Origin of the sequence: Oceanobacillus sp. M65, from assembly GCF_052246275.1 — a bacterium.
GTDB classification, from domain to species: Bacteria; Bacillota; Bacilli; order Bacillales; family Amphibacillaceae; genus Oceanobacillus_B; species Oceanobacillus_B jordanicus.
The window spans coordinates 749,730-807,400 of sequence record NZ_JBQQCJ010000001.1 but is presented as its reverse complement, the minus strand read 5'-3'; the positions used below and the strand labels follow the sequence as shown (position 1 = coordinate 807,400).

Genomic DNA, 57,671 nt, shown 5'->3' with positions numbered 1-57,671 from the left:
TCCAGATAGGCTGATCATTAAAATAAGCTACTTCTTCACTAAACACGTCTTCCGTGTAGATAGTATTTAATGATGGAAAAAGTCCATTTTCCATCGCAAAAAGCTGGACCTCATCAGATGTTGAGAAAAACTCCATAAATTCATAAGCAAGGTCAACCTTCTCGGAGTTAGAAGAAATCATGTAGTTACTTCCCCCAAGGTTCGCTGCTCTGTTGCCGCCCTCTTCCATGGCAGGAAGTGGAAATACGCCCCATTGTCCTTCCATATCAGGAGCCTGCCCAGTTAATGAACCAGAAAGCCACGCACCGGATGGAGCAGTTGCTACTGTACCGTTAGCTAACCCACCAATCCAAGCATCCCATCCAACAAGATTTTCATTTAATCCTTCTTCGCTCAATTGTTGGATTACATTCATCGCTTTCACAGATTCTTCAGAAGTAAGGTCAACGTTTCCTTCCTCATCAAAGTAGAACGTACCTTGTTGGTTTAACATTAAACGGTATACTCCATCATCGTTATTAATGTCGATTCCAGTTAAGGCAACATCCAATTCGTCTCTAAGTACTTTTCCTGCCTCGATAAAGTCGTCCCATGTTTCGATTGCGTTAGCATCGATACCTGCTTCCTCAAATAAATCAACACGGTAAAACACACCAGCAGGACCTGAATCAAATGGGAAGCCATACATATCGCCATCTTTAGATAATAATTCTGTCTTATATTCTGGGAATTTATCCATATGGTCCTCTGCAAATCCTTTTTCAGATAAGTTCACAAATGCTTCAGGGAACGAGTTAAGATAACCTTGAAGTCGATCATCTTCCACAAGCATGACATCTGGTAATCCTTCCCCTTTTGCTTGTAGTCCTGTCGTAATTTTTTGATATACATCCGGTGTTCCAGTTTCTACTATATTAAGTTCAAATCCAGGGTGATCCTCTGCAAACATTTCCGCAGCCTTTTCAATAACAGGCACATTAATATTCCATGCCCATACCGACAATGTATTATTGTCACCGCTTTCATTTTGTTCACTACTTCCGTCATTTCCACTACATGCAGCTAAAGCAAAAAGTAATAATGCAAAGATAATTGAAGCTCTTTTCATTCTCTTTCCCCCTAAAAATTTGGTTTTGAAAGCCTTACCAATACCATAGCTTGATTTTAAATAATTAGCAATAGTTTTAGTAAATGTTTTAGTAAATATTTTTAGTTAATGGAGTTGGAAGTTGGTGTGGTGCGGGTTTTGGGAGGTTGGTGCGTCTCTTCTGGGGGTGGCGCGTCGCTTCTTGGGAGTGCTGCGTCGCTTCGTGGGAGGACTGCGTCAGTTCTGGGGAGTGGTGCGTCACTTTGGATGGCTGCCGCTCGACTTTCGGAGATCCTCGCTCGACATCGGGTAGTCCTCGCTCGACTTTTTGAGATTGTTGCTCGACTTTGGAATGTTCTCGCTCGACTTTTCGTGTTTTCCGCTCGACTCTATAAGGCTAACACGCGACTTCGCAAGAATCACACGCGTCCTCCAAAACCTCCTTCATTTTATTCAAGAAAGCGCTTGAAAGATTACGAGAAACAAGGTAAGCTTAACTTAATTAATTAAATTAATAAACTAAACAAACAAGGAGGATATCATGAATTTAGTTACGGATTTTAAAAAGGTTTTTCCTACATCAAGCCAGCCACGTATGTTCTTCGCCCCGGGGCGTATCAACTTGATTGGGGAGCATACGGATTATAATGGCGGTCATGTTTTCCCTGCTGCCATCTCGTTTGGCACGTATGCGGTTGCCAGCAAGCGTTCGGATCAAAAGCTACGTTTTTACTCGATGAATTTCCCAGATGCTGGGGTGATTGAATCTGATATTCATGCCCTTGATTACAATGAGGCTGACAGCTGGGCCAACTACCCAAAAGGCATGATCCGCGCCATCATCGAAAAAGGGAACCAACTAGAAACAGGGGCTGATATTTTATTTTACGGAAACATTCCGAATGGTGCGGGATTGTCTTCCTCAGCCTCGATCGAAATGGTGACAGGAGTGCTTGTTGAGGAGTTATTCGACGTAACACTTGACCGAATTGACATGGTAAAGCTCGGACAACATGTAGAAAATAACTACATTGGAGTAAACAGTGGCATTATGGATCAATTTGCTATCGGCATGGGCAAGCAGGAGCATGCAATTCTATTAAACTGCCAAACGTTGGAATATCACTATGCCCCGCTCGTACTAGAAAACCATTCGATCCTCATCATCAATACAAACAAACAACGTACATTGGCCGGTTCAAAATATAATGAGCGACGCAGTCAATGCGAAACAGCACTTGCTAACTTGCAGGAGGAGCTTGACATCACAAGTTTAGGAGAACTTTCCAAGGAAGCTTTTGAGCAAAACAAACACCTTATCAAAGACCCGATCCATGCAAAACGCGCTAAACATGCCGTTTATGAAAACGCTCGCACTTTAGAGGCAAAAGCAAAGCTAGAAGAAAACGACATACAAGCTTTCGGGAAGTTGATGAACGCTTCCCACCTCTCATTAAAAGAGGATTATGCGGTGACCGGGGAAGAACTCGACACGATTGTGGAGACAGCATGGGAATTAGATGGCGTTGTTGGCGCCCGAATGACAGGTGCAGGCTTTGGTGGATGTGCAATTGCGATTGTTGAAAATACGAAGTTAGATACGGTAAAAGAACAAATCCAGTCCACCTATAAAAAGAAAAACGGCTATGAAGCCACCTTTTATACTGCAAGCATTGGCGACGGGGCAAAGGAAATAACTGAAGGAGTGATGAGATGAGCATTCTTGTGTTAGGCGGGGCAGGATATATCGGTTCCCATGCGGTCTATCAATTAATTGAAAGTGGTAAGGACGTAGTGGTGGTAGATAATTTGCTGACAGGTCACAAGGCGGCTGTTCATCCGAAAGCTACCTTTTACAAGGGAGATATCCGCGAGCGCGACTTTTTACACGAGGTTTTTTCCAATGAATCAATTGAATCTGTCATTCATTTTGCCGCAAGCTCGCTTGTCGGAGAATCGATGGATAAGCCATTACAATACTTTGATAATAATGTTTATGGCACCCAGATCTTGCTCGAGGAAATGGTCGAGCATGGTGTAAAAGAGATTGTCTTCTCCTCTACTGCTGCGACATACGGAGAACCAGAAGCCGTGCCAATCACGGAGGCAATGCCGACAAACCCTGCAAGCACGTATGGCGAGACGAAACTGACGATGGAAAAGATGATGCGCTGGGCTGCCCAGGCTCATGGCATCCGCTATGTCTCCTTGCGGTACTTTAATGTAGCTGGCGCCCGCGCGTCAGGGGTAATCGGCGAAGATCATCGTCCGGAAACACATCTCGTTCCGATCATCTTACAAGCCGCCCTTGGCCAGCGCGACCATATTACCATCTTTGGTGAAGATTATGACACTGCTGATGGGACGTGCATCCGCGATTATGTGCATGTCGAGGACTTAATCGAAGCCCACCTGCTTGCACTGGAGTATTTAAAAAATGGCGGAAGTAGTGACATTTTTAATCTTGGCAGCAGTCAGGGCTTTTCCGTCAAAGAAATGATTGAGGCGGCACGTACGGTAACAGGGAAAAAGATCCCTACACAGTCTGGCCCGCGCCGTGCTGGAGATCCAGCAGTTTTAATCGCGAGTCCAGAAAAAGCCAAGCGCATCCTAGGATGGAACCCAAAACGCACTGCTATCCATACGATTATGCAGGATGCTTGGAACTGGCATACATCACACCCAAACGGGTACGAGGAGGGTGACAGCAAATGATTTATGAAGACATCGCTGCCCTCGTTCAGCAAGCCATTACCGAAAAATTAATCGAGCCTGCTGATGAAATTTACGCACGCAATCAAGTAATGCAGCTTTTGCAGCTCCCATCCTTTCCGGAAATAAATTCAGCAGATACAGAACGCACCATTCCGGATATCCTGGAGGCGATAACTTCTTACGCCATCAAGGAAGGCATCATTGCCGATGTGTTAGAGGAAAAAGAAATGATATCTGCCAACATCATGAATTGCTTTATTGCACGCCCTTCAGTGGTTAATGAACAGTTTTATAAAAAATATAATGTCTCACCAATTGAGGCAACCGATTATTTTTACCAGCTCAGCAAAAACAGCAACTATATCCAAATGAATCGGATAAAGAAGAACGTCCATTTTAAAACCGAAACCAAATACGGGAACTTGGATATTACGATTAATTTGTCCAAACCAGAAAAAGACCCCGAGCAAATTAGGCGCGAGCGGGAGATGAAGCAGGCACTTGATTATCCAAAGTGTGTGCTTTGTATCGAAAACGAAGGCTATGCAGGACGTACTGGGCACCCGGCAAGGGCTAATCATCGGATGATTCGGGTGCCCCTTGGCGCAGAAACGTGGTACTTCCAGTATTCTCCTTATGTTTACTATAACGAGCACAGCATTTTACTTGCAGAAGAACACCGTGACATGAAAATTAGCAAGGAAGCATTCGCCCGCTTGCTCGCATTCACGGATATTTTCCCGCACTATTTTATTGGTTCCAATGCAGACCTGCCGATTGTTGGCGGTTCGATTCTGAGCCATGATCACTATCAGGCAGGGCGTTATGATTTTGCCATGAGCAATGCGGCAGAAGCCTTTCCTGTTACGCTCGGCGATTTTCCAGATGTTCATGCAGCAGTCCTAAATTGGCCACTTTCCGTTATCCGCTTAAAAAGTGAGCAAAAAGCACAGCTACTAGATGCTGCTGACCACATTCTTCAAACATGGAGCAGGTATTCCGATGAGCATGCAGCCATTCAGGCGTTTACAGGTGATGTTGCCCATAACACCATCACCCCGATTGCGCGTATGCGTGATGGCAAATACGAGCTAGATCTTGTCCTGCGCAATAATCGAACGTCAGCAGAACATCCAATGGGAATTTTTCATCCCCATGCTGATGTGCACCATATTAAAAAGGAAAACATCGGTCTGATTGAAGTAATGGGCCTTGCCGTTCTACCTGCTCGTTTGAAAGAAGAGCTTGTTGAACTAGAAAAAGAGTTGATGGGCGAGAACGCTATGGTGGTCCCGATTCATCAGCATTGGGCAGCAGAGCTAAAAGAAACATATGGTACGATAGAGTTAGCATCAGAAGCGAAAAACATCATCCAGCACGAGCTTGGTAAAAAATTCGTCCGGGTTCTCGAGGATGCCGGCGTCTTTAAAGGGAAGGATGCTTTTCAGCGCTTCCTTCACACATTATAAAAAGGTGGGATCATGGTGAAAATAGAGAGCAGGAATTTGGAGAAGGCTTGGAAGGAATATACCCTTACGAATGATCATGGGATGCAAGTTAACGTACTAAACTTTGGTGGCATTATTACAAAAATGCTCGTTCCAGATAAAGCTGGCAACCTAGAAAACGTTGTGCTTGGCTATGCCGATTATAAGGAGTATCAAAGCAACCCCAATTACTTCGGTGCCATAATCGGACCAGTGGCAGGGAGAATTGCGAACAGCCAATTTGTGCTGGATGGCCTGGCATATAAGCTGGAAAATAATGAGGGCGTACATCACCTGCATGGTGGCTCAACAGGATTTCATCAGGTTATTTGGGATGTAGAGCCCTTTGAAAAGGCCGATGCTGTGGGACTTGTTCTTTCTTATACAAGAGCCGACGGGGAAGGGGGCTATCCGGGAAAGGTAGACGTTCAGGTCACCTACACCCTTCATCAAAGCAATCAATTTGAGATCAACTATACGGCGTCAACTGACAAGACAACACCGCTCACGCTGACGAACCATTCTTATTTTAACTTGAGCGGGGATTTACGGCATACCTTGCATGAGCAACATGTATCAATCGATAGCGATTATTTTGTAGAGCTTGATGAAAAGCTTATCCCGACAGGTGAGCTGCTTTCCGTAGATGGAACGACCTTTGACTTTCGTAAAGCCCGTGCCCTACAGGATGGTTTTAATGGAGATACGGAACAAAATCGTGTCGCTGGGCAGGGCATTGATCACTATTTTATTTTTAACGAAAATAATAAGGAAACAAAAGCAACAGCAGCTGACCCGGTCTCTGGCAGAAAAATGACGGTGCAAACAGACCAGCCCGGCATGGTGATGTATACATCGAATAATTTGCCTGAAGGATTGCAGCTACAGGAAGGGATTTCACGGCAGTATCTTGGTTCCTGCTTTGAAACGCAAGCCTCCCCCGCTTCCTTGCATCACGAAGGATTTCCGGGAGTAGTGCTGAAAGCCGGGGAAGTTTATCAGACTAGAACTTTGTTTGAATTTGAGGTTTTGTAACTAACGAAGTGGCATACCAATTTGCATCTTGATTGGTACGCCACTTTTTTTAATTTGTTGATTCTAATCGCAAAATTTATGTTCATTGCATAGGCAAAAAAATACAGCAAGAAATGAAACGCATTTTAATACAAATCGTATATTAGAAAAGGAATAAGGAGTTACGATTACGAAAAGGGGGGATAAAAATGGATCCGTTATTTTGGATAGCGATTGGTTTTATCATAATCGGCTTTATTGTTCTCATTTCTATGAAGAAACATATGGAAAGTAACAAAGCTTCTACTAAACAGATACTTTGGTGGATAGCGGGAACTACAGCTTGGGGGATAGTGAGCATGACGCTTGTTGTTTGGTTGTTTGGGTTTATTTAATGTTTTTAAAGGAAACCAAAAAAACGCCTGGATACCATGTATCCAAGCATTCTTTCATGTTAGTCGAGTTTGAGAATAGCTGTTAAAGCTTAAGATTATCTCTCCACAATACCGTGAACGACGTTATCCTTCCCTTTTTATACCTATTTCTCAACAGCTTGGAAAAACTGTGGCAAATGTTCTTTATGTGCTTCCAGCATTTCATCCAATATTACTTTTCCTATTTTGTCAGAAGGAACAAGTGGGTTGATTGTCATCGCAAGTAATGCGGTATCATAGTTACCCGTTACGGCCGCCTCTGCCCCTACACGTTCAAATGATTTAATTTGTTGTACTAAACCTCTCACGGCAACTGGCAGGTCCCCATTTACAATCGGCTTAGGCCCTTCTTTGGTAATCACACAGCTCACTTCCACTGCTGAGTTATTCGGGATGCTTGCGATCGATCCATTATTTTTTGTGTTAACCGGTTGAATATCTCGCTTATCATTATACATAGATGAAATTAATCGAACTGCTGCATCACTGTAATACGCCCCGCCTCGCTCTTCTAACTGTGGTGGTTTGATGGAGAGGTTAGGATCTTTGTATAGTTCAAATAATTCCGCTTCTAATTTTTTCACTACTTCTGCTCTCGTCGTGCCCTCTTTAAAGTTTTTCAGCTCTTTCTCCAGCATTTCATTACGCTTATAATAGTAAAGATGATATGGACAGGTTAGAGCGTTTAACGCACGAATAAATTCTGGCTCCCATCCTAGCCCGTCTATATTCTTCACAAAGCTACTATTCTCTGGAGAAGCTAACAATTCTATAACACGATCTTTGACACTTACACCGTCCAAATACACGTCTAATCCGTATACCATGTGATTCAAGCCAGCGAAATTAATTCGAATACGGGAGTGATCTACATCCAATAGCTTTGCTGTTCCCATTTCCATACCAATTGGCACATTACATAAACCAACTACTTTTTCGTGATCTGTATAGCGAAGAATGGCTTCTGTTACCATACCAGCAGGGTTGGTGAAGTTAATTAACCAAGCATCTGGGCAAAGCTCTTCCATATCTTTTACAATGTCTAAAATAACGGGAATCGTACGCAATCCCTTAAAAAGTCCACCAGGTCCATTCGTTTCTTGGCCTAACACTCCATGCTTTAGCGGAATTCTTTCATCTTTAGCACGTGCGTCCAATTGGCCGACACGAAACTGGGTTGTTACAAAAGCAGCATCCTTTATCGCTGCTTTTCTATCTAATGTTAAATGAACTTCAATTGGCAGTCCTGCTTTTTTAATCATTCGTTTTGCAAGGTTTCCCACTATTTCTAGCTTATCCTTCCCTGCTTCTATATCCACCAGCCATAATTCACGTACTGGTAACTCATCGTATCGTTTTATAAATCCTTCTACTAATTCCGGCGTATAGCTTGAACCTCCACCGATCGTCGCAATCTTCAATCCTTTGCTCATAATTCATCCTCCTAAATAGATAATGAACGTACAAACCCTATTCTATAGGAGACTATAGGATTCTGATAGGCTTATGAAAGCGTTAGATTTTTGTTTCATCGAAAGCAATTTGTTTCGCATTCGTCACACAGTGTTTCCTATTTAGTTTATACTAAACAAATAGACTACTATTTCAGGAGGGGCTAAGCCTTTGTTTACAAATGAGGTTATCGCATCGTTTAATGATCTAGAAATGCTTCTATATAAATATGTCATGCAGCATAAAGAAAAAGTCGTTTATATGCGCATACGCGATCTTGCTGATGAATCACATGTATCTACATCTACTATTATGCGTTTCTGTAGAAAATTACATTGTGATGGTTTCTCAGAGTTTAAAGTAAAGTTAAAGCTCTTACTTGATGAAAAACCTAACATGAAGGTTAAAAGTGGCCAACACGTGTTAGCAGAGTTTTTTGAGCGCACCCAAAATGAGCGCTTTACTTCCAAGCTAGAGGATGCTGCAGAGGCTATTTCTAAAGCGAATCATGTATATTTCATAGGGATTGGCAGTTCAGGGGCGCTTGCAGAATATGGTGCTAGGTATCTATCGAGCTTAGGCACTTTCTCCACGTATTTAAAAGACTGGTATTTTCCAATTCACGCCGACTTACATGACTGCGTTACCGTTGCATTGTCCGTTTCTGGTGAAAGCGGGATTACCTTATCTCACATTCATAAGCTTAAAGAAAAAGGTAGTGAAATTTTAAGTATCACAAATAACATGCAATCCACGATCGCCAAGGCTTCTGATAACAATGTATCCTATTATGTGACGGAGGAATTTTTTGCCGAGTCCAATGTGACGACACAAATCCCTGTTATTTATATATTAGAAGAGCTAGCAAGAAAAGTGTATGAAATACGAACTAGGAAGTAAATTTGAGTTTATGGGCTTCCTTTTAGCAATTGATGCTGCTCTTATAATAAAACCTTTCAACTTATGCGCAATGGAAGCTTTTTGGTATGGAAATTATCGATTTTACATAGGTGCCGTTCCTCTCTATTGCTCGCTACTTCCCAATAACAATTGATAATTTGTAGTTTGCGTGCTCGTTTAACTCTTCCAAAAAAGTATTTAGTACTTCATTCGAAGGGAATTTACATTCAAGAAGGTAACAGCCATCCCCACTAATTTTATAGTTACGGACTATGTTACCTTCTTGTGTTTTGAGGAACGATAAATACGGAGCATGGTGAGTACTTTTCGTAATGATTGTTATAAATGCATGTACAAAATATCCTAGCTTAGCTTGATTCAACTTAATAGAATATCCCTCAATTACACCCTCATCCTCTAGCTTCATTACCCTGGCTGATACAGCAGGCCCGGTCAAATGGACTTTTGCACCTAGTTCCTTCATGGAAAGTCTACTATTATTACTTAATTCCTCCAAAATACGCATATCGGTATGATCCAGCATTTATTGAACTCCTTTCAAAAATAAAGCGAAAGAGGCAAAAGACTTTATTTTATCTGTTTATCTATAAGTTCGTTCTATTATAAACTATACAGGCTTTACTAATAATCTCAAAATAAGGGAGTTCAAAACATGGATATAAAGTTAATTCGTAATGCAACCCTCGTGGTAGAATATGCAGGGAAAAAGTTTTTAATCGACCCGTATTTAGGGGAAAAAGGCGCTTATGCTCCTCTGCCGAATTCACCTAGACAGGATCAGAACAATCCTTTGGTAGCCTTGCCTGTATCTGTGAAAGAGATTGTTAAAGATGTAGACGCTGTGATTGTCACACACCTGCACCCTGATCACTGGGACGAAGCGTCAGTAAAACTATTGCCGAAAGGAATCAAATTATTTACCCAAAATGAAGAAGATGCCAAAGAAGTTAGAAATAGCAATTTCCATAATGTCGAGGTATTACGAGAGGACACTGTTTTTGGAGGAATCCAATTAAGTAAGACCAAAGGCGAGCATGGACGCGGAGAAATTTTAAAACTTTCTGGTCTGGTTTGTGGCATTGTTTTCAAGCATAGTTCAGAAAAGACATTATATGTAGCTGGAGATACGGTTTGGTATGAAGGGGTTCAGGAGGCAATCGACACGCATAACCCTGACATTATTGTCGTCAATGGCGGTGATAACCAATTTTATGAAGGCGGTTCTTTAGTAATGGGGAAAGAGGATATTTACGAGGTACACAAGGCAGCACCTAATGCTCAAATTGTTTCTGTTCATATGGAAGCAGTAAATCATTGGACATTGTCGAGAGAAGAATTAAAGAGCTTTGCGAAGGAAAAAGGTATCGCATCTCATGTATTAGTGCCAAATGACGGGGAAAGTTACACAGTTTAATAAACAAGGACTGCTTGCGATTTATGGCATGAGACTTTCTCGTTTAAACGATTCCTTTTTAACGGGAGGCCCTATCTTGGGACTCCCTCTCTTTTTACTCCTACTTTCTTATACTATTTACTTTCCTCACCCTACCGGATCAAACAACTCCACAAGCAAAAGTGCTACAGCTCCCAGTAATGTTGCATGATCACCAAGCTTTGTAACAGATACGTTGGTTTCTTTGGCATCTTGAGTAAGGCCTCTGGCTGAAATGGTTTCTTTAATCGCTGGCAGGATGAACTTCTCGCTTTTCATCACCCCTCCACCAAGTACAATCTTCTCTGGGTTAACCAAATGAATGAGGTTAACTAATCCAATACCGATCAGCTTGCCCGTTTCCTCTAGGAGGGAAGTTGCTTCCTGGTCCCCACTCTTGGCCAGTTTGGCAATGTCCTCACCAGTTAGTCCCTCTTTGTGGGCATGTGCCGCTATAGCAGGTCCTGATACAAAAGCCTGTAAGCATCCGGTATTCCCACATGTACATGTAGGGCCATGCAAATCGATCGTCATATGGCCGATTTCCCCCGCGATATCCCGATCCCCGTGGTATAATTTTTCATTTATTACGAGCCCTGCACCGACACCATGTCCAATATTTACGGCAACCATACTGGCTGAAGCATGCCCACCAAACCATGACTCGCCTAATGCCATGGCCCGCGCGTCGTTTTCTACTTTTACATCAAGCTCGAATTCCTTCTCTAATTCTTCTTTTATCGGAATGTTTTTCAGGTTTAAGTTTGGCGCAATGAGCGAGGTTCCTGTTTCCACATTGACTACCCCATGCATGGCAACACCAATACCGACCATTTCGCGTTTTTCCCTGTTCGAGGCTTCAATTGTTTCGCTTATCGTAACCTTTAAAACTCCCATGAATTGCTCATTTGTTATAGGTGTAAACAGCTGCTTATCAGCACGGTGGATGATATTCCCAGCCAGATCTGTCAATATACTTGTTACCCTCTGTGGCCCAGCGTCCACCCCAATGACATAAAAAGCATCTAAATTAATATGTAGCATGGTTGGCTTCCGGCCACCTTGTGATTCTCCAAGACTGCTTTCTCTAATAATTCCCTCTTCCAGTAGTTCCTTCACAATACTGCTGACAGTGGGAGGTGTAAGCTTTGTCTCTTTCGCAATTTGCGCACGGGAGATTGGTTCGGCTGTTCGTACTTTATTTAAAATGATCGATTTATTTACGGATTTCATTAATTGGAAGGTACCGCGTTGCATTTTACCGCTCCTGTTCTCTATGAATTCTATCAAATTTTATAAGAATATATACCGTTAAGTATATCATATACAAGATGTGCGGAGGCTCTGTTCACACGCTAGTTTTGGTGGTGAATAGAGGGTTAAACAGTTAGGACGATTAATCAAAAAAGTCTTTTTTTACTAACTTGTAGGTCCAACTATCTTTTTGCAGAATGTATTCGCTTTCCGTTATAATAGAGACAGGTAACGTGATACATACTTTGGGGGACAGAATGATGAATAATTCAGGAAATGTTCTATATACGATAATGGAATGGATTACTAGATTTGCTTATGTTCAACTTCTCTGGATCTTCTTTTCCTTGATAGGTGGAATCTTCCTCGGTTTTTTCCCATCGACAGTAGCTATGTTTGCTATTATGAGAGATTGGTTGAGAGGGAAAACAGAGCAGCCACTCTTTAAGACATACTTAAGCTATTATAAAAAAGACTTTTGGAAAAGTAACCTTTTCGGAATGCTGCTTATGGGAGTGGTAGTATTAATTGGTGCTGATATTTGGTTCGTTCGTTTTTATGGAAGCATTTTGCCAACCTGGACTTTCTCCCCCTTATTTGCATTTATACTCTTGTTTTCTATCTATCTTTGCTATCTTTTCCCTGCATTTGTACATTATGATTTAAATCTTGGTAGATTATTTAAGAATGCCTTCCTCATTATGCTCATTCATCCATTACATAGCCTGCTTATGGCAGTATGTTTTATTTCCCTTTACTTTCTAGTGGATTATCTTCCAGCATTAGCCTTCCTCTTTGGGGCACCCTCCTCCGCTTTTATTACAATGTGGCTTTGCCTTCATGCGTTTGATAGAATCAAAAAAAAGCAACGTGTTCAATAAAAAAACATCCCCTTGCGTCAATGAAACCAAGGGGATGTTGCTTATCCTTTTATTGCACTCGAGGAGATCCCTTCCACCACTTTATTACTGAAAAAGAGGAAGGCGAGTAAAATGGGAACGACACTTATAATTAAGGTTGCGCCAATCGCCCCCCAATCTGTCATATATTGGCCAATAAAGTTCTGAATCCCTACAGTAAGGGTTTTGTACTTATCAGAGCTGATAAAGGTATTCACAAACACAAACTCATTCCAGTTATAAATCATGTTAATAATGACGGTAGTAGACATAACCGGCATCGTCATCGGAAGAATGATTCTAAAAAACATGCGATGAATGGAACAACCATCAATAATAGCTGCCTCCTCTATTTCACGTGGTAGTGTGTAATAGAATCCTAGCAAGATCATCATGGTTATGGGTAGATTGTATGCCGTGTATGTAATGACAATTGACCATGGATTATCAATTAACTCGACATTTAAAAACATACTGAATAAAGGGATAATCGCCGAATGGATTGGGATCATTAAACCAATCATAAACAAACCTAATACCAGTTTACTAAGCTTCCAGTGCATTCTTGTAATAACAAAGGTAGCCATGCTTGCCAGTAATACAGTTAAAATAATCGCAATCCCTGTAATCCAAATGCTATTCCAGAAGTAAAGTCCAATCCCGCCTTCCCAAACCTTCACGTAGTTTTCCCAGCGAAATTCTGCTGGCAACGCAAAAGGTGATCCGGAGAATATTTCTTTATTATCTTTTAAAGAAAATAGGAATAACCAGATGATCGGGAATATCTGAAATAATGCAACAAGACCTAAGCAAAAGTAAAGTATAATATAACCAATTCGTCCCACTATATAACCCCCTTTTTTAATATTGGATTTCTTCTTTTGTCGCTGTAGCTTTTCGCACAATAACCGTTACAATCAGGGTGATGATGAGTAACAAAAAGCCAATTGCACTCCCGTAGCCAAATTCATTACTAGAAAATGCAAGTTTATACATATAGGACGCCATTACTTCACTTGCACCATTTGGTCCCCCACCTGTCATAACATAAATAAGATCAAAATATTTTAAAGACCCGACAATCGCTAACACAATGGTTACCTTAAATACAGACATAATCAATGGTAATTTAATTTTGTAGGCTATTTGCAGTGGTGTCGCACCATCGATTCTAGCCGCTTCTACTAAAGATTCTGGGATATTTTTTAAAGCCGCGTAGTAGATCAAAATGTAAAACCCTGCATACTGCCACAAAATTGGGATAAAAATTGCGTACAATACAATAGAAGGTTCTGCCAGCCAGGCGGGAGGATTATCTACACCCAATGCCATTAAAATACTGTTTAACATTCCATTTGAAGGATTAAACACTTTTATCCATAGTTGCGCAATTGCAACAGATGAGAGAAGCATTGGAAGGAGATAAATTTTCCTCAACAGATCAGATCCCTTAATTTTTGAAGCTAATATTAACGAGATTGCTAGATAAACAAGTAAACTAAGCGTGGAAAATAAAGCGAGTAAGAAAGAATGTAAGGCGCTTTCCCAGAATTTCGCATCCTGGATCGCGTTAATATAATTTTCAAGCCCAATAAACTCCATAGCGGCAATGCCATTCCAATCCATCAACCCATAGTATCCAGTCAAAATGAGTGGAATAAAAATGAGCACAGCAATTAACAAGAGCGCTGGGAGAACATACAGTGCTATTATCCATTTGTTGGACATTACTTTATTCATACCATTCAACCCCATATCTATTATGTAGAAAAGGACATTCCACTTGATGGAGATGCCCTTTTCTTTTATTAAATCAATCTATTACTCTGCTGAAAGTGCTTCCTCATGCTCTTTAGCGAAATCTTCAGGAGATATCTCCGTGCCGAAAAGTGATTGGATCATGTCCAAATGAACCTGCGCTACATCCGCGCTCATCTGTACATCGGCAAACAATGTGATATTAGTAGCCTCATTTAGGTCATCCAGCACATCAACATACATATCAGGCAAATCCAATGACCCAGCATCTACCTTAGTAGCCGGAATAACACCCGCCTCTGTCACAGACTTTTCTCCCCATTCCTGAACAAAGAAGGATGCAAACTCTTTCGCCTCTTCTTTCACCTCAGAATCTTCAGCGACAAACAATCCTACACCAGGTCCACCAACAAAGCTGTTCATGTCTCCTTCACCTTCCACTGTTGGGAAAGGAAAATATCCTACAGAATCTCTAAATTCCTGTGGAACATCTTCATTTGTTGTATAATTCGGTAAATCCCATGTGGCGATAAGGTACATGGCAGCCTGCTCGTTCATAAACATGCTTTTGGCTTCCTCATCTGAAAGGCCGTTAAAGCCCTTTACAAAACTATCCATGTCTACTAATTCCTGTACTTTACCAGCAGCTTCTACAAGAGCTGGATCTTCAAAAGAACCGGAGCGATTAATAGCATTTGTTAACACTTCAGCCCCTCCGATACGATCTGCCAAGTACATATACCATAAGGAACCAGTCCAGCGGTCTTTATTTCCAAGGGCTATTGGAGCAACATCATTTTCATTCAACGTCTTCACGACTTGTTGGAGTTCCTCATATGTCGCAGGGGCTTCTAGTCCATACTGATCAAATATAGCTTTATTATAAAAAACCGTAGCAATATTTAATTCCAGTGGAAGCCCGTATGTGCTACCGTCTATTTCATAAGCTTCTGCTGTTCCGGAAACGAAGCTATCATTTAAGTCTCCTTCTAGTAGATCATCTAGCGGGGTAAACATCTCCCCGTCCACATATGGCTCTAAAAATCCTGCCGCCCATGTCATTCCCACATCTGGTAGTTCATTAGATGTAGATAATACCTTTAATTTGTCCTTGTACTGCTCATTACTCAGAACTTCCAAATCAATGGTTACACCGTCATGCTCACTCTCAAAATCTTTAATGATATCGCTTACAATTTTGTTGTGCTGTGCAGAACTACCTTCCGGCCATAAGTGCATAAACTCGATCGTCTTGTCACCACTAGAACTTGAATTTGCCTCTTCATCAGAAGAGCACCCCACCATGACCAAAACAGAAAGGAAAATAACAAAGACACCTGCAAACGCTTTCCTTTTAAGCATGTGTTAACCCCCAATAGTTTATTTTAAAAAATTTTCCTGTCAAAGCTTACACATAGAATAACACGTGCTACATCGTTTGTCTAGCGGATAAACAAAGATTTTTTTGAGGCTTTTTTTCGGAAATATAGCGGGTAGCATCCCATTTTGCTACTTCCCAACTTCTATTTCCTATGTTATGCTCCTAAATAATAAATGAGGATTCGTCGTTTATCGGCCCCTTAGACAAAGTTGTTGCTGACCATTTATTTTGTAAGCGCATACTAGCAGATGTTCTCCTCGTTAATGTCAGCTCTTTATCTTTGTAAAATCTATGAAAATACTAAAGGAGTGAGTAACATTGTCAACAATTCAAAACCCTATTTTAACAGGCTTTAACCCGGACCCAAGCATATGTCGGGCTGGTGAAGACTACTACATTGCCGTTTCGACCTTCGAATGGTTTCCAGGTGTAGGTATTTATCATTCTAAGGACCTTAAAAATTGGCGGCTTATCTCAAGACCGCTCCAGCGCATTAGCCAATTGAATATGCTTGGAAACCCTGACTCGGGCGGTGTCTGGGCACCAGCGCTCTCTTACAGTGATGGGAAGTTCTGGCTCATTTATACGGACGTAAAAGTAGTAGATGGCAGTTGGAAGGATTGCCACAATTACTTAGTAACCTGTGACACAATTGATGGGGAATGGTCTGAGCCAATCCATATGAACAGTTCGGGATTTGATCCCTCCCTTTTCCATGATGAGGATGGCAAGAAATACTTTGTTAATATGGTGTGGGATCATCGGGCACATAATCATAGTTTTTACGGCATAGTCCTACAGGAGTATGATCCTGAACAGCAAAAGCTAGTTGGAAAAAGAGAAATTATTTTTAAAGGGACAGATGTGAAATTAACAGAAGCTCCCCATCTGTATAAAAGCAATGGGTATTACTACCTTCTCACCGCAGAAGGCGGAACGAAATACGACCATCAGGCAACGATCGCTCGATCTCGAAACATCAACGGTCCATATGAAGTCCATCCAGACAATCCGCTCATTACATCGTTTCCATATCCAAGAAATCCGCTACAAAAAGCGGGGCACGCCTCCATGGTACAGACTCATACCGATGAATGGTTTCTTGTACATCTGACAGGGCGGCCCCTGCATGAAGAAAATAAGCCATTGTTGGATCCACGTGGGTATTGTCCACTCGGAAGGGAAACCGCTATACAACGTCTGGAATGGAAAAAGGACTGGCCGTATGTCGTAGGTGGAAATGAGCCTTCGCTTCATATTGAAGGACCAAACATACCAGAGGTCACATGGGATAAAGATTTTGACGAAAAGGACGATTTTAACAAAGAAACGTTAAATCACCATTTTCAATCCCTGCGTATTCCTTTAGGTGATTCCATTCTTTCTCTGAAAGAGAATCCAGGGCATTTACGGCTCTACGGAAAAGAATCATTAACATCCAAATTCACCCAAGCACACGTAGCACGACGCTGGCAACATTTTGAGTTTACTGCAGAGACGAAGGTAGCATTTCAGCCCACCTCTTTTCAGCAAGCAGCAGGACTGGTGAATTACTATAACACGGAAAATTGGACAGCATTACAGCTAACACACGATGAAGAGAAAGGGAAAATACTAGACTTAACCATTTATGATAATCAACAAATGGAGCAGCCTTTACTGGGGAATGAGATCACCGTACCTGAAGAGTTAGAGTCAGTATATCTACGTGTCAACGTTCGTACCAATACCTATGAATATGCCTATTCCTTCGACGGGGAAACCTGGACAACGATTCCGGTTACATTACCATCGCATAAACTTTCAGATGATTATATTAAGGGAGGCGGCTTCTTTACGGGAGCTTTTGTAGGCATGCAGTGTCAGGATACTTCTGGCCAGAATCTTCATGCAGATTTTGACTATTTTCTTTATCGGAGTGAAAGCTGAAGAGTGAGGTGAGAACACGAGTGGATTTATAAAAAAACCGGTTACGCCTTTAATTCGCGTAACCGGTTTTTCATCCCTACTTATTTTTATTCAATACATCAAAGGCAACAGCTGCTAATAGTACAAGCCCTTTAATTGCTTGCTGCCAGTCAATGCCAATTCCCATCAGGGACATTCCGTTATTCAGAACACCCATAACGAGTGCACCGATGACGGCACCAAATACGGTTCCGACTCCTCCTGTGAAAGATGCACCACCAATTACTGCTGCTGCGATGGCATCTAATTCGAAAAGGTTACCTGCTTGTGGTGTTGCTGCATTCAATCTTCCTGCAAAAATCATTCCACAAAGTGCAGCAAGAACACCCATGTTTACAAATACCCAAAACTTCATTTTCTTCGTTTTGATACCGGAAAGCTGTGCGGCATTAGCATTACCTCCTACTGCGTAGATGTGCCTTCCAATTACCGTTTTGTTCATCACAAACGTATATCCAATAATAAGAACAAACAATACAATCAGCACATACGGTATTCCTTCGTATTGCGCCAGTACGTATGTAAACAGATTGATAACGATGGTAAAGAGAACAAGTTTTACGATAAATAACGGAAAAGATATGGTTTTGAAATCATACTTTAAATCCGTTCTTCTAATCTTTAATTCTGATAAAATATATACAATAGAAAGGACAATCCCGACTACTACTGTAAATAATTGAATTTCTCCCTCTCCACCGAATACATCTGGAACAAAGGCTGAGCTTAAACCTCGAAACCCATCTGGGAACGGTGCAATGGTTTGCCCTTGCAGAACGACTAAGGTTAATCCTCTGAAAATAAGCATTCCTGCAAGTGTAACAATAAAGGAAGGAATATTCACATAAGCCACCCAGAAACCTTGCCATGCTCCAATAATTGCTCCAATCGCAAGACAAATTAAAATGCCAGCAAACACCGGGAAGTCCATAGTCACCATTAAGACTCCGGCGACAGCCCCAACAAAGGCTGCTACGGAACCAACAGATAAGTCAATTTCTCCCGTAATAATGATGAGCATCATCCCAATAGCGAGGACGATAATATAACTATTTTGCATGATAATATTCGTAACATTTAGGGGGGTTAGCAAGATCCCGTCTGTTAGGATTTGGAATAATAAGGCGATACCTATAAGAGCAATAATCATTCCAAACTTTCTTACGTTGTTGCTAAGAAGCTGTTTTAATCCCTCCACGTTAAGACCTCCCTTTCTGTGTCATATAGGTCATTAATGTTTCTTGTGTCGCATCTTCGGCAGCGATATCTCCTGTGATTTCTCCCTCACACAATGTGTAAATTCTGTCACACATACCCACCAATTCCGGTAACTCTGAGGAAATCATAATAATGCTTTTTCCTTTTTCCGCTAGATCATTAATAATCTTATAGATTTCAAATTTGGCCCCCACATCAATTCCTCTTGTTGGCTCATCCAAAATAAGGACGTCAGGATCGGTAAAGATCCATTTTCCTAGTACCACTTTTTGTTGGTTTCCACCACTTAGATTCACTACTTTTTGCTGAATAGACGGGGTTTTAACGTTCATCCTTTGCTTCATGTTTTCTGCTTCAACCACTTCTTTACTCGTGTTCAAGACATTGTGTTTAGAGATTCTATCCAAGTTCGCTAACGTCAAGTTGTTCTTCACATCATCTATTAAAATGAGCCCAAATTCTTTTCGATTTTCCGAAACGTAGGCAACACCACTTTTTATAGCTTGATCTACTGTCTTAAAGGAAACTTCCTTACCATTTTTAATTATGGTTCCGGTAATTTTTTTACCATAAGACTTTCCAAATAAACTCATTGCAAGCTCTGTTCTGCCAGCCCCCATTAATCCCGCAATCCCGATTATTTCGCCTTCTTTAACGTGGAGGTTCACATTATGAAGTATTTGCCTTTCCACATCCAGAGGATGATACGCCGACCAATCTTTCACCTCGAACACGACTTTGTCCTTCACGTTATAAACTCTATCTGGAAATAACTCTGTAAGATCTCGTCCTACCATTTCCTTTATAATCATAGACTCGGTAACTTCTTCTTCTGTTCGACGATATGTACGTATCGTCTGTCCGTCACGTAGAACCGTGATGCTATCGGATACTTTAAGAAGTTCCTTTAATTTATGGGAAATTAAAATAGAGGTCATGCCCTGTTCCCTAAACTCTTTCAATAATTGTAAAAGGTTTTCACTATCTTCTTCATTTAAGGCTGCTGTCGGTTCATCCAGAATAAGCAGCTTTACCTTTTTAGATAAGGCCTTCGCAATTTCCACTAATTGCTGCTGACCTACCCCTAGGTTTTTAATTTTTACCTCGGGATCTACGTTCAGACGAACCTTTTTCAGTAATGCCCGTGTCTCTATGATGGTTTTGTTCCAATTAATAACACCTTTTGTAGCCTGTTCATTGCCTAAGAAGATGTTTTCCGCAATCGATAGTTCTGGAATCAACGCTAATTCTTGGTGAATAATAACAATGCCTAGCTCTTCACTTTGGTTAATGTTTTTAAATTCACAGCGGTTATCTTGAAATAGAATGTCTCCCTCGTACGTACCATAGGGATGCACGCCACTCAATACTTTCATTAGCGTTGATTTTCCTGCCCCATTTTCTCCAATCAGTGCATGTATTTCACCTTTCCTTACGTCCAAATTAACGTCGTCTAATGCCTTGACACCGGGAAAAGTCTTGGTAATACTGTTCATTTCTAGTATTCTTTCAGACATTCTGAGCCTGCCCCTTTCCTTAAAAACAAGGTCGTTTGGCAGCACCATCTGCACCGTGCTGCTGCCAAACGGCATGATTAGTTAAGCTCTTCTTCGGTATAATACTCTGTATCTACTAATTCTTCCTTGTAATTATCAGCATCAACAGAAATTGGTGCTAGCAAGTAAGATGGTACTACTTTAGCTCCGTTATCATATGTCTCTTCATCGTTCACTTCTGGCTCTTCCCCGCTCAACACAGCTTCTGCCATGTTAACTGCCTGCTTCGCCAGCTCTCTTGTATCCTTAAAGATTGTTTGCGTCTGCTCTCCGGCAATAATTGATTTAACAGAAGCAAGCTCTGCATCCTGGCCAGTTACCAATGGCATTGGCTTGTCACCAGAACCATAACCTACTGCTTTTAATGATGAAATGACTCCTCTACTAATTCCGTCAAATGGCGAAAGGACTGCATCCACCTGCTCACCGGAATAGTGGGCACTAAGTAGATTATCCATACGTTCTTGCGCTTTCGCTCCATCCCATCTTAGTGTTGCTCCTTGTTCAAACGTTTCTTGGCCACTTTGAACAACAAGGGTTCCTTCATCAATATAAGGCTGAAGTACTGACATTGCCCCATCCCAGAAGAAGTAAGCATTGTTATCATCTGGAGATCCTGCAAATAACTCGATGTTTAAAGGCTCTTCTGCATTGTCTAAATCAAGCTTCTCGACCATATATTCTCCTTGCAATACCCCAACCTGGAAATTATCGAAAGTTGCATAATAACTTACATGATCACTGTTCATAATTAAGCGATCGTATGCAATAACTGGGATTTCCTGATTTTTTGCTTTTTCAAGAACATCAGATAACGCTTCTCCATCAATGGAGGCGATTACAAGAATATCCACGCCCTTTGTAATCATGTTTTCAATCTGTGATAATTGATTTTCCACTACATCCTCTGCGTATTGAAGATCAACCTTGTAACCTAATTCCTCAAATTGACTTTGCATATTTTCTCCGTCTTTCACCCAACGTTCAGATGATTTAGTCGGCATTGCAATCCCAACTGTTTTATCCCCTTCACCATCTTCTCCACCAGCACTACTACTACAAGCACTTACGGTTAAAACAATCAGTGTTAAGATTACAAACCAAAAACCTTTCTTCATCCACGTCATCCCCCTTGTTTTTATGTATTGGCTTCAAACCAAAATAGGTAACGCTTACATTTTTATTCTGATACTTACACCAACACCTGAATTTGTAAGCACAAGCGGCATTTCCATCGCCACTTGTACGTACATATTATTATAGATGATGGTTTTCCCTTTTTCAACCCAATTTTCAAAATAATTTAACAACATTTAAGGCTCTATACCTTTATGTAAAGCTCCCCTAGAATTTTTGGAGTTGTTTCTTTCTTAATCTTGTATTTGGTTTTCACGAATCTACCTGAACTCATTCGTATAAGTAAACAGTTTAAATATTGCTTTCAACTGTTTTTCAAAATCGTTTAGCAGTTCGACAGACACCTCTATGGAAACCTGTTGTGGTAAAACAATCCTTTAACCCATTGTCAATACGTTAATTAAATTAATTTACAATTAGAAACTATATGTTTACATACAGAGTGATCATACTTGAATAGAGAAAGACTGAGACCTTTAGTAAAACCAATAAAATTTAGATAGATTATATTTTTAATACCATCTAGTCTCTTCTGGATCGGGGCACTGCTTATACGCAAGCCTTGCCCTAAATTGTACAAAACAGCCGCAATGCCCACACGTTGTTTCATTTATAAGGAAGGGGCAAGCGGCACATACAGCAAGACGTTTCTCATAAATCTCATCTATCACTACGTCTGTCTCGATGGCAAGCTGTTCTTCTAATAGATCCTGTAAATCACTTGAGAGTACGGCAATGGAACGCCCACAGCCCTTACAAGCCACTGTAACTACTCTCCACATTTTCTGGTTGATATATAATTCGTGTTTGCTTTTGCTTATTGATTAATCGTAGTCCTGTACATCGATCGCGTAAATGATAGGCCTCATTCAGACTTTCTTCCACAAGTGCATGTCCGATTCCTAGATCTTCCGGTGAACTCGGGCCACCCGCCTTTTCGAGAAATGCCCTTAGCTGATCAGGATCTGGAAGTTGTTCTATTGCAGCCTTTAGTTCAGGCCACCGATCAGAAAGTCTTTGCATGTATGGATCCTCTTCCGCTACATTATTAGGATTAAATTGGTTGGCAAACTGCTTATATAACCCTGTGATAATAATGGTTGCGACACCAACCTTTGCTCCGTGTAGAATTTGGCGATGTTTTTTTCTCAAAAGATCCATTTCCCAAAAGTGAGATAGATGATGCTCTCCCCCTGAAGCAGACCTAGATGAATTAATTAACAGCATGACAAGGCCTGACTCAATCAGTGCCTGCATGAGTATTTCTACACCTGTTCCGTCCGATGAGGCAATCTCTTCAACATGGTTTACACAAGCTTGCAATGCGTTTTCCGTTAACGAAGCAGCTGTTTGAACATATGGCTCTTCTCCAACCAAATAAGAAATTTTCCAATCCAAAAGAGAAGTATACTTCCCGAGCATATCTCCAAAGCCCGCAGCCGTTAGCTCTCTCGGTGCGTTCTTTATGATGGTACTATCGGCAAAAACAGCGATAGGCGATGCTGTTTGAATCGTTTGTTTCACACCTCTTAATATTAACGGCGCCCCCTTCGAAGTGAAGCCATCGACAGATGCTGCTGTCGGTAACGATATAAAGGGAATCCCCATTTTGTAACCACAAAATCTTGTAATATCATGGATTGTACCCGCTCCGACTGCCAGGAGTACATCAACGTTTTCAGGTGTCTCCACCATCACTTGCATTAATGTCGCTTCATCGGCGTTTACTTGGTCCAGCTCATTTTCCACAAGTCGTATAACAGTGGTCTCTATGCCTTCTAGCTCTAGTGATCGTTGTACTTCTTCGCCCGCTACCTCCAACGTGTTTCGATCCGCAATGATAACCGCTCTACTTAATTTCTTCTCCTGTAAAAAGGGAGCGAGATGCTTTACACTTCCAGCGGATATATCGATTACCGGCAACATTTGCTTATCCACTTTTAGTTCCTTTGCAAGTTGATGCCATTCATTTTCCATCTTCATATGTATTCCTCCTGTCTTAAAGTGATTAAAGCAAAGAGCCAGCAGACATGGACCTACCGACTCTCAAGAACATTATTTTACATTTAACGTCACTACAGACATTTTTGGCAATGTAATAGCCAGTTTGTTTTCTTGAGACGTAAACTCAGTGAATTTAGTTGGTTGTACCTCCTCAGGTGCTTCAAAAGTATTTCGTGCATTCATTTCATCTGCGGTTAATATACGTCCATTTATGTTAGCAGTGCTTAATCCCCTCAGTTCTAACGTGACGTTAGTCTCAGCTGCTTTATCCATGTTACAAAGGCTAATGTTAATCGAACCATCTTTTGCTTTCGATGCAGAAGCACTAACTTGGGGGTACGCATCGTTTCCGACATTTTCAGAAGTTAGGTCAAGGCTTAGCTTCTCTGCATCCTGATGCACTTTGTACATTTCAAATACATGGTACGTCGGCGTCAGGATCATTTTCTCTCCTTCTGTCAAAATCATCGCTTGAAGCACATTGACGGTCTGCGCAATATTCGCCATCTGAACTCTGTCACTGTGATTGTTGAAAATATTGAGAGACACCCCTGCTACAACGGCATCACGAATTGTATTCTGCTGATACAGGAAACCAGGGTTTGTCCCCTTTTCTACGTCAAACCACGTTCCCCATTCATCAATGATCATGCCAATACGTTTTTCTGGATCATATTTGTCCATAATGGTGCCATGCTTCATGATAAGCTCTTCTATAAACAGTGCTTTTTTCATCGTGATATCCCATTCATCCTCCGTGAAGTCAACAGCAGAGCCTTTATTTTCAAACCCGCCTGGATGAACATAATAATGTAGACTCAATCCATCCATTAACGGTGCAGCCTCACGCATCAGGACCTCTGTCCAATTAAAATCATCTACATTGGCCCCACCAGCAATTTTGTACAAGGTATTCTCCCCGTAGTTACGGCAGTATGTTTGATACTGACGATACAAATCAGCATAGTATTCCGGGCGCATATTACCACCGCATCCCCAGTTTTCATTGCCCACACCAAAGTATTTCAGCTTCCAAGGCTCCTTCTGACCATTTTCCTGCCGCCAGTTTGCCATTGGAGATTCCCCATCGAATGTCATGTATTCTACCCATTCAGACATTTCCTGGACAGAGCCACTGCCTACGTTCCCACAAATGTAGGGCTCGGTCCCTAGCAGTTCACATAGCAACATGAATTCATGTGTACCAAAATGATTATTCTCGACTACTCCGCCCCAGTGGGTGTTCACCATCCGCTTGCGATTCTCAGCAGGTCCGACTCCATCCTTCCAATGGTATTCGTCTGCAAAACAGCCACCAGGCCAGCGCAGGACAGGAACATCAATATTCTTCAAAGCTTGCAGGACGTCATTCCGGATTCCCTTCGTATTCGAAATACTAGAATCTTCTCCAACCCAAATTCCTTCATATATACAACGACCCAAGTGCTCAGCAAAGTGGCCGTAAATATTTTTGTTAATTGTTCCTTCCCCTACGTCCGTATTGATAATAATATTGTTCATCTTAAAACTCCTCCATATATGGTTACAGTCTATGCTTCGTTTCCTACCTTCATTGTCTTTTTATCTAGCGCTGTGAAGACATACATTGCGGCCCACATCCACATGATTGCGATTACGCTAAATAGAAAAAACGGAATGAGCGCAGGGTATTCAAGAGAAAGATAAATACTAATAAAACCAAGTATTCCGATGCCAATCGATATATGCACCTTTGAAAAGCCAATAATGAATGCATTTTTTAAATGCTGTAAAATATTCGTCTGGTAATGTGTTAAGAGCGGGAAGCTCCAAATAATCACTAGAAGATATACGATGATGATAAAGTAAAAGGCAAAGGGAACAATGAATGAAACCGTTTCTTGTAATCCCTGTAAGACACGGTAATTGACGTAAAGCAGGGAGCCAATCGCTGTTAATATCCACCCTAAAGCATTGGCTGCTTTAAATTCACTCGTATATCCCTCTTTAAAGGTTTTCCATATCTTTATATCCTGTTCACCAGAGACCCATTTTCTGGACACCCCTAGTGCCGCAACAGTAGCTGGAAAGACACCTGCCACTAAAAAACCCCTCAGAGAGAACAGCAACCACAACATGTTTACATATGCCAATCTAACAATCCAACTCATCATTTTTTCTAACGTTGTTACCATTCCATTCACGTTCACCTTGCAACCCCCTCTTTAACTACCTAACTATCCTTTAACGCCACCTACAGTAAGACCTGACACAAAATAGCGTTGGAAAAAGATAAACAAAATAATAATTGGAATAATGGTCATAACCGAACCAGCGATTAACACATCGTAATTGTTTCCATAAGGTGTCAGCAATGTAGCGAGACCTATTGGTAATGTGAACATATCGTTAGACCGGAGCACGAGCAATGGCCACAGAAAGTTATTCCAGCTTGCAAGACCTTGCAAGATTGCCATTGCTGCCAACGATGGACCCATTAGCGGTAACATAATTCGAAAGAATATCCCATACTCCGTAGAGCCGTCTATTCTTGCGGCATCCATTAATTCCTTAGGTAACCCAAGCGCATATTGTCTAAAGAAAAACACGGCTACTGGAGCTACCACCAATGGTAAGATGACTGCAAAGTATGTATCGATTAATTGTGTACTTATCATCATACGGAATAATGGAAGCATTAATATTTCAAACGGTACCATTAAGATAAATAGCACGAGGATAAAGAAAAGGTTTTTTCCTTTAAAATCGTACAATGCTAACGCATAACCTACCATGGACGAAAAGAATAAGGAAAGGACGATCGTAATGGCTGAGATTATTAAACTATTTCCGTACCAGGCCCAATACTCAGAGGCTTGCGTAAAAATATAAAGATAGTTATCTAGTTGTAGCTGGTCGAAACTTACACTTAAGGAAATACCATTTCTCATCAATTCAGAAGAAGGCATAAAAGATGAAATGACAAGACTTATTATAGGAAATAACGCAATCAACGCGGTGATTGCTAATCCAATATTAATAGCCCATTTTAGTAAAGGAAAACGCTTTCTACTCAATCTACTCATCCCCCTTTTTGAAAGCACCAGTTAAGATGAGGTTAATAATACTAACGACAAAAATGATGAGCATTAATACGACACCTACAGCTGCTCCGAACCCAATATTATTTTGCTGAATACCCTGTTGATAAATATACCCTACAACTGTTAAACCAATATTTCCGGGCGAACCTGCTTCCCAAAATACAAAGCTTTCCTCAAACATTCTAAAGCCGTTAATTATCGTGATCGTCGTTACGAATATAATGATTGGTTTTAATTGTGGCAGGGTAACATACCAAAATTGCTTTAATTTGGATGCTCCATCAATTTCCGAAGCCTCATATAGCTCTGTTGGGATATTTTGCAATGCTGCCAGAAAATACAACATGTTAACTCCTATCCATCTCCAGGAAGCTAGAAGTACCATTAAAAACATCCCGGACCATGCAGTAAATCGCCAGTTAACAGATTCCATACCCAAAAATCCTAAAATTTGATTTGCGATTGCTGTATCTTGTTCTCCAAACATCAAACGAAAGATCATACCACCAACTATGGTTGACGTAAGGGCTGGTATAAAGAAAGATGCCCGAAAGAAAGTCTTCATCTTAACAAACTTGGAATCTAAAAATACTGCCAATAACATTGGAATGATAGTCAATATAATAACCGTTAAGACCACATAAATGGTCGTGTTGGTTAATGCTTTAAGAAACGTGCCATTTGTAATTCTAGAGTAATTTTCCAACCCAATAAAGGTTACCTGTCCCGGTAGTACACTTTGGAAGCTCATGATAATCCCTTGTATAGCTGGATATAAGGTAAGCACAAGAAACGTAATAATAAATGGTGAGACAAAAACATATGGTACTACTTTCTTTGAATTTAGGAACTTTAAAAGTTTATTCGGTCCTTTGTTCTTCCCTTTAGGTTGCGGTCCACTTTCATTTGGACGCCGTACCTCATTTTCTACTTGTAACTGTACATTGCTTGATGCCGGTTCCATCGTTTCCCCTCCTTAAACCATAAATTTTTAAGCGTTTACATTCCTTAAACGAATCATATTCCAGGATGCTTTTGTTAATCTTGTTTCCAATACACCATCGTTTATTTTGGAAGAACCGCCTTTGTGTGGCGTGACCTTTTCACTGCCTGGTTTATTTGTTGCCTTTAGGTCCTCGTTCTCTAAAACCACATGTTCCAAGACTTGATATCCTTCAAAGGACCTTACATCCGTCGTAACTGAAATACTCTCCTGCAAATTTTTATTAACTAGAAAGAGAACAACTTCCTCCGCTTCTTTTTGATAAACAGCAGCACAGTCAATATAATTAACATCCGTGAAGTCTTTTGAGTCATATTTTGGTGAGGAAAGGATTGGTTTCAGTGCTGTCCCACGTCCATATAAGGATGTGTACATATACGGATAATAAATTGTTTGCTTCCATGATCGTCCATTATTTTCCGTCATAATGGGCGCAATGACATTAACTAACTGTGCCATACAAGCCATTTTGACACGATCTGCATGATTGAGAAATGTGATTAACATACTGCCAACAAGCAATGCATCTTCAAAGTTATAGACATCTTCTAATTGAGGGGGAGCAATTTGCCAGGCATCAATCTGTTTATCCGCATCATTGGAGTGATACCAAACGTTCCATTCATCAAAGCTTAAGTTAATCGTTTTTTTACTTCGATGTTTTGCCTTAATATAATCACAGGTGGACGTAACTGTTTTAATAAAGTGATCCATGTCCATTGTTTTAGCCAAATAGTTGGCGGTATCGTCCGATCTATTTCCATAATATTGATGTAAAGAAATAAAATCTATTTCTTCATATGCTATATCTAGCGTTGTCGCTTCATATTCTGGAAAGGTGGGCATCCCCGTATTTGAACTGCCACAAGCAACTAATTCGATGGATGGGTCTACGAGTTTCATAGCTTTTCCGGTTTCCTTTGCAATTCTCCCGTATTCATAGGCTGTCTTTTGTCCAACCTGCCATGGGCCATCCATCTCATTCCCTAGGCACCATGTTTTGATATTGTGCGGGTCTTCGTATCCATGTTCTTTTCTCAGATCGCTCCAGTAAGTTCCACCAGGATGGTTCGTATATTCTATTAAGTTTCTTGCAGCATCAATTCCCCTAGTTCCTAAATTGACAGCCATCATGACATCTGTATTTACTTTTTTAGCCCAATCCATAAATTCATTTGTCCCTATTTGATTGGTTTCGATTGTCCGCCAAGCTAATTCAAGTCTTTTCGGTCGCTGACTTTTCGGCCCCACTCCATCCTCCCAATTATAAGCAGATACCATATTTCCACCTGGATACCGGACAATCGGGACATTTAATTCTTTCACGAGATCTATAACATCCTTCCGAAAGCCTTGGTCATCCGCTTCAGGATGATCGGGTTCATATATCCCTCCATAGACTGCTCTGCCTAGATGTTCAATAAAAGAACCATATATTCGGTTATCTATTTCGGAAATACTATAGCTCTTATCTAATACCATTTTTGCCTTCAGTTCATTAGACAACGCAATTCCTCCCATATTTAAGTAAGATGTAACCTATGTCCCTCTCTACATTCATTCATATGTGTGTAACTATACTCCAACATAATTGGTACGTATAAGTTGATTATATATAAACTTATTTTACTTTTCAATCATTTTAAAAAATTTGCTAGACTAAATAAAAGAACAAAAGCAAGGAGATTTTCCTTGCGTCTCCCCACTCTTGTTCGCATCTTCTACTGCATATCTCGAATCTTGTCTGCAGCCTCTTTTAAAGCTTCTTCTGGTGACTGGGCCTGTTGTCTGAGTACATTTTCCGCTACATTTGTATTGTATTCTGTAGCCACATCAGGAGTATTTTCCGTTATATTCAGTTCATGTATTTCGTCTTTAACATCTAATAGTGTGTCAAAAATACCTTCCCCAAAATATTGATAATATTTATTGTCTTCTCTTACTGCTTCACTTTCCCAAACTTCCCAGCGTGGAGGGTCAAAACCAAGAACAGTCCAAAGGTTTATGTTTCCTTCCTCTGATAGCTTTGTATAAGCAAGAAATTCTTTTGCAAGATCTGTTGCTTCCGATTGGTTTGTTACAACTGTACCTGTACCACCCATTCCGGCAGAGCGATTGCCTCCTTCTTCCCAAGCGGGCATTGGACGTATCGCAATCTTCCCTTCCAAATCAGGCATGCTATCAATGAATCTTCCCATATACCAGATTGGCGCTAAGATAGATGCTGCTCCACCATCATTCATATAGCCATAAAATTCTTCCGACTGGTTCATAGCGCCTGGTGTAAGTTCCGCGATCTCTTCTTCATATATGACATCATGTAAGAACTGAAGTGTCTCAACATTTGTTTCATTATCAAGCGTTACATCGCCATTTCCGTCAAAAAAGTCAGATTTCCGTTGAGAAACCATTGGCCAGAAGTCCATTAAAAAGTCTGTTGTTCCTACATTCCACATCACAGAATCTGTATTCTCGACAACCTGCTTTCCTGCTTCCACATAGTCGTCCCATGTTTTAATTGCATCAATATCAACGCCTGCTTGGTCCATAATCTCTGTATTATAATACATGACGGTGGCCCCTACATGTGTTGGGATTCCGTAGTAATTCCCATCCTTTGCATAGAGCTCAAACCTTGAGGAGACGGATTCATCTAAAACTGGTTCTACATATTCATTCATTGGCTCTAACTGCGGCTCTCCTTGCAGGTAGTTCGCGTAACGGCCAAGCTCAATATCGGATATGTCTGGTGCCCCTTTGCCTGATTGTAAGGCTAATAATAAGTTATTGTGCATCTGATCATAAGGATACGTCTCAGCAACCAGTTTAATTGGTCTGTCTGGATTTTCTTCATTCCATCTTTCAGCCGAGTCTCGGAACAAGTCAACGTGCTGCCCTACAAAGGTCCAGTATGTTAACTCTGTCGCACCTTCGATATCTTCTCCAATGATCTCCGTTTCTTCTGCTTCACCACTTGCCTCATCGCTATCTCCCCCGCATGCTGCAAGTATTGCAGGGATAAACATGAGAACTACCAATAATAAGAACTTTTTCATTTCTTTTCCCCCTCCTCTATTATAAAGCGCTTACACAATTAGCATCTAATCCTTATTTGAAATTCAATAATGAGTAATGAGTTAACGCCTCCACCCCCTATTGCCTTTTTGGACTATGAGTTTTTGATAACGTCTTCAATTTAACTTTTGTACGTACATGTTTTAAGTTATATGCTGTTTGCTTCAAACATGTAACCCTGTTCTATGTTAATAAAATAGTACCACTACTACTATAAGTAGTCAATAACTTATAAGAATATTCCAAATTAACTTATACGTACAAAAATACTAAGAAGGGTCTATTCGAGAGTTAAAAACGAACTACTCTACTTCCACGCTACACTTAACTGTTGTCTCACCCTCTAGCTTGTCTCCAGGTGACCCAAAGTATGGTGTTCCATTGGTTTTCCAAAGCAGTGGCTGTATCCTTGCATGACGGTTATGGTCGTATAGTGGGTTTCCACTGATCTCCTTGTACGGTCTTGCATGATAAACAAGCAGGTCATTCCCCTCTTTATCGACCGTAAAGCAGTTATGTCCTGGTCCATACTGTTGCTGCTGGTCATTTGAAACAAAAACTGGCGTTGGTTCCTTTTTCCATGAATTTGGATCTAATAGATCGCTATTCTCATCAGCGGTAAGTAGTCCCATTACATATCGATCATCTGTTGCACTTGCAGAATACGAGATAAATAGTTTTCCATTACGTTTTAATAGGGAGGGACCTTCATTCACATAAAACCCCTGTTGCTCCCACTTGAACTCCGGAGTTGATAAGAGAACTTGCTCCCCTTCCAGTGTCCACGGGGTCTTCATTTTGGCAATGTACATATTGGAGACCGTATCCTCCTCTACTTTTTGGGCCCATACGAGATATCTGGAACCTTTATGCTCAAAAGTTGTTGCATCAAGAGAGAAGCTTTGAAAAGCCGTATTGATTTGACCTTTTTCCTGCCATTCTCCTTCTAGTGGATTAGCAGAACTCGTTTCCAAGACATACGGTCTAATCGCCCAGACGTCATCTTTATCGCCAGCAGCAAAATGGATATACCATTTACCATCAATGAAATGAATCTCTGGCGCCCAGATATGTTCAGAAAGAATCCCTTCTTGGCGTTTTACCCAAACGGTAACCTCTTCAGCTTGTGATAGTTCTTCTATTGTTTTTGCTCTACGAAGCACAATCCGGTCATAGAGAGGGTAGGATCCTGTGAAATAATAATATCCATCCTCATGCAAATAAATGTACGGGTCTGCACGCTGTTCAATTAACGGTCTAGGGTATTGCTTGTAGTATAAATTTCCCTCGATTTCATACTTCCCTTCATTCTGGTAATCGATGTTTTCTCCACCTGTCCAATCCACAGGCATTTCTACTGTATTCCCATCTTCAAGTTCAACAGCTACCTTGGACGGTAGAACAGGCTTGGCGCCCACTGTTGTATGCACTGAGACAGGATTCACTTGCTTAACTATCAATGATTCTCCCTCCCGGTTTAAAGGAGGCCACCTTAACGGGCCTCATCTTAAGAAGTGATTTCGATTTTTTTTAACTCTTTTGTTGAACTTCGCAATATCAGTTCAGGCTGATACACGATTGATTCGACCTGATCTGGGGGATTTACTTTGTTACTATTTTTCCTTTTAATAAGATCAAGTATTGTCTTAGCTGCAGCCTGCCCCATCTCGCTTTTAGGATGCGCAATAGAGGTAAGCTTCACCTCTGATACTTCTGTATAAAAGGAATCATCGTACCCAACAATCGATAGATCATTAGGAACTTGCATTTCTTTATTGCGCAGAAGGTTCAACACGTTGATCACCAGTTCATCGTTATATGCTACAAGACCCGTAATACCCCTTGTGTCCCCAGAAAACAGCATTTTTTCTAACTCATTGATGGGCTTTGTATGCTTTTCTTCAGTATGGTAGGTGATAATATTTTTTGGATTGAGTGGTATTCCGTGACTACGGTGGGCCTTTAAGAATCCCTTCATCCGCTTTGTACCCTGTGTATCATCTGTTTTAAAAACGCCTGCGATTTCTGTATGTCCTAATTCAATAAGATGCTGTGTCTGTAGGAAGCCACCTTTTTCGTCATCCATCACGATACTTGTAGGCTCCAGTTCATCATAATAAGCATTAATCATGATATACGGAATGGAAAGACGCTCCAGATTAAGATAATAATTGATATTTGGGTTTGAAAAAGCGCTTTTTGTCGGCTCCACAATCACGCCATCAAAAGGTTGACTCAGGATCTTTTCCAGTATTTCACGTTCTTTTTCATGATCATTATTTGTACTGAAGATACTTACTTGATAGCCTTCCTGACTCAAGATAGATTCCGCTCCTCTAATAATAGAAGGGAAAATATAATCCGAAATATAGGTTGTAATTATCGCAATGTTTTTTCGGTCTACTTGTATGGTATCCTGCTCTTCTTTTCTGTCAGCAACGAACGTACCAGCCCCCTGCTCACGATATAGCCAACCTTTTGCTACTAAATCTCCGATCGCCAGCCTAACGGTATGTCTACTGACTCCAAATTGCTTCATCAATTCACTTTCCGAGCTGATTTTTTGATGCGGTATATACGTACCGTCCAGAACATCGGATTGAATTGCTCGCTTTACCATGCTGTACTTTGTTTCCATGCAACCACCTCAACTTATTCGTATAAGTTAAGGATACCATATAAGACTGCTATTTCCTATGCCTCTCTTAAGCGAATACTTACCGCCAAACCGCCTCTCCATATCGTAATTGCTGTCTAATACTGCGAACAGTCGAGGTGCTATCAATAACGATGCATTCTATCTCTGCCATGTCCGCAAAATCCATCAATTGTTCTACAGATACCTCATAAGAAAACACGGTATGGTGGGCTCCTCCTGCATAAATCCAGGCCTCTGTCGCTTCACTTAATGACGGCTGTGGCTTCCATAATACCTTTGCAACCGGCAGATTCGGGGTTTCTTCTTTTACCGTTTCTGCGTTAACTTCATTGACGATAAGGCGATATCTCCCCCCCATTTCTACTAGAGAAGCGACAAGTGCTTTACCTTCTCTCCCATCAAAAACAAGTCTTGCTGGATCAGCTTTGTTTCCAATCGACAATGGATTGACGACAATAGCTGGCTTATCTGCCGCGATCGTTGGACAAATTTCTAACATGTGGGAGCCTAGCACTAGTTCATTCCCTTTTTCTAAATGGTACGTATAATCTTCCATAAAGGACGTTCCTTTGTTGTCTGCCATAATCTTCATCAGACGCAAGAGCCCGGCTGTCCGCCAATCTCCTTCTCCAGCAAACCCATAACCTTCAGCCATCAATCGTTGTGCAGCTAGTCCTGGAAGTTGTTCCATGCCATGCAAGTCTTCAAAATTTGTTGTGAAGGCGTTGTAATTGTGCTTCGAAAGAAATGCCTTTAATCCCAGCTCAATTCGAGCTTGCTCGCGGATTGATTCACGTACTGAACCGGACTGCCCAGCTTCTAGTGGTAGCGTGTAAAGCGATTCGTACTCTTGGTATAATGCGTCAACTGCCTCTTCTGATAAAGCTTTTATTTCCTCCACTAAATCTCCAATCCCGTAATAATCTACGGTCCAACCAAACTTTATTTGCGCCTCTACCTTATCTCCATCGGTAACCGCTACATTACGCATATTGTCACCAAATCTGGCTACCCGAATAGATGTCCCTTCAGTCACTGCAACCGCAGTATGCATCCAGTCGCCGATTTTCTGTTCTACATCCGTGTTTTCCCAATGGCCCACCACAACTTTTCTAGCAATATTCATGCGCGTCCCAATGAAACCGTACTCGCGGTCTCCATGTGCTGACTGGTTGATATTCATAAAGTCCATATCAATTTCGTTCCATGGAATCTCTCTGTTGTATTGAGTATGCAAATGCAACAAAGGCTTCTGCAGAGCCTTAAGACCTGCAATCCACATTTTTGCTGGGGAAAAGGTGTGCATCCATGACATAATGCCAGCACAATTTTCATCGTTGTTAGCCTCTAACATAAGTGCTTGGATGTCATTGGCATTGGTTAATGTTTGTTTAAATTGAATCTCATAATTTAAACCGTCTTTTTTGTTTAATCCTTTTACAATTGCTTTAGAATGCTCTTCCACTTCGAGAAGTGCTTCTTCGCCATATAAGTGTTGGCTTCCAGTTACAAACCAGAATTGATATTTCTTTTGTGTCAGCATATCGGGTCCCCCTAATTTTTTAGTATCCTATGAAACTGGTAATGAGGAATGAAGACCTTCTATCTTATTCACTCCATCTCGGATACCACGTAGTCGTTTCATTACATTGTTTTCGCCTCTACCAAAATAGTCATGGAGTTGGTCATATTCCTGGAAGAGCTTCTCATAGATCGCAACATGCTCTGAAATAGGTTGAACTACCTCCTCCTTCACCCTTCCCATTTGTTTCGTTGCATCTAAAATATGGTCAAATCCACCATTTTCTGCTCCTGCGGCAAGTGCTCCAAACATGGCTGCACCTAATGCAGGTGTTTGAACAGAATCGGCAATCCTGATAACACGATTCGTTACATCAGCATAAATTTGCAACAAGAGCTTATTTTTTTGTGGTAGTCCGCCACAAACATAGAGCTCTTCCACTTCTACTCCATTATGATGGAAAGCGTCTACAATTTTCCTCGTTCCAAATGCCGTTGCTTCAAGTAAGGCGCGATACATTTCCTCTGGCTTTGTCTGCAAGGTCATGCCAAGCATTACGCCACTGAGTTCTGTATCGACAAGCACGGAACGGTTTCCATTCCACCAATCAAGTGCTAGAAGCCCTGTTTCACCAGGCTTATACGCAGATGCCTTTTTCTCTAAGAATTGGTGGATGTTTAGGCCTGCATCCTCTGCTTCTTTTTTCACAGTTTCTGGAACAGCATGCTCTACAAACCAGGCAAAAATATCACCTACAGCTGATTGGCCAGCCTCATACCCGTAAAACCCAGGAATGATGCCATCCTCCACAACACCACACATGCCTTCAATTTCCTTCTCTTCCTCGCCAAGAATCATGGAACAAATCGATGTCCCCATCGTCATCACGAGTTTACCTGGTTCAGCCACACCCATTGCTGGTACAGATACATGGGCATCGACATTCCCAACAGCCACCGATGTTCCAGGTAAAAGTCCTGTTCGGGCTGCCATCTCTTCTGTCAGTCCGCCAGCTCTCGTGCCAAGTGGTACAATGTCTCCCCGCAGCTTTGTTTCTTCTAAATTCTCAAGGCGAGGATCTAATGCAGCAAAGAATTCCTTGTCCGGGTAGCCGTCCTGTTTATGCCAAATTGATTTATAGCCGGCAGTACAACTATTACGTACAAAACGACCTGTCAATTTGGAGACGACCCAGTCCGTCGCTTCAGAAAAACGGTCTGTTTCCTCATAAATGTCGGGTGCCTCATTAAGAATTTGCCAGATTTTTGCAATCATCCACTCCGAAGAAATCTTCCCACCATACCTCGCGAGAAATGCTTCTCCTCTTTGTTCTGCGATTTGATTAATTCTCGTCGCTTCCTCTTGTGCTGCATGATGTTTCCAAAGCTTTACCCAGCTATGTGGATTCTCTTTAAGTAACGGATCAAGGCTGAGTGGTTCTCCTTCATGGTCCAGTGGAAGCATCGTGCATGCAGTAAAATCGATTCCAAGCCCGATGACATCTTCTGGATTAACCTTAGACTCTTTCAACACTGCAGGAATAGATTGTGTCAACACATCAAGATAATCCTCTGGGTGCTGCAAAGCCCATTCGTTCCCGAGTAGCACATTCGATTCCGGTAATTTCTCATCAATGACACCGTGTTTATATGGGGTTACATGATCGGCTATCTCCTGCCCATCAGCAACACGAACTAATACAGCCCTTCCTGATTCAGTGCCATAATCTACTCCAATTGCAAATTTTGTCATGACCTTCTCACCTCACTTTTCCCTTGGCCGTAATAAGCTTCAGCCCCATGTTTTCTTAAATAATGCTTATCAAGAAGCGCCTGATTCATGTCTTCTGTACCAGGTTTCAATTGGAATGTTTTCCATCCCATTTTGGCAACTTCTTCTAGTACTATTGCGTTATGCACTGCTTCTGCTGGGTCTTTTCCCCAAGTAAAAGGTGCATGACTATGTACAAGTACGCCAGGAATGGCATTCGGATTGATATCTTGTTCCTTGAACGTTTCCACAATCACATTTCCTGTTTCCAACTCATACGCCCCATTTATTTCTCTATCCGTCATTTCCCTCGTGCATGGAACACTTCCATAAAAGTAATCAGCATGTGTTGTACCAAGCGGCGGAATACTTCTACCTGCTTGCGCCCAACTGGTAGCCCATGGCGCGTGTGTATGAACAACTCCTCCTATATCAGGAAAGCTTTTGTAAAGCACAATGTGGGTGGGCGTATCTGATGATGGATTCAGGCTTCCTTCCACTACATTGCCATCAAAGTCTACGACCACCATGTCTTCTACTTTCATATTTTCATAGTCCACACCACTAGGTTTAATAACAATAAGTTCTTGCTCTCTGTTGATACCGCTTACATTACCCCACGTAAAAGTGACTAAATTATGCTTTGGTAGCTGTAAGTTTGCATCCAATACTTGTGCTTTTAAATCTTCTAGCATTCTACTCACCCCTCATCTACTTAACTTGTACGTATATTTAGCTTATGTGATCTATAATAATATAATTCGTACGTACAATCAATATATATTGTTAAATTTTTTGAATTTATTTACTTTGGGGGTGTGGGAGAAGGGTATGGCAAGGGTGCTGCCGGTTGATTGATGCACCAAAGTGGTTGATTGGTTGCCATTCCTGATTGATTGGAACGGTCGTAGCATCGATTGGACATCGTTTTTGATTGATTGAACCGCCCGTGGCATCGATTGAACACCGTTTTTGATTGATTGAACCGCCCGCGACATCGATTGAACATCGTTTCTGATTGATTGAACCGGTCGTAGCATCGATTGAACATCGTTTTTGATTGATTGAACCGGCCGCGACATCGATTGAACACCGTTTTTGATTGATTGAACCGCCCACGACATCGATTGAACATCGTTTCTGATTGATTGAACCGCCCACGACATCGATTGAACATCGTTTCTGATTGATTGAACCGCCCGCGACATCGATTGAACATCGTTTCTGGTTGATTGGACCGTCTATGTAGTTAATTAAAGTTTAATCATCCACCAAAAAAAGCACCTGCTATGCAGATGCTTTGGCCATACTATTTATATCAGACACTAATACATGCGAAACATCCCATGTGACGCTGGGTATGTATAACGGAACCCAAATTGTTCATAAAGCTTATTTGCTGGGTCGTCTGCTATCAGACTTACATAGGAGCCGGAATAAGTATGGTTATCCAAGTAATCCATAAGTTCTCGCATAACCGTTTTCCCTAGACCCTTCCCCTGATAACTTGGCTTTACTACAATATCCACTACTTGAAAAAATGCTCCTCCATCACCGATGATGCGTCCCATTGCAATGAATGTTTCCTGATCATAGATGGACACTGCAAATAAAGAGTTTTTCAATCCAACTGTTGCAGCGTCCTTGGACTTTCCACTAATGCCACCCTCTAACCGTAGATCAATATATTCTTGCGGATCCGGTGCTTCATGTAAAATACTAAAATTATTATCCATTATACTCTTCTCCTTTCTGGTTATTAATATCTACCTCTTACACAGCGCCAAGGAGCTTCGCACAGCTTTCGCCCGCTGCATCAAGCCACGTCTTTGCCATGAGCATATTACCTTTTGAATTCATATGTACGCCATCTGTCGTCAACCCAACTCCACTTCCAGCCTGTAAATAAGTTAAAAATGCTTTATGGGTTGGTACTACTTTCGCCTGATACTTTTCTCCAAGCTCACGTACTATCTCTACATACGCAGAAAGCTTCTGGTTTCCCACTGCTTCCACACTCTCCTCAATAATCGTCGGCTCCATTAACACAACTTCCACTTCATGTAGTAGCCCCAAGAGACCTTCATAAACTTGCGCAAATTGTTCTGGAGTTACCTGGTCCATGTCTGGCTGATCCAGTTGTCGCCAAACATCATTTACACCAATAGAAATTGAAACCAGATCCGGCTTCTCCTCTAGCACATCTTTTTCCCATCTGTTCGCTAAATCTGTGACACGGTTGCCACCAATGCCTTTATTCACGACACTGAATTCCGCCGCAGGATAGGTAACCCGTAAATAGTCATGAACCAGACGAACATATCCAATCCCTAAGTCTTCTGGGTCTTCCGGCTTTCCCCACTCTGTAATACTGTCGCCGATAAAGAGTATTTTTTTCATGAACCATGCTCCTTTCAAAAGCAAAAAAGAAAACACCAGCCGCTTAATTAGCTGGTGCTTGCCTATTTTACATGCGGTATACATTTAACCTATCATTTAACTTCTTTGTCTGTCCATACACATCCTGATAAATCGCAAACAATTCTTTATATTTTGCAACATTTTCAGCTTTTGGTTTATAGAGTTTGTCTGTTTCCAAGAAGCTATCTGCACATTCCTGTAAGGAGGCAAACCAGCCACAACCATAAGCAGCGAGCATTGCCGCTCCCATTCCTGGTCCCTGTTCATTGGACAGCTTTACAATCGTTGCCAGGAAAATATCGGCCTGCATTTGCAACCATGCTTCATTTTTACTGCCCCCACCGCTTGAAATGACGGTATCGACTGTTTTTCCACTCTCACGAAACAACTCTAAAGATTCATTTAAAGAGAACGTAATTCCCTCCATCACAGCTCGGACAAAGTCCTTCCTTTTATGTCTGCTATCCATCCCGATAAAACTTCCTCGAATTATGGCATCCGCATATGGTGAACGTTCGCCTGAAATATATGGTGTGAACAGTAGTCCATTCGATCCAACGGGAACGGTGGCAATCTCAGCTAACAGCTCTTCAAAGGATACATCCTCCGCAAAAACATCCTTAAACCAGCTTAAGCTGTGTCCTGCTGCCAATGTGACGCCCATTGTATAATAAGCGTCAGGAGAACCATGGTTAAAGTAATGTACTTTCCCACCAAATTCTTTATCCGCTTGAGGCTCATAGGAGAGGACGACCCCTGATGTCCCAATACTACAAAGCGTTTTTCCTTCCGATAAAATACCTGCGCCTATCGCGCCACATGCATTGTCAGCACCTCCCGCAAACACACGGGTTGCTGACGATAGTCCAGTTTTCTCGGAAACTTCCTCTGTTACACTGCCCACCTCTTCATGGGAATCTACTAATGGCGGGCAGAGACTAGCTTCAATGCCCAGCACATCACATAGCTCCGAACTCCACTCTTTGTTGGCGATATCCAGCAACAAAGTACCCGCAGCATCGGAATAGTCCATATGCAAGGCGCCGGTCAACCGGTATCGTACATAGTCCTTTGGCAAAACAAAGGTCTTCGCCTGTGCGTAAATTTCTGGTTCGTGTTGCTTAACCCATAGCAACTTTGGTAGTGTAAACCCTTCTAGTGCTGGATTCTTCGTAATGTCCAATAACCGTTTCTCCCCAACCAGCCGGTAAATTTCCTTACATTGCGCGGTTGTTCTCGTATCATTCCAGAGGATAGCAGGGCGCAACACGTTCTTATTTTCATCCAGTAGTACAAGTCCATGCATTTGCCCGGAAAAACTGATCCCTTCAATCGCATCCTTATTTCCAGGGAACTTTTCAAGCAATTCAGCAAGCCCAGCAATCGTTTGTTCCACCCAATCCTCTGGATGTTGTTCACTATATCCAGGCTTTTCCTGAATTAAAGCAAACTGCTTCGTAACCTCCTGTGTTACGTTACCGTTTTGGTCAACAAGTAAAATTTTTACGGCACTTGTTCCTAAATCAATTCCTATTACATATTTCATTTCGCACCTCTTCTCTCAAAGCAAACCTATTCTCCCGCGTAGGCTCGCAGTAAATATTGGTTGATTGTTGCCTTGATTCTTTCCAGGCGACCAGAAGAATGCGTCACTTCATTCATCTCTAATGCATGTTTTTCTAATTTATGAAAATCTGTTTTTCCTTGGACAATCTCTAACCCAATTCCATCCGTATAGCTTTGGTAGCGTTCCTCAACTACTCCTTCAAGCACGTTATCATCAAGCAACTTTTGTGCCACGCGCAGGCCGACAGCAAAAGCATCCATCCCTGCAATGTGTGCATGGAAAAGGTCCTCTGCTTCAAAGGATCCTCTGCGAACTTTGGCATCAAAATTCAAGCCACCACGTCCAAGCCCACCGTTTTTCAGAATTTCATACATTGCCAGTGTAGTAGAATACAAGTCTGTCGGGAACTCATCTGTATCCCAGCCAATTAGTGGATCACCTTGGTTTGCGTCAACTGAACCAAGCATATTGTGTATTCTTGCATAGTGAAGTTCATGTTCAAAAGTGTGGCCAGCAAGCGTAGCATGGTTTGCTTCTATGTTGAATTTAAAGTGATCTTGTAGATCATAATTTTGTAGGAACGCATAACCTGTCGCCACATCAAAGTCATATTGGTGTGTCGTTGGTTCTTTTGGTTTTGGTTCAATTAGGAATTGTGCGTCAAAGCCAATTTCCTTCGCATAGTCAACGGCCATCTGGAAGAAACGTCCTAAGTTATCCATTTCCAATTTCATATCTGTATTGAGCAGTGTCTCATAACCTTCTCGGCCACCCCAGAAAACATAATTCTCAGCGCCAAGCTCTTTTCCGATCTCCAATCCTTTTTTCACCTTGGCAGCCGAATAAGCAAAAATATCTGCACTATTTGAGGAAGCAGCACCATGAATAAATCGAGGGTGGGTAAAATTGTTTGCCGTATTCCATAAGAGCTTTGTTTTACTGTCTTTCATATAATCTTTCATTAAGCTCACAATGGTATCGAGATTTTTATTGGTTTCTCGAAGACTACTACCCTCTGGGGCAATATCCACATCGTGAAAACAGAAAAACGGGACATTCAATTTTTCAAACAGCTCAAAAGCTGCCTCTAAGCGGGCTTTTGCTAAGTCCATTCCTGTGTACTTATCCCATGGTCGTTGCATTGTGCCAGCCCCAAATGGATCGGAACCATCCATCGTAAAGGTATGCCAATATGCCACACCAAATCGGAGGATTTCCTCCATCGTTTTCCCACCTAGTTTTTCTTCCGGGTTGTAGAATTTAAATGCATAGGGATTTGTTGAAGTAGCTCCCTCGAACTTAATATGATTAATCTCTTTAAAATAAGTCGTCATTGTTTCACCTCTATAAGTTTAGTAGTAAAAATTCCTTACTCTTAGTATGCGCGTGATTTTTCCTTGTTTTTATATGAACTATCATGATGTGATGCCCATTATTTATATTGGCGTTTTGACCACTCCTCCCGCCTATTTAGTTTATTCATTAAACAAAGTATAAATTTATATGTAAGCGATGTCAACATTATCTTTCGTCTTAACTATTAATTAATCCGTTTACCTGACTACATTATATTTGTGATAAAATGGTTACACTATATTTAATCAATAAACAATGAGGGGAATTTTATATAAAATGAAAACTGGTGACCTGACATTAGTGAAGCAGATTAATAAATCAATCGTTTTAAATGAAATTGAAAAAAAAGGCCCTATTTCCAGGGCGCAAATATCTAAAGATACAGGATTAAATAAAACCACAGTTTCTACCATGGTCAGTGAACTAATCGAGGATAAGCTTGTTAACGAACTAGGTCAGGGGCAGTCTAGTGGTGGAAGAAAACCCGTCATGCTTTATTTTAACACTCACGCTGGTTATGCTATTGGTATTGACCTTGGGGTGAATTATATTTTAGCGGTATTGACAGATTTGAGTGGCGAAATAGTAGAAGAGGAATCCGTCCCTCTTTCAGACCAAAGTGCTGAGGAAATTATGCAGGCTTTACGTTCCCTTATCCGTTCGCTAATCGAGAAATCACCTGATAGTCCCTATGGTGTTGTCGGAATAGGTATCGGGGCTCCTGGCATTGTTGATCCAGAGGGCCTTATCCTCTTCACTCCATATTTAGATTTAAATCAAGTTAATCTGAAGCAAATCCTAGAAGACGAATTTAATATCCCTACCTTAATAGATAACGAGGCGAATACAGGAGCACTAGGAGAGCATCTTTACGGTGCTGGAAAAAATGCTATGAATCTTATCTATGTAAGTGTCGGAATTGGAATCGGTACTGGGATTATTATCAACGGCCAACTTTATAAAGGTGCAACAGGTATATCAGGAGAAATGGGGCATCTTACAATTGAAGTAAATGGGAGAAAATGCAGCTGTGGAAACCGTGGATGTTGGGAACTGTATGCCTCGGAAAGTGCTTTGTTAACGGAAGCAAAAAAATTAGAATACTTTAAGGATACTTCTTCCATAACATTGGATCATATAGAGTCAGAGGCCAAAAAAGGAAATAAAGACGTTTTGAGACTGTTGCATACCATTGGAGAATATAATGGGGTTGGTTTAGTCAACATAATCAACACATTTAACCCCGATATGCTTATCATTGGAAACAGAATGGCCCGCTTTGAAAATTGGATAATGAATCCGATAAAAAGTGTACTAGACGACAGACTTTCCGTTTTTCATGGTAACGCTGTGAACTTAACTGTCTCCTCCCTTGGAAAATATTCAAACGCTTTGGGAGCGTCAGCCTTTGTTATTTCAAAATTCCTGGATATAAATCGGGTTAAGGTGATATAAGTGAATTTGCTTAAAGATAAGAAAAGCACCAGCTTTGTACTGGTGCTTTTCACATGTGCATTCCCTTCTACTTCGCCTCTACACTACTTCGATTAGAAAACGCTCTAAATTGAGATTGATAGAAAATATGGTCTTTTGTAAACTTGGTTGGACTGTCAAGGCCGGCAATAGCTGCCAGCTCAAACAATCCTTGCCTTAAGGTTACCAAATAATTACATACCCGATATTTCTTCTCTTCTATAACCAATGCTTCCTGTAGCTTTTTATCTGTTGTTGCCACCCCAACGGGACATGTATTCTTATGGCAAACTTGCGACATAATGCACCCAGTACTAATCATAAACCCTCTTGCAATATTGACCAGGTCTGCACCTAAGCATAATGCCATTGCGATTTTATCAGGGGTTAGCAGCTTCCCTGAGGCAATAATTTTGGTCCTGTGACGAATCCCAAATGCTTCCAGGCATTCATGAACCAACGGAATGGCAGTAAAAGCAGGGAGTCCAACTGAATAAGCTAGCTCGTAGTAGGACGCGCCTGTTCCGCCCTCTCCTCCGTCTACGGTGATAAAGTCTGGCACAATATTATTTTCATTCATAGCTTTAACTAGTTTCTCAACTTCTGCTTCATTACCTGCCACAATCTTGAGCCCGACAGGCTTCCCTCCGGATTCACGGAGTTCTTGCAGAAAGTGTAACAATTCCTCTGCTGTGTTAATACCAGGAAACCTGTTTGGACTGTCGATATCTTTCCCTTCTTCTACATTTCGCACTTCCGCGATTTCTTTGGTGACCTTCTTCCCATCCACATGGCCGCCTCGCGTTTTAGCTCCTTGGGCGAGTTTTAGTTCAAAGGCTTTTACTTGGGGTGTTTGCGCCTTTTTCTTAAATTCCTCAAACGAAAAATTTCCATCGTCATCTCGCACCCCGAACAAACCAGGACTAATTTGCATGATGATATCTACATTACCCTTTAAATGATAGGGAGATAAACTTCCTTCCCCCGTATTCATCCAGGTGCCACCTGCCATTCCTAACCCTTTTGAAAGGGCAGTAATAGCATTTTCACCAAGCGATCCATAGCTCATCGCTGATTGTCCGATGATTCCTTTTAAATAAAAAGGCTCCTTAACCGTATTTTCACCTAAGATTACCCGCTCCTCATCGGGAAGCAACGCCGGCTTAATTTGTGATTCCTTTCGTTTTTCCTTTCTACTAAACAGGTTTTCTTCTTTTACTTCATAGATTTGTGTAGAAATAGTAGGCTTATTCTCTACTTTTATTTCTTCATCCATCTTGGGAAGCATACTGTTAACAAGGTAATAGTCATTCTCTTTAAAGTCCTTCTCGGCGCCATATCCTAACAAGCTTGATTGATATTTCCCTGCTTTATTCACATATTCGAATTGTTTTCTATTAAATGGCTTTCCTTCTCTATCGTTATTAAATAAGTATTGTCTTAATTCAGGCCCCATCTTTTCAAGGATATACCGCATTTTGCCTAAAAGTGGGTAATTCTGTAACACAGAATGCTCCTCTTGCTTCCTATCATGAACATATAGCCTAATGATTAGGAAGACAGGGACGATAATCACAATTGCTAAGAGACTTATTAAGATAATCGCAAAAACATCATCCATTTCCTATTACTCTCCTTTATACAAATCATCCAGCTATTGTAAGCAAACGATCTAATCCCTAGTTTAGGAATTAGATCGTTGACATTATATTAAAATAGTCGCTTTAATACGGTTTTTAATGGAGGCATGTCAAAGTTCCCTTCACCCTCTATCAGCTTTTTCAACATATGCTTGGAATAGGATCTTGCTTGATTCCATTCAATTTTTCCTGGTAATGGAGCACGTTCTTTTATATCCACATCGATAATAGTTGGTTTATTATTTGCTTTTGCGGACTCAAGTGCTACTTGCAACTCTTCTTGTGTGGTAACTTTATATCCTTCGCCCCCACTAATTTTGGCAAATTCCGCATAGTTCATGCCTTGCAAGTCTGTTTGGTACGGAATATTTCCCATTTGTTCTTGTTCATATTTGATCATACCGATTTTTTCATTGTTGAAGACAAGGATATTAACTGGCAATTGGTATTTAACTGCTGTAAGAAAGTCCTGCATACCCATGGAAAATCCGCCATCGCCACAAATAGCCCATACTTGTTTTTCCGGGTTGGTTAATTTTGCTGAAATGGCACCTGGTAAACCACAGCCCATTGTTGCTAACCAGCTTGAGATAACGAAGTCCTGATTTGTCATACGGAAAAATCCTGCGAACCATGACGTAACATTTCCTACATCAACGGAAAGAATCGCATCATCTTCTACAACACGATTTAATTCATGCATAACTTGTGGACCTTGTAAGGCTTCTCCTTCTTTTGCCTCTGCAATCTTATCTACATGCTCCCACCAGTTTGCCATGTTTTTTTGACATGCATCTAGGAAGGAACGGTTTTTCTTATAAGATAGCTGTTCATTAAACCGCGCTAAAATTTCTTCTGAAGAACCGACAAGTCCTACCTCTGTTGGATACCACTTCCCTATTTTTGCAGGATCAATATCGATTTGAATTGCCGGGACATCATCAGGCAAGAAATCACGATACGGGAAACCTGTTCCAACTAAAATAAGCAGGTCTGTTTCTTCCATTGCTTCATAGGATGGTTTGGTACCTATTTGTCCTAAGTTCCCTAAGTTATACGGATGCTCATCTGGGAGCACTCCTTTACCAGGTAAAGAGACAACAACAGGGGCCGCGATTTTTTGTGCAAATTCTTCTAGTTGCTCCCGTGCAGAGAGTGCACCTCTACCAGCAAGGATGACTGGCTTTTCCGCTTGCTGTAACAGTTTAGCAGCCTGCGCAACATCCTCCTTTTCAGGGAACAGTCGATAATTGCTTTGAACGGTTGAACGCAGCTTATCTTTTTTAACAGACTCTTTAAAAACATCATCCGGGATCGTTAAGACAGCCACACCATTATGCGTTGTTGCTTCTTTAAAGGCCTGTTTAAGTAATGGTTGCACGAGCTCACCAGAAGTTACCCGTTTATTAAACACCGCAACGTCATCAAACATTCGCTCAAGATTTACTTCTTGAAAGTTGTCGGTGCCGACTAGATCTTGCGAAACTTGCCCTGTAATGACGACTAAAGGGGCGCCATCCTCTCTTGCATCATACATTCCGTTTAACAGATGGACAGCCCCTGGTCCGCCGATTGACAAACAAACTCCTACATGATTCGTTAATTTTGCTTCTGCCGATGCAGCAAGCGCACCTACCTCTTCATGTCGCACCTGGATAAACCGGATGTCATCTTCTGCTTTTCGCAATCCTTCGATTAAATTATTTACAGAATCACCCGGATATCCATATACATGCTTAATATTCCAATCTTTTAAAATATCAATAACCGCTTCCGATGCTTTCATTGATAGACTCTCCTTCTTTACTGCTTATTGTTGTTCATGGCTATATAATCACTTCCCTTTCCCATGTGAATAAAACCTTACTTCGTTATTTTGAAAATACGTCGGTCGAAAAATTGGGTTGACAAATGCATCTACTCTGTAATACTATATACCAGTAGTAAGTAATACAGACTACTAACACGTAAGATGTCACGCACAAAAAAGTATCGAAACACAAAAGAGGGATGAATTTGGAAAATATTACAGAAATGCTTAAAGGAGTACTCGAGGGGTGTGTGCTTGAGATTATAAGTCGCGGGGAAACGTACGGCTATGAAATCACGCAACACCTAAGAGATCTAGGCTTTACCGATGTTGTGGAAGGCACGGTATATACGATTACGATAAGGCTCGAAAAAAACAATCTAGTTAACATTGAGAAAAAAAAGTCCACTGTTGGACCGCCTAGAAAGTTTTACACCCTTACCGAAGCAGGCCGAGAGCAGCTTGATCTCTTTTGGGAAAAATGGGGTTTTGTCACAAACAAACTTGAAGAACTTAAAACGAAAGAAATGAAAAGGAGATGACGATAATGAACTTCTTTGAAAAAGTGACCGGTAGTGATATGACGAAAGAAATGAAAAATTTTGAAGCACGAGCTAAACTCCTACCAGCTGAATATCAAACTGCTTGGGAAGAGATCAAAAATAATCTCTGGGTTTACACTGATTTTACCGGACGGAACCTAATGCCGATTCTAGACAGTGCCCTTGAACTACTAGAAGTGACAGCAGCAGATGGCCAAACCGTCGAAGAAGTACTAGGTAATGATATTAAAGGCTTCTGCGCAGCACTTGTTGGAGACGACGGGGGAAAAACATACAGAGATAAGTGGCGTGACCAACTCAACCAAAACGTATTAAGAAAATTAGGAGGGCTTAAATGAGTATTAAAAAAATAATTGAAGGTAAAAAAGAATGGAGAGCCCATGTCTCACGTGTTAAATCACTTCCTCAAGACTACCAAATTGTATATAAAGAGATCCAAAAATATCTTTTCAAAGTCGGTCCCGTTGAGCTGGGTGAAGGTATTGGATTGCTATCTGAAATTCTCGCCTTCTTTGAAGAAGGGGTAGCTGCAGGCAAGGGTGTGCTTGAAGTTACAGGAACAGATGTTGCTGCATTTTGTGATGCGCTAATTGAAGACTCCAAAACATACGCGGATCTCTATCAAGAGTCGGTCAAGCAAAAAATTGATAAAAAGAAGTAATTAAATTGAGTCTCATAAGCCGTTGGAAAAGTGTACATTCAATAGATCATTAAGGCTGGGTAGTTGGTTATAAATTCGAGTTGTTAACCTTCATTATTCAGTTTTATTTTTAGACCAGTAGTCGGTATTACTGCATACCAGTAACACTAAGTAGATAGTAGCAATCTAACTCTGTAAGCTATGTCTACAGGTTATAGGCAATGTTCCGAATCACTGGTTTGCTAGCCATTTTATAAGGAGGAAGATAAATGAGCACTACTGCGATTTCAGTAAAGGGCCTTAAAAAGTCCTTTAAAGACAAAGAAGTGTTAAAAGGATTAAATTTTGAAGTACAAAAAGGAGAAATTTTTGCTTTGTTAGGATCAAATGGAGCGGGTAAGACAACAGCCGTGAACATCCTATCAACACTGCTAAATCCGGATGCCGGTCAAGTAAATATTAGCGGGTTTGACGTTCAAAGACAAGCCGATCATGTTCGCCAAAGCATCAGCCTAACAGGACAGTTTGCGGCATTAGATGGCATGCAAACCGGGCGGGAAAATCTGGTGATGATTGCCAAGTTGCGGGGAGTTTCCAAGCCAACTCAAATCGCTAACGAACTACTTGCAAGATTTAACTTAACTGATGCGGCCAACCAGCGTGCAGATAAGTATTCAGGGGGAATGAAGCGTAGGCTTGATATCGCTATGAGCCTAATTGGGAAGCCTGAAGTGATTTTTCTCGATGAACCAACCACAGGACTTGACCCTGAGGCACGGATTGAGGTATGGAATACCGTCAAGGAGCTTGCCAACGGGGGTACGACTATCTTATTGACAACTCAGTACCTTGAGGAAGCCGAACAATTAGCGGATCGTATCGCGATTCTGCATGGCGGCAAAATCATCACGACTGGAACCCTTGCCGAACTTAAGGAGATGTTTCCGCCAGCGAAAGTGGAATATATCGAGAAGCAACCAACATTGGAAGAAATCTTCCTTGCCATAATCGGCAAAAAGGAGGAGATTTAGATGAACAGGAAAACAGGGGTGTTACTTGGGCGTTTAATGCGTACCATCATGCGTAGCCCAGATACAATTATCACAGTGGCAATTACACCAATTATGATGATGTTGTTGTTTGTCTACGTGTTTGGCGGAGCGATAGAGACAGGAACCGAAAATTATGTTAATTACCTGTTGCCGGGAATCTTGCTGATCACGATCGCATCAGGTGTCGCTTATACTTCTTTGCGCTTATTCACAGATGTACAGAGTGGATTGATGGCACGTTTCTTTACTATGCCAATAAAGCGTTCTTCGATACTGTGGGCCCATGTATTGACTTCACTTGTTTCCAATGCACTTACTGTATTGGTGGTTATTCTTGTAGCACTTTTAATGGGCTTCCGTTCTAACGCTACCATCATTGAATGGCTCATAGTTGTTGGGATACTCGGACTGTTTACTTTGGCGCTGACATGGCTGGCAGTCATTCCTGGATTAACTGCAAATACTATGGAAGGGGCAACTGCATTTTCGTACCCACTCATTTTTCTACCGTTTATCAGCTCAGCATTCGTCCCCACCGAATCCATGCCTAAAATCATTCGTATATTTGCTGAAAACCAGCCAGTGACTTCAATTGTGAATGCGATCCGCACTCTTTTGTATGATGGCACTATCAGTAATGGTATCTGGATTGCGCTTGCCTGGTGTGTCGGGATTATGGCCATCGCTTACTTTATCGCCGGTAAAGTATTCAAGCATAAGTTAATATAGTTTCGAAGAGTGTGTAATCTGGATAAAAACGAAGTTCTGTTAGTAGCAAGGAAATGTTAATTTGTTGAAAGCCTAGTGCCTTTTTTTGGGGCATTAGGCTTTTAAACTTCTGCTACAGAACAAAACTAAACGTGGTACACAATTTAGAACATCCCTTGGCAACATGGTCTCATTACACTCCATCCTTAACAATTTGTCTCTTCGCCCTTTACCATCTTACCGCTTTGATCATCAATATAATCCGTGCCAAACTCACAAGCTGCATCAATTTCCCACTCCACTTTATACTCCCCAAAACGATGACTCACAGCTTTTATTTCAGCTTCTTCACTGCCTCGTGAATGACTTTCTAAAACGATAGATACAGCCTCATCCTCTGATATCTTAGGGCTTTCACAACTAGTAAATATTAAAAGGATGAGTACAAGCATGACCATAAAGGTTAATTTTCTCACTATATAATCCCCCTCCTTATGCTAATTTCAATATTACTTCTTTAGCCCGCCTTCCTCCTATCTGTATAGATTACTTTAAAGTTGTCTTTAGCTGCTCATGCTTAACTTCCAATATATACTTTTTATTCGATTTACATAAAAAAGGGTAGCCCGCCATAACCAGTGAGCTACCCTTCTTTAAAAATACCTACTCCTTCATCGACCCAGAAGTTAACCCCGACACAATTCTTCGTTGGAAGAACAGTACCAGTATCACAATTGGAATCGTCACAATTACCGTTGCTGCGGAAATATCGCCCCATGGTACAGAATATTGACTCTGGTACATGGAAATCCCTACTGGGACGGTGCGCCATGCATCATCACTATTAATCGTCAGAGAGAAGAGATACTCATTCCATGCTGCGATAAACACAAGGATCCCTGTCGTGAAGACTCCTGGCGCTGCCAAAGGAAAGATAATTTTCCGGAATGTTTGGAAGGGACTTGCTCCATCCAATTTGGCAGATTCCTCTAGCTCGAATGGAATCTTTTTAAAGAAAGTTGCCAGAATCCAGATCGATAATGGAAGACTGATTGTAATATAAGGAATTACTAATCCTAGATAACTGTTTCGCAGACCCAAATCTGTTACTAAATTAAAGATCGGGGAAATAATCGCGATCTGGGGAAACATAGATGCTGCGAGCACTATCCCTAGTATAAGACCTTTCCCCTTAATCGGCAGTCTTGTCACAGCGTATGCTGTAAAAGCTGCAAAAGCTAGTGATACAATAGTTGTTAAACCAGAAACGACAAAGCTATTTAGCATATACCGTAGTAATGGGCGATTTGTCAAAGCTGCATCATAGGAATCCAAGGTCGGTGATGTAGTAAACCAGCGGAAGGATGAAAAGATCTCTCCGACAGGTTTAATGGAGGTTAAAAAGACCCAGATAAACGGAAACATGACGAGAAAGACAAAGGCTGTCAAAAAGATATAAAATCCGATTCCTGCTTTTTTATTCATCTGTTTCCCCTCCTCATTTTGTACGACCTGCAAATAGATCGGATCCGATTAATTTAACAAACAGAAAACTAATGAGCGCTACACATAGGAAAACGATAACGGAAAGAACCGAACCTTCTCCAAAATTCTGCTGCGCAAAGAGTGTTTTATAGGCATAAACCGAGATAGACTCGGTCGCATTCGCCGGTCCACCGCCTGTTAGCACATAAATTAAGTCAAATACCCGGAAGGCATCCAAACTTCTGAATAATAGTGCTACAAGAATAGAAGATTTCAAGAGTGGTAGGGTGATGCTCCAAAATTGCTGCCATTTATTCGCTCCATCCACGTTTGAGGCTTCATAGAGCGGTGCTGGTATAGTTTGCAATCCTGCTAAAAGCAGCAAAGCCATATACGGTGTTGTTTTCCACACATCTGCTAGGATGATAGAAAACATTCCTCCATCTGCAGTGGATAATAACCACGAAGCACCTGGGATAAGGTTAAATACCTCCATGTAGTGCGACACAATCCCGGATTGGCCATCATATAAAAAGCCCCACATCATGGCAGCTACTGCTGTCGGTATCGCCCAAGGAATTAACACAGATGCTCGGACAAGTCCTCTCCCTTTAAAGGCCCGGTTGATTAACAGCGCTACTGCAAGTCCGATTACAAGCTCAAGCGCTACGGTTACGACAGTAAAAAATGCCGTATTACCTAAAGCTCCCCACATTCTCGAGTCTTTCAAGTATTTAGCGTAATTTGCTAAACCAATAAAGTTTGATTCTAAAATATTTTCGGATGTAGCACCTAGTAAATCAGCAGTCTGGGTGATCGTTGACGCTACTTCTTCATTCGGCGCCTGCTCTGCGGCCTTCATTAACTCATTCTGTGCATTGGTTAAAGTATCCCTGTATTCCGATGCAAAATCATTATCCAAATCGGCATATTTGAGCTCATTGTCTCTGACAGGGGTATAGCTTGCCAGCATTTCATCAATTTTTTCGACCTTTTGCTTCATTTCTTCATCCTGAATTAATTCCGCATGAAACCCTTCAATATCTTCTTGGATAGCTGTCGCTGTGGCGGCTAATTCTTCATTCTCACTGCCCAACGTTTCCAGCTGGCCTTCAATATAAAAATGATTATCGACATAACGTTCTAAATCAATTGTGGATCCTAACATCAGTTGTGATCTTGTCGGGTCGTTTAGCCTGTAATCAAACAAGCTATTATAAAAGGATTGTGCAACCGGCCACAGTACGACTGCAATAACTAATAGAAGTGATGGAAGCACCATGGCATAACCGAGCTGTTTCTCATTTAGTTGAAAGCCACGCCGATTGTTTTTTTTCATCCTGATCCTCCTTGCTCATGTTTGCTTAATAGAAAAGCAAGATGAGCAACTTGCTCCTCATCTTGCTTTATTCAAGTTATTCCGCCATGGCGGCTTCCATTTTCTCCTGCATGTTTGCAGCTGCATCTGCTGCAGACTGTTCACCTGTTAAAGCTTTTGATAATTCAATTTGCATAATGTCAGAAATTTCCGGATAGATTGGTGTTACAGGACGCGGTACTGCTGACTGCAATACTTCTCTAAATTCCGGGTTAGCAAATAAAGAACTAACATCCTGAACTTCTGGATCTTCGTACAATTCTGCTATAGTAGGAGCACGTGCGCCTTCAACAGCGGAGATTTTTTGACCTTCTGGACCAGAAATGAATTTCACAAACTCCCACGCTTCTTCAGGATGTTCGGAGTAACGGTTAATCATCGTCATCCATCCACCAAGAGCTGAAGCACTTCCTTCATCACCAGCTGGGAGCATTGCCATTTCCACATTGTCTACGATGGAGGAACGTTCCTCATCATTAGAAGAAGACATTAGATATGGCCAGTTTCTGGCAAATACCGCTTTTCCTTCGATCCAAGCGTTTTCTGTTTCCGTTTCCATGAAATTAAGAATGTTATCAGGAACAAAATCTGATCCTACAACTTCCTGCATTTTTTCAATTGCTTTGACTGTCTCTGGACTATCCACTACAACGTTATTGCTTTCATCCACGACCTGCCCACCATAGGAAGCAATATATTCAATCGCATTTGTAATTAATCCTTCATATTGTGCTGCTTGCATAAGGTAACCAAACTCAGTTCCTTCTTGCCCCTGAAGCTCTTGCGCTTGGCTTATCAGTTCATCCCATGTTTTAGGTGGTTCTTCTACAATATCAGTACGATAGTAGAATACTCCCGCATCTGTAAATTGCGGCATCGCCCATTGTCTTCCATTAAATTTCCCTGCGGCAACGGTGCCGGGGAAATAAGAATCCATATCTATGCCATCTTTTTCAATGAAACGATCTAGCTCTAGTGCATAATTCGCTTGAGCAAATTCTGCTGGCCAGATTACATCCGCATTGAAAACATCAATTTCCGTACTTTGCGAACTGAACGTAGTTACATATTGGTCATGAGACTGACCCGTGTCTGCTGGCATCTCCCGTTGTTCCACTTTAATATTAGGATGTGCCTCTTCAAATGCTTTAATAACAGCATCTGTAGCCGGTGTCGTATCCACCCCACGTGCATACACGATTGTAACTTGTTCATCTTCTGTTGCTTCCTCTGCGTTTTCACCAGAATCTGTGTTTTCCTCTCCATCCGTGCTTGATGTTTCTTCCCCTTCACTATTACATGCTGCTAAAAATACTGCCAACGAGATAACCAATAATGACCAAATGACATAACGTTTGAACTTCATGCTTTTAACCCCCTTGGTATAGTAAACATTTCCTACGTGTGAAAACGTTTACATTTGACTTTATAATATACACTGCAACCCAATATGTCAACCTGTTTTTCGAATTTTTGGTGAATTATTTTGCCACTTACCCATCCCAACGAAAGAAAGAATTAGTTACGGAAGAAGCCCCCTTCTGAATTGATCACCTGGCCTGTAATCCATGCTGCTTCATCACTCGTAAGAAAGGCAATTAACCTTGCAGCATCATCCGGCAGGCCAATTCGCTTTGTCGCAAATTTTGGTTCCAACTCCTCTTTTAGCTCCTCAGACATCCAGCCAGTATCTGTCGGACCAGGATTAACGGCATTCACTGTAATGCCAAGATATCCGATCTCTGCTGACAAAGAAAGGGTAAACGCAGAGATGGCTCCTTTTGTTGCTACATATGCCAACTCTTCCAGCATGGGACCCTGCGCCTGGCCTGAGGTCATATTAATAATTCTTCCAGCTTGCATTTGCTTTTTTTCAAATCTGCGAGCAAATTCGACACATAACAAAGATACTGAACGAATATTTACCGCATAGTGCGCATCCAACGTTTGGGCATCCAGCTGCTGGTAGCCATCTCGTGTGGAATATGCTGCATTATTTACTAAAATACATGGAAAATCGAGCGCCTCCTCTGTTGCGTTTAGAACTTTTATTGCGGCATCAGAATTTGCCAAATCAATCGATGCTCCTTCACACCTTACGCCATATTGCGTGATCTCTGCTTTAAACTGTGCCTCCCATTTTTCAGAGGCTTGCCAATGCGTAAAAAAAATATCATGCCCAGCTGCAGCCAATCGTTTGCATGCTGCTGCCCCGATTCCGTTTTCATGGCTAACCCCTGTTACCAATGCCGTTCCTTTTTTCATATGATTCTCTCCCTTATGTAGAATCTCGTTTTATGAGCTTATGCTCTAGTACTCTACTATTTACAATAACCCCACTGATTTCATCCATAATCATCTCAGCTGAAATACAACCCATTTCATACATTGGCTGCGCGATCGTTGACAATGTAGGGAACGCCATATCCGAAAACGTAATCTTATCAAAACCAATAATGGCAATATCCTCTGGTACTTTCTTCCCCAGTCTATGAATCTCCTTTAATGCCCCAATCGCATAGACATCTGACACTGCAAACACGGCAGAAGGGCGATCGTTGAGTTGTAAGAGCGTCCTAATTGCCTTTTGTCCAGCTCCAAATCGGAGATGTTCCGCGTTGTAAACCCACTCGTCACGAATTGGTAATCCGTGTTTCTGCATTGCCTTCTCATAACCATTTTGTCGCTGTCTGGCATACAAAAATCGTTCATCAGAATTAATCAGTGCGATTTTTCGGTGTCCTGACTCGATTAGATGTGTAACAGCATCATATGCTGCTTGTTCATTATCAATCGTCACATACGGAATAGGGCTCTCTGTATCATATTCACTGCACTGGACAACCGGGTAACTCTCTGCAAGTTCCAACAGTTTATTTTTATTTACTGAGGGGTCCATGGATATAATTCCTTCTGCTAGCCTGTTGCGAAGAAGGTTAAAATAAATGGCTTCCCGCTTTGGATTGGAATCCGTCTCACAGAGCAAGATATTGTAGCCTCTTGCAATAGCGGTATCCTCGATCCCATTAATAATTTCAGTGTAAAATGGGTTGGAAATACTCGGAAGCAGTACAAGCAACAGATTGCTTTTTGAGGTTCTCAGGTTTCTGCCCAATACACTAGGTGCATAGTTCAACTCGCTAATCGCCCACTCTACCCGGGTCCTTGTTTTCTCTGCTACTCGCTTATTCTCATTCACCACCCTGGATACCGTCGCAACCGAGACCCCAGCTAACTTCGCCACATCATGAATCGTCACCATATCCCTCACCCATTTCTTTTTGTAAACGTTTTCATTCATCGTAAGTTGAAATCCAAATTGTGTCAATAGGTGAATAGAAGTAAAATGGGGATTTTTTCTTGGTGGGGTGGTTGGAGGGGATTTGGTTATCGGTCGATGCGCTCTTGCTCTCGGGCGATATTCTTTTGCTCTAAGGCGATGTCCTCTCGCTCTTGGCTGATAATCACACTCTCATTCTCAACCTATCAGCCGAAAAGCACCCTCTCTACAAATAAGCTGCAATAAACTCCAATGTTTTATCCGTGTAGCTATTCATACTCATATCATGGCTAGAAAAAGGATAGACTTCCATGCTTTTGGGAGCATGTATCAAATTATATACACCATAGCTCGGCTGAGGTGGGCAAATAATGTCACGTAGGCCAATAGCGAATCTTGTTTGGCATGTTATTTGCTCTGCTAGATTGACATGGTCAAAATACGACAGGGTTTCATAAACCTGCTCTGTAAGTTGTGGATTCTGTCGCAGGAAGTTCTCGACTATTGTTAAAGAACCTTCAAATTTCTGCTCCATTGCCAGCGGGATATCACACATGTTTGGCATATCCGCCACAGCAAGCTTAGGTCGATCATCCAATGCAGCAACCGCAAGCGTGATTCCTCCCCCCATACTGCCGCCAATTACACCAATGCGTTCAGCATCTATCTCTTTCCTCGTACAGAGAAAGTCGATTGCTCTGACAGCATCTATATATACATTTCGGTAATAATATTCGTTTTTATCTAGTATCCCTTTTGTCACCCAGCTTCCAGTAACATCTGAAGAATAAAGCGCAGCATCGCCACTTTCTCCATGACCTCGGCTATCTACCGCCAGCACTGCGTACCCTTGGATCAGCCACTGCATATACTGTGCAACAGATCCTTTATTCATTCCATACCCGTGGAAGAAAAGTAGACAAGGTAACTTTCCCTCTGTATTCTGGGGCAATAAATAGTGGGCGTGAATCGGAGTGCCGCCGAAACCCTGATAAACAACACGCTGAACTTTTACTTGTTTAATAGGATATTCTCTTTCTGACATTGTCGCTGATAAGGGTTGTCTACTTGATTCTAGCAAGGACTTATCCCAGAATGCCTTATGATCAGATCGCTTAGTTGATGTAGGTATGTAGGTTTTTAATTGTTCTACGGTTCTTTGAATATGTTCCATTTTTCTCGCTTCCTTTCGTCCTTGTTTCGACAGATAGCCAAAAAATATTACCCGGGAAATAAATAGCGAATCCTGTTTGCAATATTTCCGCGAATCACTGTCTTATTTGTCCGTATTATATTGGAAAGAGCTCTTTTGTGCCTCTATAAGTTACAATGTCGTTAGTGTATCTAGCATTTTCTCGTCTTTTAGCGAAGGCTTCGTTTACTTCAAAATTCCATCAGCTTCATTCTATCTTACTGGCTTAACTTTATGCCTACGAAACCTACAAAAAATCATCTTTTGCAACAATTTA

The 57,671-nt window shown here is 41.4% G+C and carries 51 protein-coding genes (1 of these 51 only partly in view); 15 read left to right on the top strand and 36 right to left on the bottom strand.

Annotated elements, in window-relative coordinates; translation table 11 throughout:
- Positions 1 to 1,108 carry the 5' portion of an ABC transporter substrate-binding protein gene (locus ACTWPF_RS03800; RefSeq protein WP_443148335.1) on the bottom strand. Its footprint begins 170 nt before the window's first position, so only the first 1,108 of its 1,278 coding nucleotides appear in the window; its start codon is at positions 1,106 to 1,108; the stop codon falls past the left edge of the window.
- A gap of 520 nt (positions 1,109 to 1,628) precedes the next feature.
- On the opposite strand from ACTWPF_RS03800, the gene ACTWPF_RS03795 reads away from it, so the two are divergent.
- The 5 genes from ACTWPF_RS03795 to ACTWPF_RS03775 all read left to right on the top strand — a co-directional run bounded on the left by ACTWPF_RS03795 (position 1,629) and on the right by ACTWPF_RS03775 (position 6,698).
- The gene (locus tag ACTWPF_RS03795; protein WP_443148334.1) at positions 1,629 to 2,804 is read left to right on the top strand and encodes a galactokinase; all 1,176 of its coding nucleotides are present in this window, start codon (positions 1,629 to 1,631) and stop codon (positions 2,802 to 2,804) included.
- A complete protein-coding gene (gene galE, locus ACTWPF_RS03790; RefSeq protein WP_443148333.1) occupies positions 2,801 to 3,802 on the top strand; it encodes a UDP-glucose 4-epimerase GalE in 1,002 nt (333 codons plus the stop codon). The genes ACTWPF_RS03795 and galE overlap by 4 nt, the downstream gene beginning before the upstream one ends.
- On the top strand, positions 3,799 to 5,271 hold the full coding sequence (galT, locus tag ACTWPF_RS03785; RefSeq protein ID WP_443148332.1) for a UDP-glucose--hexose-1-phosphate uridylyltransferase: 1,473 nt from the start codon (positions 3,799 to 3,801) through the stop codon (positions 5,269 to 5,271). The genes galE and galT overlap by 4 nt, the downstream gene beginning before the upstream one ends.
- 12 nt (positions 5,272 to 5,283) lie before the next feature.
- Positions 5,284 to 6,324 (top strand): aldose epimerase family protein, encoded by a 1,041-nt coding sequence (locus tag ACTWPF_RS03780; RefSeq protein WP_443148331.1) that lies wholly within the window; start codon positions 5,284 to 5,286, stop codon positions 6,322 to 6,324.
- Between the two features lie 188 nt (positions 6,325 to 6,512).
- On the top strand, positions 6,513 to 6,698 hold the full coding sequence (locus ACTWPF_RS03775; RefSeq protein WP_106897868.1) for a hypothetical protein: 186 nt from the start codon (positions 6,513 to 6,515) through the stop codon (positions 6,696 to 6,698).
- A 143-nt stretch (positions 6,699 to 6,841) separates the two neighbouring features.
- Here the strand turns inward: ACTWPF_RS03775 and ACTWPF_RS03770 are convergent, their stop codons facing one another.
- Complete coding sequence (locus tag ACTWPF_RS03770; RefSeq protein ID WP_443148330.1) at positions 6,842 to 8,170, bottom strand: 6-phospho-beta-glucosidase; 1,329 nt, start codon at positions 8,168 to 8,170, stop codon at positions 6,842 to 6,844.
- Between the two features lie 190 nt (positions 8,171 to 8,360).
- Between ACTWPF_RS03770 and ACTWPF_RS03765 the strand changes: the two genes are divergently transcribed.
- Positions 8,361 to 9,089 (top strand): MurR/RpiR family transcriptional regulator, encoded by a 729-nt coding sequence (locus ACTWPF_RS03765; protein WP_238018139.1) that lies wholly within the window; start codon positions 8,361 to 8,363, stop codon positions 9,087 to 9,089.
- Positions 9,090 to 9,222: 133 nt separating this feature from the next.
- Here ACTWPF_RS03765 and ACTWPF_RS03760 read toward each other — a convergent pair whose 3' ends face one another.
- Positions 9,223 to 9,633, bottom strand: a complete 411-nt coding sequence (locus tag ACTWPF_RS03760) for an Lrp/AsnC family transcriptional regulator (protein ID WP_443148329.1) — start codon at positions 9,631 to 9,633, stop codon at positions 9,223 to 9,225.
- A 129-nt stretch (positions 9,634 to 9,762) separates the two neighbouring features.
- Between ACTWPF_RS03760 and ACTWPF_RS03755 the strand changes: the two genes are divergently transcribed.
- Positions 9,763 to 10,524: an MBL fold metallo-hydrolase gene (locus ACTWPF_RS03755; RefSeq protein ID WP_443148328.1), complete on the top strand. Its 762-nt coding sequence runs from the start codon at positions 9,763 to 9,765 to the stop codon at positions 10,522 to 10,524.
- Positions 10,525 to 10,650: 126 nt separating this feature from the next.
- Here ACTWPF_RS03755 and ACTWPF_RS03750 read toward each other — a convergent pair whose 3' ends face one another.
- A complete protein-coding gene (locus tag ACTWPF_RS03750; protein WP_443148327.1) occupies positions 10,651 to 11,799 on the bottom strand; it encodes an ROK family transcriptional regulator in 1,149 nt (382 codons plus the stop codon).
- A gap of 257 nt (positions 11,800 to 12,056) precedes the next feature.
- Between ACTWPF_RS03750 and ACTWPF_RS03745 the strand changes: the two genes are divergently transcribed.
- Positions 12,057 to 12,677, top strand: a complete 621-nt coding sequence (locus ACTWPF_RS03745) for a YesL family protein (protein ID WP_443148326.1) — start codon at positions 12,057 to 12,059, stop codon at positions 12,675 to 12,677.
- Between the two features lie 41 nt (positions 12,678 to 12,718).
- Here ACTWPF_RS03745 and ACTWPF_RS03740 read toward each other — a convergent pair whose 3' ends face one another.
- The 3 genes from ACTWPF_RS03740 to ACTWPF_RS03730 all read right to left on the bottom strand — a co-directional run bounded on the left by ACTWPF_RS03740 (position 12,719) and on the right by ACTWPF_RS03730 (position 15,815).
- Positions 12,719 to 13,540, bottom strand: a complete 822-nt coding sequence (locus ACTWPF_RS03740; protein WP_161464264.1) for an ABC transporter permease subunit — start codon at positions 13,538 to 13,540, stop codon at positions 12,719 to 12,721.
- A 16-nt stretch (positions 13,541 to 13,556) separates the two neighbouring features.
- On the bottom strand, positions 13,557 to 14,435 hold the full coding sequence (locus tag ACTWPF_RS03735; protein ID WP_443148325.1) for a carbohydrate ABC transporter permease: 879 nt from the start codon (positions 14,433 to 14,435) through the stop codon (positions 13,557 to 13,559).
- Positions 14,436 to 14,516: 81 nt separating this feature from the next.
- Positions 14,517 to 15,815, bottom strand: coding sequence for an extracellular solute-binding protein (locus tag ACTWPF_RS03730; protein ID WP_443148324.1), 1,299 nt, complete (start codon positions 15,813 to 15,815; stop codon positions 14,517 to 14,519).
- Positions 15,816 to 16,152: 337 nt separating this feature from the next.
- Here ACTWPF_RS03730 and ACTWPF_RS03725 point away from each other — a divergent pair, with 337 nt between their 5' ends.
- A complete protein-coding gene (locus tag ACTWPF_RS03725) occupies positions 16,153 to 17,763 on the top strand; it encodes a glycoside hydrolase family 43 protein (protein WP_443148323.1) in 1,611 nt (536 codons plus the stop codon).
- Positions 17,764 to 17,839: 76 nt separating this feature from the next.
- On the opposite strand, the gene mmsB is transcribed toward ACTWPF_RS03725, so the two are convergent.
- The 20 genes from mmsB to xylA form a co-directional block, all read right to left on the bottom strand.
- Entirely contained in the window at positions 17,840 to 18,952 is a 1,113-nt protein-coding gene (gene mmsB / locus ACTWPF_RS03720) for a multiple monosaccharide ABC transporter permease (RefSeq protein ID WP_106898576.1), read from the bottom strand.
- Positions 18,953 to 19,001: 49 nt separating this feature from the next.
- On the bottom strand, positions 19,002 to 20,537 hold the full coding sequence (gene mmsA, locus ACTWPF_RS03715) for a multiple monosaccharide ABC transporter ATP-binding protein (protein WP_161464612.1): 1,536 nt from the start codon (positions 20,535 to 20,537) through the stop codon (positions 19,002 to 19,004).
- A 77-nt stretch (positions 20,538 to 20,614) separates the two neighbouring features.
- Positions 20,615 to 21,694, bottom strand: coding sequence for a multiple monosaccharide ABC transporter substrate-binding protein (gene chvE, locus ACTWPF_RS03710; RefSeq protein WP_443148322.1), 1,080 nt, complete (start codon positions 21,692 to 21,694; stop codon positions 20,615 to 20,617).
- A gap of 531 nt (positions 21,695 to 22,225) precedes the next feature.
- A complete protein-coding gene (locus ACTWPF_RS03705; protein WP_443148321.1) occupies positions 22,226 to 22,477 on the bottom strand; it encodes a DUF6171 family protein in 252 nt (83 codons plus the stop codon).
- Positions 22,467 to 23,696 (bottom strand): sn-glycerol-1-phosphate dehydrogenase, encoded by a 1,230-nt coding sequence (locus ACTWPF_RS03700; protein ID WP_443148320.1) that lies wholly within the window; start codon positions 23,694 to 23,696, stop codon positions 22,467 to 22,469. The genes ACTWPF_RS03705 and ACTWPF_RS03700 overlap by 11 nt, the downstream gene beginning before the upstream one ends.
- A 72-nt stretch (positions 23,697 to 23,768) precedes the next feature.
- Positions 23,769 to 25,238: an alpha-N-arabinofuranosidase gene (locus tag ACTWPF_RS03695; protein ID WP_443148319.1), complete on the bottom strand. Its 1,470-nt coding sequence runs from the start codon at positions 25,236 to 25,238 to the stop codon at positions 23,769 to 23,771.
- Between the two features lie 29 nt (positions 25,239 to 25,267).
- Positions 25,268 to 25,906 (bottom strand): YesL family protein, encoded by a 639-nt coding sequence (locus tag ACTWPF_RS03690; protein WP_106897883.1) that lies wholly within the window; start codon positions 25,904 to 25,906, stop codon positions 25,268 to 25,270.
- Between the two features lie 27 nt (positions 25,907 to 25,933).
- A complete protein-coding gene (locus tag ACTWPF_RS03685; RefSeq protein ID WP_443148318.1) occupies positions 25,934 to 26,782 on the bottom strand; it encodes a carbohydrate ABC transporter permease in 849 nt (282 codons plus the stop codon).
- Positions 26,775 to 27,764, bottom strand: coding sequence for a carbohydrate ABC transporter permease (locus ACTWPF_RS03680; RefSeq protein WP_106897885.1), 990 nt, complete (start codon positions 27,762 to 27,764; stop codon positions 26,775 to 26,777). The genes ACTWPF_RS03685 and ACTWPF_RS03680 overlap by 8 nt, the downstream gene beginning before the upstream one ends.
- A 27-nt stretch (positions 27,765 to 27,791) precedes the next feature.
- On the bottom strand, positions 27,792 to 29,285 hold the full coding sequence (gene arfA / locus ACTWPF_RS03675; RefSeq protein WP_443148847.1) for an arabinosylfuranosidase ArfA: 1,494 nt from the start codon (positions 29,283 to 29,285) through the stop codon (positions 27,792 to 27,794).
- Positions 29,286 to 29,524: 239 nt separating this feature from the next.
- Positions 29,525 to 30,859, bottom strand: a complete 1,335-nt coding sequence (locus ACTWPF_RS03670) for an ABC transporter substrate-binding protein (RefSeq protein WP_106897887.1) — start codon at positions 30,857 to 30,859, stop codon at positions 29,525 to 29,527.
- Positions 30,860 to 31,180: 321 nt separating this feature from the next.
- Positions 31,181 to 32,338, bottom strand: coding sequence for a family 43 glycosylhydrolase (locus tag ACTWPF_RS03665; RefSeq protein ID WP_443148317.1), 1,158 nt, complete (start codon positions 32,336 to 32,338; stop codon positions 31,181 to 31,183).
- A 47-nt stretch (positions 32,339 to 32,385) separates the two neighbouring features.
- On the bottom strand, positions 32,386 to 33,516 hold the full coding sequence (locus ACTWPF_RS03660; protein ID WP_443148316.1) for a GntR family transcriptional regulator: 1,131 nt from the start codon (positions 33,514 to 33,516) through the stop codon (positions 32,386 to 32,388).
- Between the two features lie 79 nt (positions 33,517 to 33,595).
- The gene (araA, locus tag ACTWPF_RS03655) at positions 33,596 to 35,080 is read right to left on the bottom strand and encodes an L-arabinose isomerase (RefSeq protein WP_443148315.1); all 1,485 of its coding nucleotides are present in this window, start codon (positions 35,078 to 35,080) and stop codon (positions 33,596 to 33,598) included.
- 27 nt (positions 35,081 to 35,107) lie between these two features.
- Positions 35,108 to 36,811 (bottom strand): ribulokinase, encoded by a 1,704-nt coding sequence (locus tag ACTWPF_RS03650; RefSeq protein ID WP_443148314.1) that lies wholly within the window; start codon positions 36,809 to 36,811, stop codon positions 35,108 to 35,110.
- On the bottom strand, positions 36,808 to 37,524 hold the full coding sequence (gene araD, locus ACTWPF_RS03645; protein WP_443148313.1) for an L-ribulose-5-phosphate 4-epimerase: 717 nt from the start codon (positions 37,522 to 37,524) through the stop codon (positions 36,808 to 36,810). Before araD ends, ACTWPF_RS03650 begins: the two co-directional genes overlap by 4 nt.
- A 630-nt stretch (positions 37,525 to 38,154) precedes the next feature.
- Positions 38,155 to 38,565, bottom strand: a complete 411-nt coding sequence (locus tag ACTWPF_RS03640) for a GNAT family N-acetyltransferase (protein ID WP_161464087.1) — start codon at positions 38,563 to 38,565, stop codon at positions 38,155 to 38,157.
- A 37-nt stretch (positions 38,566 to 38,602) separates the two neighbouring features.
- The gene (locus ACTWPF_RS03635; RefSeq protein WP_443148312.1) at positions 38,603 to 39,229 is read right to left on the bottom strand and encodes an SGNH/GDSL hydrolase family protein; all 627 of its coding nucleotides are present in this window, start codon (positions 39,227 to 39,229) and stop codon (positions 38,603 to 38,605) included.
- Between the two features lie 67 nt (positions 39,230 to 39,296).
- Complete coding sequence (xylB, locus tag ACTWPF_RS03630; protein ID WP_443148311.1) at positions 39,297 to 40,796, bottom strand: xylulokinase; 1,500 nt, start codon at positions 40,794 to 40,796, stop codon at positions 39,297 to 39,299.
- A gap of 26 nt (positions 40,797 to 40,822) precedes the next feature.
- On the bottom strand, positions 40,823 to 42,151 hold the full coding sequence (gene xylA, locus ACTWPF_RS03625) for a xylose isomerase (RefSeq protein ID WP_106897896.1): 1,329 nt from the start codon (positions 42,149 to 42,151) through the stop codon (positions 40,823 to 40,825).
- A 298-nt stretch (positions 42,152 to 42,449) separates the two neighbouring features.
- On the opposite strand from xylA, the gene ACTWPF_RS03620 reads away from it, so the two are divergent.
- Positions 42,450 to 43,628 carry an ROK family protein gene (locus tag ACTWPF_RS03620; RefSeq protein WP_443148310.1) on the top strand — a complete coding sequence of 393 codons (1,179 nt, stop codon included), beginning with the start codon at positions 42,450 to 42,452 and terminating at the stop codon, positions 43,626 to 43,628.
- Between the two features lie 67 nt (positions 43,629 to 43,695).
- Here the strand turns inward: ACTWPF_RS03620 and ACTWPF_RS03615 are convergent, their stop codons facing one another.
- Entirely contained in the window at positions 43,696 to 45,267 is a 1,572-nt protein-coding gene (locus tag ACTWPF_RS03615; RefSeq protein WP_443148309.1) for an FMN-binding glutamate synthase family protein, read from the bottom strand.
- An 89-nt stretch (positions 45,268 to 45,356) separates the two neighbouring features.
- Complete coding sequence (locus tag ACTWPF_RS03610) at positions 45,357 to 47,072, bottom strand: pyruvate oxidase (RefSeq protein WP_443148308.1); 1,716 nt, start codon at positions 47,070 to 47,072, stop codon at positions 45,357 to 45,359.
- 230 nt (positions 47,073 to 47,302) lie between these two features.
- Here ACTWPF_RS03610 and ACTWPF_RS03605 point away from each other — a divergent pair, with 230 nt between their 5' ends.
- The 5 genes from ACTWPF_RS03605 to ACTWPF_RS03585 all read left to right on the top strand — a co-directional run bounded on the left by ACTWPF_RS03605 (position 47,303) and on the right by ACTWPF_RS03585 (position 50,080).
- Positions 47,303 to 47,638 (top strand): PadR family transcriptional regulator, encoded by a 336-nt coding sequence (locus tag ACTWPF_RS03605; protein ID WP_036576088.1) that lies wholly within the window; start codon positions 47,303 to 47,305, stop codon positions 47,636 to 47,638.
- A gap of 5 nt (positions 47,639 to 47,643) precedes the next feature.
- A complete protein-coding gene (locus tag ACTWPF_RS03600; RefSeq protein WP_119574882.1) occupies positions 47,644 to 47,997 on the top strand; it encodes a DUF1048 domain-containing protein in 354 nt (117 codons plus the stop codon).
- Positions 47,994 to 48,320, top strand: a complete 327-nt coding sequence (locus ACTWPF_RS03595; RefSeq protein WP_106897906.1) for a DUF1048 domain-containing protein — start codon at positions 47,994 to 47,996, stop codon at positions 48,318 to 48,320. Before ACTWPF_RS03600 ends, ACTWPF_RS03595 begins: the two co-directional genes overlap by 4 nt.
- 248 nt (positions 48,321 to 48,568) lie before the next feature.
- Positions 48,569 to 49,330 carry an ABC transporter ATP-binding protein gene (locus ACTWPF_RS03590; protein ID WP_238018107.1) on the top strand — a complete coding sequence of 254 codons (762 nt, stop codon included), beginning with the start codon at positions 48,569 to 48,571 and terminating at the stop codon, positions 49,328 to 49,330.
- A complete protein-coding gene (locus ACTWPF_RS03585) occupies positions 49,331 to 50,080 on the top strand; it encodes an ABC transporter permease (RefSeq protein WP_106897908.1) in 750 nt (249 codons plus the stop codon).
- Between the two features lie 185 nt (positions 50,081 to 50,265).
- On the opposite strand, the gene ACTWPF_RS03580 is transcribed toward ACTWPF_RS03585, so the two are convergent.
- From ACTWPF_RS03580 to ACTWPF_RS03550, 7 genes are all read right to left on the bottom strand, one after another.
- Positions 50,266 to 50,535 carry a hypothetical protein gene (locus ACTWPF_RS03580; RefSeq protein WP_443148307.1) on the bottom strand — a complete coding sequence of 90 codons (270 nt, stop codon included), beginning with the start codon at positions 50,533 to 50,535 and terminating at the stop codon, positions 50,266 to 50,268.
- Positions 50,536 to 50,722: 187 nt separating this feature from the next.
- A complete protein-coding gene (locus ACTWPF_RS03575; protein ID WP_058949516.1) occupies positions 50,723 to 51,544 on the bottom strand; it encodes a carbohydrate ABC transporter permease in 822 nt (273 codons plus the stop codon).
- Between the two features lie 13 nt (positions 51,545 to 51,557).
- On the bottom strand, positions 51,558 to 52,883 hold the full coding sequence (locus tag ACTWPF_RS03570; protein ID WP_106897910.1) for an ABC transporter permease subunit: 1,326 nt from the start codon (positions 52,881 to 52,883) through the stop codon (positions 51,558 to 51,560).
- 76 nt (positions 52,884 to 52,959) lie between these two features.
- Positions 52,960 to 54,288, bottom strand: a complete 1,329-nt coding sequence (locus ACTWPF_RS03565) for an ABC transporter substrate-binding protein (protein ID WP_106897911.1) — start codon at positions 54,286 to 54,288, stop codon at positions 52,960 to 52,962.
- Positions 54,289 to 54,440: 152 nt separating this feature from the next.
- The gene (locus ACTWPF_RS03560) at positions 54,441 to 55,187 is read right to left on the bottom strand and encodes an SDR family oxidoreductase (protein ID WP_443148306.1); all 747 of its coding nucleotides are present in this window, start codon (positions 55,185 to 55,187) and stop codon (positions 54,441 to 54,443) included.
- A 13-nt stretch (positions 55,188 to 55,200) separates the two neighbouring features.
- Positions 55,201 to 56,184: a LacI family DNA-binding transcriptional regulator gene (locus ACTWPF_RS03555; protein WP_443148846.1), complete on the bottom strand. Its 984-nt coding sequence runs from the start codon at positions 56,182 to 56,184 to the stop codon at positions 55,201 to 55,203.
- A gap of 244 nt (positions 56,185 to 56,428) precedes the next feature.
- Positions 56,429 to 57,376, bottom strand: a complete 948-nt coding sequence (locus tag ACTWPF_RS03550; protein WP_443148305.1) for an acetylxylan esterase — start codon at positions 57,374 to 57,376, stop codon at positions 56,429 to 56,431.
- Positions 57,377 to 57,671: the final 295 nt, after the last annotated feature.

Coding starts and splice junctions, on each gene's coding strand:
- ACTWPF_RS03795 (WP_443148334.1), top strand. CDS start 1,629: ATGAATTTAGTTACGGATTTTAAAAAGGTTTTTCCTACATCAAGCCAG.
- galE (WP_443148333.1), top strand. CDS start 2,801: ATGAGCATTCTTGTGTTAGGCGGGGCAGGATATATCGGTTCCCATGCG.
- ACTWPF_RS03615 (WP_443148309.1), bottom strand. CDS start 45,267: ATGGATGATGTTTTTGCGATTATCTTAATAAGTCTCTTAGCAATTGTG.
- ACTWPF_RS03685 (WP_443148318.1), bottom strand. CDS start 26,782: ATGAGTAGATTGAGTAGAAAGCGTTTTCCTTTACTAAAATGGGCTATT.
- galT (WP_443148332.1), top strand. CDS start 3,799: ATGATTTATGAAGACATCGCTGCCCTCGTTCAGCAAGCCATTACCGAA.
- ACTWPF_RS03735 (WP_443148325.1), bottom strand. CDS start 14,435: ATGAATAAAGTAATGTCCAACAAATGGATAATAGCACTGTATGTTCTC.
- ACTWPF_RS03575 (WP_058949516.1), bottom strand. CDS start 51,544: ATGAATAAAAAAGCAGGAATCGGATTTTATATCTTTTTGACAGCCTTT.
- ACTWPF_RS03650 (WP_443148314.1), bottom strand. CDS start 36,811: ATGACAAAATTTGCAATTGGAGTAGATTATGGCACTGAATCAGGAAGG.
- ACTWPF_RS03640 (WP_161464087.1), bottom strand. CDS start 38,565: ATGGATAATAATTTTAGTATTTTACATGAAGCACCGGATCCGCAAGAA.
- ACTWPF_RS03610 (WP_443148308.1), bottom strand. CDS start 47,072: ATGAAAGCATCGGAAGCGGTTATTGATATTTTAAAAGATTGGAATATT.
- ACTWPF_RS03600 (WP_119574882.1), top strand. CDS start 47,644: ATGAACTTCTTTGAAAAAGTGACCGGTAGTGATATGACGAAAGAAATG.
- ACTWPF_RS03730 (WP_443148324.1), bottom strand. CDS start 15,815: ATGCTTAAAAGGAAAGCGTTTGCAGGTGTCTTTGTTATTTTCCTTTCT.
- ACTWPF_RS03560 (WP_443148306.1), bottom strand. CDS start 55,187: ATGAAAAAAGGAACGGCATTGGTAACAGGGGTTAGCCATGAAAACGGA.
- ACTWPF_RS03550 (WP_443148305.1), bottom strand. CDS start 57,376: ATGGAACATATTCAAAGAACCGTAGAACAATTAAAAACCTACATACCT.
- ACTWPF_RS03670 (WP_106897887.1), bottom strand. CDS start 30,859: ATGAAAAAGTTCTTATTATTGGTAGTTCTCATGTTTATCCCTGCAATA.
- ACTWPF_RS03770 (WP_443148330.1), bottom strand. CDS start 8,170: ATGAGCAAAGGATTGAAGATTGCGACGATCGGTGGAGGTTCAAGCTAT.
- ACTWPF_RS03555 (WP_443148846.1), bottom strand. CDS start 56,184: ATGGTGACGATTCATGATGTGGCGAAGTTAGCTGGGGTCTCGGTTGCG.
- araA (WP_443148315.1), bottom strand. CDS start 35,080: ATGCTGACACAAAAGAAATATCAATTCTGGTTTGTAACTGGAAGCCAA.
- chvE (WP_443148322.1), bottom strand. CDS start 21,694: ATGAAGAAAGGTTTTTGGTTTGTAATCTTAACACTGATTGTTTTAACC.
- ACTWPF_RS03585 (WP_106897908.1), top strand. CDS start 49,331: ATGAACAGGAAAACAGGGGTGTTACTTGGGCGTTTAATGCGTACCATC.
- xylB (WP_443148311.1), bottom strand. CDS start 40,796: ATGAAATATGTAATAGGAATTGATTTAGGAACAAGTGCCGTAAAAATT.
- ACTWPF_RS03750 (WP_443148327.1), bottom strand. CDS start 11,799: ATGCAACGCGGTACCTTCCAATTAATGAAATCCGTAAATAAATCGATC.
- ACTWPF_RS03695 (WP_443148319.1), bottom strand. CDS start 25,238: ATGAACAATATTATTATCAATACGGACGTAGGGGAAGGAACAATTAAC.
- mmsA (WP_161464612.1), bottom strand. CDS start 20,537: ATGTCTGAAAGAATACTAGAAATGAACAGTATTACCAAGACTTTTCCC.
- ACTWPF_RS03700 (WP_443148320.1), bottom strand. CDS start 23,696: ATGAAGATGGAAAATGAATGGCATCAACTTGCAAAGGAACTAAAAGTG.
- ACTWPF_RS03565 (WP_106897911.1), bottom strand. CDS start 54,288: ATGAAGTTCAAACGTTATGTCATTTGGTCATTATTGGTTATCTCGTTG.
- ACTWPF_RS03570 (WP_106897910.1), bottom strand. CDS start 52,883: ATGAAAAAAAACAATCGGCGTGGCTTTCAACTAAATGAGAAACAGCTC.
- xylA (WP_106897896.1), bottom strand. CDS start 42,151: ATGACGACTTATTTTAAAGAGATTAATCATATTAAGTTCGAGGGAGCT.
- ACTWPF_RS03780 (WP_443148331.1), top strand. CDS start 5,284: ATGGTGAAAATAGAGAGCAGGAATTTGGAGAAGGCTTGGAAGGAATAT.
- ACTWPF_RS03635 (WP_443148312.1), bottom strand. CDS start 39,229: ATGAAAAAAATACTCTTTATCGGCGACAGTATTACAGAGTGGGGAAAG.
- ACTWPF_RS03760 (WP_443148329.1), bottom strand. CDS start 9,633: ATGCTGGATCATACCGATATGCGTATTTTGGAGGAATTAAGTAATAAT.
- ACTWPF_RS03590 (WP_238018107.1), top strand. CDS start 48,569: ATGAGCACTACTGCGATTTCAGTAAAGGGCCTTAAAAAGTCCTTTAAA.
- ACTWPF_RS03775 (WP_106897868.1), top strand. CDS start 6,513: ATGGATCCGTTATTTTGGATAGCGATTGGTTTTATCATAATCGGCTTT.
- arfA (WP_443148847.1), bottom strand. CDS start 29,285: ATGGTATTAGATAAGAGCTATAGTATTTCCGAAATAGATAACCGAATA.
- ACTWPF_RS03680 (WP_106897885.1), bottom strand. CDS start 27,764: ATGGAACCGGCATCAAGCAATGTACAGTTACAAGTAGAAAATGAGGTA.
- ACTWPF_RS03745 (WP_443148326.1), top strand. CDS start 12,057: ATGAATAATTCAGGAAATGTTCTATATACGATAATGGAATGGATTACT.
- ACTWPF_RS03660 (WP_443148316.1), bottom strand. CDS start 33,516: ATGGAAACAAAGTACAGCATGGTAAAGCGAGCAATTCAATCCGATGTT.
- mmsB (WP_106898576.1), bottom strand. CDS start 18,952: ATGATTATTGCTCTTATAGGTATCGCCTTATTATTCCAAATCCTAACA.
- ACTWPF_RS03595 (WP_106897906.1), top strand. CDS start 47,994: ATGAGTATTAAAAAAATAATTGAAGGTAAAAAAGAATGGAGAGCCCAT.
- ACTWPF_RS03755 (WP_443148328.1), top strand. CDS start 9,763: ATGGATATAAAGTTAATTCGTAATGCAACCCTCGTGGTAGAATATGCA.
- araD (WP_443148313.1), bottom strand. CDS start 37,524: ATGCTAGAAGATTTAAAAGCACAAGTATTGGATGCAAACTTACAGCTA.
- ACTWPF_RS03620 (WP_443148310.1), top strand. CDS start 42,450: ATGAAAACTGGTGACCTGACATTAGTGAAGCAGATTAATAAATCAATC.